This window comes from Arthrobacter sp. C9C5 (assembly GCF_013359735.1).
Taxonomy (GTDB): Bacteria; Actinomycetota; Actinomycetes; order Actinomycetales; family Micrococcaceae; genus Arthrobacter.
Window position 1 is genome coordinate 57,672 of sequence record NZ_JABFMX010000008.1, and the last position, 56,006, is coordinate 113,677.

At 68.9% G+C, this 56,006-nt stretch carries 52 protein-coding genes and 2 riboswitches (2 of these 54 cut by a window edge); of the genes, 27 read left to right on the forward strand and 25 right to left on the reverse strand.

The genetic code is table 11. The annotated features are described in order from the left end of the window. Window positions 1–1,036: the 3' portion of a glutamate--cysteine ligase 2 gene (locus HNO80_RS08025; protein WP_175322322.1), read on the forward strand. The gene continues 194 nt to the left of window position 1, outside the view; the window shows 1,036 of its 1,230 coding nt (coding positions 195–1,230); its start codon lies beyond the left edge, outside the window; its stop codon occupies window positions 1,034–1,036. Here the strand turns inward: HNO80_RS08025 and HNO80_RS08030 are convergent. The 4 genes from HNO80_RS08030 to HNO80_RS08045 all read right to left on the reverse strand — a co-directional run bounded on the left by HNO80_RS08030 (window position 1,033) and on the right by HNO80_RS08045 (window position 4,215). Further along, the gene (locus HNO80_RS08030) at window positions 1,033–2,241 is read right to left on the reverse strand and encodes an O-succinylhomoserine sulfhydrylase (protein WP_175322323.1); all 1,209 of its coding nucleotides are present in this window, start codon (window positions 2,239–2,241) and stop codon (window positions 1,033–1,035) included. The two genes, HNO80_RS08025 and HNO80_RS08030, sit on opposite strands and share 4 nt — an antisense overlap. Further along, entirely contained in the window at window positions 2,238–2,672 is a 435-nt protein-coding gene (locus tag HNO80_RS08035; RefSeq protein WP_175322324.1) for a rhodanese-like domain-containing protein, read from the reverse strand. The genes HNO80_RS08030 and HNO80_RS08035 overlap by 4 nt, the downstream gene beginning before the upstream one ends. Continuing rightward, window positions 2,669–2,986 carry a DUF1737 domain-containing protein gene (locus HNO80_RS08040; RefSeq protein ID WP_441416585.1) on the reverse strand — a complete coding sequence of 106 codons (318 nt, stop codon included), beginning with the start codon at window positions 2,984–2,986 and terminating at the stop codon, window positions 2,669–2,671. The genes HNO80_RS08035 and HNO80_RS08040 overlap by 4 nt, the downstream gene beginning before the upstream one ends. 14 nt (window positions 2,987–3,000) lie before the next feature. Then, a riboswitch (SAM riboswitch) is annotated at window positions 3,001–3,115 on the reverse strand. 122 nt (window positions 3,116–3,237) lie between these two features. Beyond that, a complete protein-coding gene (locus HNO80_RS08045; RefSeq protein ID WP_175322325.1) occupies window positions 3,238–4,215 on the reverse strand; it encodes an aminodeoxychorismate lyase in 978 nt (325 codons plus the stop codon). Window positions 4,216–4,308: 93 nt separating this feature from the next. Between HNO80_RS08045 and cls the strand changes: the two genes are divergently transcribed. Then, window positions 4,309–5,784, forward strand: coding sequence for a cardiolipin synthase (cls, locus tag HNO80_RS08050; protein WP_175322326.1), 1,476 nt, complete (start codon window positions 4,309–4,311; stop codon window positions 5,782–5,784). Window positions 5,785–5,797: 13 nt separating this feature from the next. Here cls and HNO80_RS08055 read toward each other — a convergent pair whose 3' ends face one another. Together HNO80_RS08055 and HNO80_RS08060 are read right to left on the reverse strand one after the other, a co-directional pair. Beyond that, entirely contained in the window at window positions 5,798–7,915 is a 2,118-nt protein-coding gene (locus HNO80_RS08055; RefSeq protein WP_175322327.1) for a chorismate-binding protein, read from the reverse strand. After that, window positions 7,912–8,499 (reverse strand): low molecular weight protein-tyrosine-phosphatase, encoded by a 588-nt coding sequence (locus tag HNO80_RS08060; protein ID WP_175322328.1) that lies wholly within the window; start codon window positions 8,497–8,499, stop codon window positions 7,912–7,914. Before HNO80_RS08060 ends, HNO80_RS08055 begins: the two co-directional genes overlap by 4 nt. 164 nt (window positions 8,500–8,663) lie before the next feature. Here HNO80_RS08060 and HNO80_RS08065 point away from each other — a divergent pair, with 164 nt between their 5' ends. Next, entirely contained in the window at window positions 8,664–9,674 is a 1,011-nt protein-coding gene (locus HNO80_RS08065) for a S1C family serine protease (RefSeq protein WP_175322329.1), read from the forward strand. A gap of 55 nt (window positions 9,675–9,729) precedes the next feature. On the opposite strand, the gene HNO80_RS08070 is transcribed toward HNO80_RS08065, so the two are convergent. Continuing rightward, window positions 9,730–10,209 carry a MarR family winged helix-turn-helix transcriptional regulator gene (locus HNO80_RS08070; protein WP_175322330.1) on the reverse strand — a complete coding sequence of 160 codons (480 nt, stop codon included), beginning with the start codon at window positions 10,207–10,209 and terminating at the stop codon, window positions 9,730–9,732. A 123-nt stretch (window positions 10,210–10,332) separates the two neighbouring features. Between HNO80_RS08070 and HNO80_RS08075 the strand changes: the two genes are divergently transcribed. From HNO80_RS08075 to HNO80_RS08100, 6 genes are all read left to right on the forward strand, one after another. Further along, a complete protein-coding gene (locus tag HNO80_RS08075; protein WP_175322331.1) occupies window positions 10,333–11,268 on the forward strand; it encodes an SDR family NAD(P)-dependent oxidoreductase in 936 nt (311 codons plus the stop codon). Between the two features lies 1 nt (window position 11,269). Beyond that, a complete protein-coding gene (locus HNO80_RS08080; protein WP_175322332.1) occupies window positions 11,270–12,163 on the forward strand; it encodes an amidohydrolase family protein in 894 nt (297 codons plus the stop codon). Between the two features lies 1 nt (window position 12,164). Then, entirely contained in the window at window positions 12,165–13,385 is a 1,221-nt protein-coding gene (locus tag HNO80_RS08085; protein WP_175322333.1) for an acyl-CoA dehydrogenase family protein, read from the forward strand. 77 nt (window positions 13,386–13,462) lie between these two features. Next, window positions 13,463–13,918, forward strand: coding sequence for a MaoC family dehydratase (locus HNO80_RS08090; protein WP_175322334.1), 456 nt, complete (start codon window positions 13,463–13,465; stop codon window positions 13,916–13,918). A 41-nt stretch (window positions 13,919–13,959) separates the two neighbouring features. Beyond that, a complete protein-coding gene (locus tag HNO80_RS08095; protein ID WP_175322335.1) occupies window positions 13,960–15,306 on the forward strand; it encodes an MFS transporter in 1,347 nt (448 codons plus the stop codon). Window positions 15,307–15,348: 42 nt separating this feature from the next. Continuing rightward, on the forward strand, window positions 15,349–16,938 hold the full coding sequence (locus HNO80_RS08100; protein WP_175322336.1) for an acyl-CoA synthetase: 1,590 nt from the start codon (window positions 15,349–15,351) through the stop codon (window positions 16,936–16,938). A gap of 19 nt (window positions 16,939–16,957) precedes the next feature. Here the strand turns inward: HNO80_RS08100 and HNO80_RS08105 are convergent, their stop codons facing one another. The 4 genes from HNO80_RS08105 to HNO80_RS08120 all read right to left on the reverse strand — a co-directional run bounded on the left by HNO80_RS08105 (window position 16,958) and on the right by HNO80_RS08120 (window position 19,687). After that, window positions 16,958–17,581, reverse strand: coding sequence for a LysE family transporter (locus tag HNO80_RS08105; RefSeq protein ID WP_175322337.1), 624 nt, complete (start codon window positions 17,579–17,581; stop codon window positions 16,958–16,960). A gap of 67 nt (window positions 17,582–17,648) precedes the next feature. Beyond that, the gene (locus tag HNO80_RS08110) at window positions 17,649–18,200 is read right to left on the reverse strand and encodes a dihydrofolate reductase family protein (protein WP_175322338.1); all 552 of its coding nucleotides are present in this window, start codon (window positions 18,198–18,200) and stop codon (window positions 17,649–17,651) included. Window positions 18,201–18,286: 86 nt separating this feature from the next. Continuing rightward, complete coding sequence (locus tag HNO80_RS08115; protein ID WP_175322339.1) at window positions 18,287–19,102, reverse strand: methyltransferase domain-containing protein; 816 nt, start codon at window positions 19,100–19,102, stop codon at window positions 18,287–18,289. Between the two features lie 81 nt (window positions 19,103–19,183). Beyond that, a complete protein-coding gene (locus HNO80_RS08120) occupies window positions 19,184–19,687 on the reverse strand; it encodes a MarR family winged helix-turn-helix transcriptional regulator (RefSeq protein WP_175322340.1) in 504 nt (167 codons plus the stop codon). 176 nt (window positions 19,688–19,863) lie between these two features. Here HNO80_RS08120 and HNO80_RS08125 point away from each other — a divergent pair, with 176 nt between their 5' ends. After that, window positions 19,864–22,098, forward strand: coding sequence for an MMPL family transporter (locus HNO80_RS08125; protein WP_175322341.1), 2,235 nt, complete (start codon window positions 19,864–19,866; stop codon window positions 22,096–22,098). Between the two features lie 56 nt (window positions 22,099–22,154). On the opposite strand, the gene HNO80_RS08130 is transcribed toward HNO80_RS08125, so the two are convergent. Continuing rightward, a complete protein-coding gene (locus HNO80_RS08130) occupies window positions 22,155–23,117 on the reverse strand; it encodes an NAD-dependent epimerase/dehydratase family protein (RefSeq protein WP_175322342.1) in 963 nt (320 codons plus the stop codon). Window positions 23,118–23,250: 133 nt separating this feature from the next. On the opposite strand from HNO80_RS08130, the gene HNO80_RS08135 reads away from it, so the two are divergent. The 7 genes from HNO80_RS08135 to HNO80_RS08165 all read left to right on the forward strand — a co-directional run bounded on the left by HNO80_RS08135 (window position 23,251) and on the right by HNO80_RS08165 (window position 29,635). Next, a complete protein-coding gene (locus HNO80_RS08135) occupies window positions 23,251–23,982 on the forward strand; it encodes a TetR/AcrR family transcriptional regulator (RefSeq protein ID WP_175322343.1) in 732 nt (243 codons plus the stop codon). Window positions 23,983–24,096: 114 nt separating this feature from the next. Beyond that, on the forward strand, window positions 24,097–24,549 hold the full coding sequence (locus tag HNO80_RS08140) for a hypothetical protein (protein ID WP_175322344.1): 453 nt from the start codon (window positions 24,097–24,099) through the stop codon (window positions 24,547–24,549). Between the two features lie 324 nt (window positions 24,550–24,873). Beyond that, on the forward strand, window positions 24,874–26,733 hold the full coding sequence (dnaK, locus tag HNO80_RS08145; RefSeq protein WP_175322345.1) for a molecular chaperone DnaK: 1,860 nt from the start codon (window positions 24,874–24,876) through the stop codon (window positions 26,731–26,733). Window positions 26,734–26,735: 2 nt separating this feature from the next. Next, entirely contained in the window at window positions 26,736–27,386 is a 651-nt protein-coding gene (locus HNO80_RS08150) for a nucleotide exchange factor GrpE (protein WP_175322346.1), read from the forward strand. A gap of 172 nt (window positions 27,387–27,558) precedes the next feature. Next, complete coding sequence (locus tag HNO80_RS08155) at window positions 27,559–28,542, forward strand: DnaJ C-terminal domain-containing protein (RefSeq protein WP_175322347.1); 984 nt, start codon at window positions 27,559–27,561, stop codon at window positions 28,540–28,542. Window positions 28,543–28,552: 10 nt separating this feature from the next. Then, on the forward strand, window positions 28,553–28,975 hold the full coding sequence (locus HNO80_RS08160) for a heat shock protein transcriptional repressor HspR (RefSeq protein WP_175322348.1): 423 nt from the start codon (window positions 28,553–28,555) through the stop codon (window positions 28,973–28,975). Window positions 28,976–29,233: 258 nt separating this feature from the next. Next, on the forward strand, window positions 29,234–29,635 hold the full coding sequence (locus HNO80_RS08165; RefSeq protein WP_175322349.1) for a hypothetical protein: 402 nt from the start codon (window positions 29,234–29,236) through the stop codon (window positions 29,633–29,635). Between the two features lie 52 nt (window positions 29,636–29,687). On the opposite strand, the gene HNO80_RS08170 is transcribed toward HNO80_RS08165, so the two are convergent. Together HNO80_RS08170 and HNO80_RS08175 are read right to left on the reverse strand one after the other, a co-directional pair. Continuing rightward, window positions 29,688–31,313, reverse strand: a complete 1,626-nt coding sequence (locus HNO80_RS08170) for an FG-GAP-like repeat-containing protein (RefSeq protein ID WP_249777221.1) — start codon at window positions 31,311–31,313, stop codon at window positions 29,688–29,690. 109 nt (window positions 31,314–31,422) lie between these two features. Then, window positions 31,423–34,875: a DEAD/DEAH box helicase gene (locus HNO80_RS08175; RefSeq protein WP_175322350.1), complete on the reverse strand. Its 3,453-nt coding sequence runs from the start codon at window positions 34,873–34,875 to the stop codon at window positions 31,423–31,425. Window positions 34,876–35,038: 163 nt separating this feature from the next. Here HNO80_RS08175 and HNO80_RS08180 point away from each other — a divergent pair, with 163 nt between their 5' ends. After that, window positions 35,039–35,935, forward strand: a complete 897-nt coding sequence (locus tag HNO80_RS08180; protein ID WP_249777222.1) for a DMP19 family protein — start codon at window positions 35,039–35,041, stop codon at window positions 35,933–35,935. On the opposite strand, the gene HNO80_RS08185 is transcribed toward HNO80_RS08180, so the two are convergent. Continuing rightward, entirely contained in the window at window positions 35,932–36,501 is a 570-nt protein-coding gene (locus HNO80_RS08185) for a COG4315 family predicted lipoprotein (RefSeq protein ID WP_175322351.1), read from the reverse strand. The genes HNO80_RS08180 and HNO80_RS08185 overlap by 4 nt on opposite strands. 153 nt (window positions 36,502–36,654) lie before the next feature. On the opposite strand from HNO80_RS08185, the gene HNO80_RS08190 reads away from it, so the two are divergent. Continuing rightward, complete coding sequence (locus HNO80_RS08190; protein WP_175322352.1) at window positions 36,655–37,155, forward strand: sigma-70 family RNA polymerase sigma factor; 501 nt, start codon at window positions 36,655–36,657, stop codon at window positions 37,153–37,155. Beyond that, the gene (locus tag HNO80_RS08195) at window positions 37,152–37,871 is read left to right on the forward strand and encodes an anti-sigma factor family protein (protein WP_175322353.1); all 720 of its coding nucleotides are present in this window, start codon (window positions 37,152–37,154) and stop codon (window positions 37,869–37,871) included. Before HNO80_RS08190 ends, HNO80_RS08195 begins: the two co-directional genes overlap by 4 nt. An 84-nt stretch (window positions 37,872–37,955) precedes the next feature. Here HNO80_RS08195 and HNO80_RS08200 read toward each other — a convergent pair whose 3' ends face one another. Both HNO80_RS08200 and trmB read right to left on the reverse strand, forming a co-directional pair. Continuing rightward, window positions 37,956–38,834 (reverse strand): DUF1206 domain-containing protein, encoded by an 879-nt coding sequence (locus HNO80_RS08200; RefSeq protein ID WP_175322422.1) that lies wholly within the window; start codon window positions 38,832–38,834, stop codon window positions 37,956–37,958. A gap of 91 nt (window positions 38,835–38,925) precedes the next feature. Then, entirely contained in the window at window positions 38,926–39,849 is a 924-nt protein-coding gene (gene trmB / locus HNO80_RS08205; protein ID WP_175322354.1) for a tRNA (guanosine(46)-N7)-methyltransferase TrmB, read from the reverse strand. A 164-nt stretch (window positions 39,850–40,013) separates the two neighbouring features. Between trmB and HNO80_RS08210 the strand changes: the two genes are divergently transcribed. Continuing rightward, window positions 40,014–41,294, forward strand: coding sequence for an MFS transporter (locus HNO80_RS08210; protein ID WP_175322423.1), 1,281 nt, complete (start codon window positions 40,014–40,016; stop codon window positions 41,292–41,294). Between the two features lie 23 nt (window positions 41,295–41,317). On the opposite strand, the gene HNO80_RS08215 is transcribed toward HNO80_RS08210, so the two are convergent. Together HNO80_RS08215 and HNO80_RS08220 are read right to left on the reverse strand one after the other, a co-directional pair. Continuing rightward, window positions 41,318–42,607, reverse strand: coding sequence for an MFS transporter (locus HNO80_RS08215; protein ID WP_175322355.1), 1,290 nt, complete (start codon window positions 42,605–42,607; stop codon window positions 41,318–41,320). Between the two features lie 24 nt (window positions 42,608–42,631). Next, window positions 42,632–43,891, reverse strand: a complete 1,260-nt coding sequence (locus HNO80_RS08220) for a M20 metallopeptidase family protein (protein WP_175322356.1) — start codon at window positions 43,889–43,891, stop codon at window positions 42,632–42,634. A 133-nt stretch (window positions 43,892–44,024) separates the two neighbouring features. Between HNO80_RS08220 and HNO80_RS08225 the strand changes: the two genes are divergently transcribed. The 3 genes from HNO80_RS08225 (at window position 44,025) to HNO80_RS08235 (ending at window position 48,837) form a co-directional block, all read left to right on the forward strand. After that, window positions 44,025–45,056: an Lrp/AsnC family transcriptional regulator gene (locus tag HNO80_RS08225; RefSeq protein ID WP_175322357.1), complete on the forward strand. Its 1,032-nt coding sequence runs from the start codon at window positions 44,025–44,027 to the stop codon at window positions 45,054–45,056. A 63-nt stretch (window positions 45,057–45,119) separates the two neighbouring features. Beyond that, the gene (locus tag HNO80_RS08230) at window positions 45,120–46,595 is read left to right on the forward strand and encodes an MFS transporter (protein ID WP_502707830.1); all 1,476 of its coding nucleotides are present in this window, start codon (window positions 45,120–45,122) and stop codon (window positions 46,593–46,595) included. 352 nt (window positions 46,596–46,947) lie between these two features. After that, on the forward strand, window positions 46,948–48,837 hold the full coding sequence (locus HNO80_RS08235; RefSeq protein ID WP_175322358.1) for a DEAD/DEAH box helicase: 1,890 nt from the start codon (window positions 46,948–46,950) through the stop codon (window positions 48,835–48,837). 123 nt (window positions 48,838–48,960) lie between these two features. On the opposite strand, the gene HNO80_RS08240 is transcribed toward HNO80_RS08235, so the two are convergent. The 6 genes from HNO80_RS08240 to HNO80_RS08265 all read right to left on the reverse strand — a co-directional run bounded on the left by HNO80_RS08240 (window position 48,961) and on the right by HNO80_RS08265 (window position 53,124). Next, window positions 48,961–49,611, reverse strand: coding sequence for an MBL fold metallo-hydrolase (locus HNO80_RS08240; protein ID WP_175322359.1), 651 nt, complete (start codon window positions 49,609–49,611; stop codon window positions 48,961–48,963). A 20-nt stretch (window positions 49,612–49,631) separates the two neighbouring features. Next, window positions 49,632–50,642 carry an aldo/keto reductase gene (locus HNO80_RS08245; protein WP_175322360.1) on the reverse strand — a complete coding sequence of 337 codons (1,011 nt, stop codon included), beginning with the start codon at window positions 50,640–50,642 and terminating at the stop codon, window positions 49,632–49,634. Between the two features lie 154 nt (window positions 50,643–50,796). Beyond that, window positions 50,797–51,186: a DMT family transporter gene (locus tag HNO80_RS08250; RefSeq protein ID WP_175322425.1), complete on the reverse strand. Its 390-nt coding sequence runs from the start codon at window positions 51,184–51,186 to the stop codon at window positions 50,797–50,799. Beyond that, window positions 51,186–51,509 (reverse strand): DMT family transporter, encoded by a 324-nt coding sequence (locus HNO80_RS08255; protein ID WP_175322361.1) that lies wholly within the window; start codon window positions 51,507–51,509, stop codon window positions 51,186–51,188. The genes HNO80_RS08250 and HNO80_RS08255 overlap by 1 nt, the downstream gene beginning before the upstream one ends. 9 nt (window positions 51,510–51,518) lie before the next feature. Next, window positions 51,519–51,586: riboswitch (guanidine-III (ykkC-III) riboswitch) on the reverse strand. A 16-nt stretch (window positions 51,587–51,602) separates the two neighbouring features. Beyond that, a complete protein-coding gene (locus HNO80_RS08260; RefSeq protein WP_175322362.1) occupies window positions 51,603–52,343 on the reverse strand; it encodes a cache domain-containing protein in 741 nt (246 codons plus the stop codon). Window positions 52,344–52,383: 40 nt separating this feature from the next. Then, entirely contained in the window at window positions 52,384–53,124 is a 741-nt protein-coding gene (locus HNO80_RS08265; protein ID WP_175322363.1) for a FadR/GntR family transcriptional regulator, read from the reverse strand. Window positions 53,125–53,373: 249 nt separating this feature from the next. Between HNO80_RS08265 and HNO80_RS08270 the strand changes: the two genes are divergently transcribed. The 3 genes in view from HNO80_RS08270 to HNO80_RS08280 are tightly spaced (at most 47 nt apart) and all read left to right on the forward strand, a layout consistent with a single transcriptional unit that may run on beyond the window. Beyond that, a complete protein-coding gene (locus tag HNO80_RS08270; RefSeq protein WP_175322364.1) occupies window positions 53,374–54,447 on the forward strand; it encodes an ABC transporter ATP-binding protein in 1,074 nt (357 codons plus the stop codon). 47 nt (window positions 54,448–54,494) lie between these two features. Then, on the forward strand, window positions 54,495–55,679 hold the full coding sequence (locus tag HNO80_RS08275; RefSeq protein ID WP_175322365.1) for an ABC transporter substrate-binding protein: 1,185 nt from the start codon (window positions 54,495–54,497) through the stop codon (window positions 55,677–55,679). A 1-nt stretch (window position 55,680) separates the two neighbouring features. Further along, a protein-coding gene (locus tag HNO80_RS08280; RefSeq protein WP_175322366.1) for an ABC transporter permease crosses the window boundary here: on the forward strand, window positions 55,681–56,006 show its 5' end (the start). The gene runs 601 nt beyond the window's last position; 326 of the gene's 927 nt are visible here — the first part of the coding sequence; it begins with the start codon at window positions 55,681–55,683; its stop codon lies beyond the right edge, outside the window.

Here is a 56,006-nt window from a genome sequence, read left to right on the forward strand (position 1 = left end):
GCTGGAGCAGATCGAAACCCAGACCGTGCCCTGCCTGGACCACAGCGCGTTGCTCCAGCAGATCAGGCAGTCCCGGGCGTTCGCGGGCCGCGTAGCCCGGATGCACGGAGCCCGGGTGGCCGCCCTGGCCACATCGCCGCTGGCAGCCGCCACCCACACGACGCCCAACCCGCGGTACGCCACCATGCAGAAGCGCTTCGGCCTTACTGTGCAGGAGCAGCTGACGTGCGGCTTCCACGTCCACACCTTCATCGACTCCCCGGAGGAGGGCGTCGCCGTCCTCGACCGGATCCGGGACAAGCTGGCGGTGCTGATCGCGCTCAGCGCCAACTCGCCCTTCTGGAACGGGACGGAGACCGGCTTCGAAAGCTACCGAACCCAGGCCTGGAACCGCTGGCCGGCGGCGGGGCCCTCCATGATCTTCGGGAGCCTTCCGGTCTACCGGCGGGTGGTCACGAGGCTGCTGGAAAGCGGGGTGCTGTTCGACGAAGGGATGATCTATTTCGATGCCCGGCTGGCCCGCCACCACCCCACTGTGGAGGTCCGGGTCGCGGATGTCTGCCTGCGGGCGGAGGACGCGGCGCTGATCGCCGTGCTGGTGCGCGCCCTCGTGGAGTCAGCCAGCCGGGAGTGGCGCGACGGCGTGGATCCCGCCCCGGTGCCGACGGTCCTGCTCAAGATGGCCGCGTGGCAGGCCAGCAACTGCGGGCTGCGTGGCGAGCTGCTGGACTTCGGCAGCTTCCGTCCCGCTCCCGCCGGCGAGGTGGCGCACGCCTTAGTCGACTTCGTGGCCCCCGTCCTTGCGGAGCAGGGGGAGCTGGACCTGGTGCGCCGCGGCGTGGACCGGGTCCTCGCGAACGGCACGGGGTCGCAGTTGCAGCGCCAGGCGCTCTGCGCTCCGGGGCTGGACACCCCCTCCGACGACGCCGGCCTGGCTGCCGTCGTCGCCCATGCCGTGCGGGTCACGATGCACGGGGCGGACGCCGAGGGATTGTCAGAACCGGCCCCCGTGCTCTCGCGGGTGCGCCGGAGCTAGACCTGCTTGAGCGCCTGCCCGAGGTCGCGGATCAGGTCCTCGACGTCTTCCAGCCCCACCGAGAGCCGTACGACGCCGTCGCTCAGCCCGATCGCCGCGCGCCCTTCCGGGCCCATGGCGCGGTGCGTCGTGGTGGCCGGATGGGTGATCAGGGACTTTGAATCGCCGAGGTTGTTGGAAATATCGATGATCCGCAACGCGTCCAGCAGCGCGAACGCGGCTTCCTTGGCGGAGCGGCCGGGCGAGGGCGAAAGCTCCAGCGTCAACACGGTGCCGCCGGCCTTCATCTGCTTGGCGGCGAGCTCATACTGTGGGTGGGACGGCAGCAGCGGGTACTTTACCCAGCTGACCGCGGGCTGGGCCTCCAGCCATTCGGCCAGCCGCAGTGCCGAGGCGGAGGAGTGGTTCACCCGCAGGGCCATCGTCTCCAGTCCCTTGCTCAACACCCAGGCGTTGAAGGCGGACAATGCCGGGCCGGTGTGGCGCATGAGCTGCTTGACCGGGCCCTCGATGAACTCCCGGGTGCCCAGGATCGCGCCGCCGAGCACCCGGCCCTGGCCGTCGATGTGCTTGGTGCCGGAGTACACGACAACGTCCGCGCCGAGCTCCCCGCACCGCTGCAGCAGGGGAGTGGCGAAGACGTTGTCCACCACCACGGTCGCGCCGGCGGCGTGCGCCAGCTCGCTCACGGCGGCGATGTCCACAATTTCCTGCATGGGGTTCGAGGGAGACTCGAAGAACACGGCCGTCGTCGGCACGGCCAGCGCCGACCGCCACTGTTCGAGGTCCGGGCCGTCCACGAAGACCGTCTCCACGCCCCAGCGCGGCAGGATCTCGTTGAGGATGACGAAGCAGGATCCGAAGAGCGAGCGGGCGGCGACCACACGGTCTCCGGCCCCCAGCAACGCCCCGAGCGCGGTGAACACCGCGGACATGCCCGACGCCGTCGCAAAGCACGCCTCGGTTCCCTCCAACAGCCGGAGACGTTCCTGGAAGGTGGCCACCGAGGGGTTGCCGTAGCGGGAATAGACAAACCGCTCGTCCTCGCCGGTGAAGGCGCGCTCAGCCGCGGCGGCGGATTCGTAGACGAAGCCCGAGTTCAGGAAGATCGGCTCGGTGGTCTCCTGGAACCCGGTGCGGTCCAGTCCGCCGCGGACGGCCTGGGTGTCCGGGCTCCAGCCCTGGGCGTCGGGATTGAAGCTCACTTAGTGCTTTCCTGGTTGGTGGGCAGGCCGCGGTTCTTCCAGCCGTTCACGGTCCGGGCGCCGGTCGGACCGGGTTCGCCTTCGAAGCCCTCGAGGACGTTGTAGGCGGTGAAGCCGGCCGCCGTGGCGGCGTTCGCGGCGGCGGCCGAGCGGGCGCCGGAACGGCACAGGAAGACGAGCTCGGCGGCCGTGGCGTCAGGGGCCTGCTGCCGCAGTTGCCGCTGGAGTTGCTCGAGGAAGTGCGGGTTGGGGGCTCCGCCGGCCAAGGTCCACTGAACGAACAGCGGATCCTGCCGCTCTTCGGTGGCGGCCGCGGTGACCGGGACGCCGATCTGCGACCATTCCGCCTCGGTGCGGACGTCCACCAGGATGGCGCCCGCCTCGAGCTTGGCCCAGGCTTCCTGCGGGCTCAGGTCTCCGGCGTAGCTCATGCGTGGCCCTCGCCGGTGAACTCGGCGCCGTCGAGCTCATCCACCGCGTTGGCGACGGCGGCGTCGGCGCTCGCGATCGCGGCCGGCAGCACGACGGCCTGGGCCACGATCACGGTACTGCCGTTGAACGTCGCGGAGGGGCTGCCGTGCAGGACGTATCCCTCGGCCAGCGCAGCGGAAACGCGCTCGCAGAAGCTGCGGTCATCGGGCCCGGTGAACAGGCGGTACGCCAGTCTTTCCTCGGCGGGCCCGGGTGCGGCGGGGGATTGGGCGGGGGCTGTGGCGGGCACAGCGGGTGCGGATGCGTCGGGCACGACGGATCTCCTTACTTTCACGCTTGCAGCTCGAGTGGTCGATATGCCGAGTATTCACCTGAGGCACCCCGCCGCGAAAGGGAGGGTTGCCGACCGGCCAGTCAGGGCTTGGCGGCGGGTCTCATTACTCCCCAAAAACGTAGCACTTACGACGCCGGCGGCACCGGCGGCGTCGTCATGTTAAGTCACGCGGCCGCTGGCATGGCGCCTTCCGCGGGGCGGTGCAGCATCATCCGGGGCCGGCGGCGGTCCTACTCGATCGTGGCGAACAGTTCGTTGAGCTCGGCCGTGAGCTGCCGCCGCAGTTCGGGGGTGCCGATCTCCTTGCCGTCGATGTGGTTCACCGGAGCCAGGAGCCGGATGCTTGAGATGAGCCAGACGGCGTCGGCGTCGTACAGGTCGGCAGGCACCAGCGGGCCGTAGCCGAGCTCCCACCCGGCGGCCTTGGCCGCGGTAAACAGGGCGCCCTGCGAGGTGCCGGGGAGGATTCCGCTGTCCAGCTGCGGAGTGATCAGCCGGCGTACGGTGCGGACTCCGCCCGCCCCGTCGTCGCTGGTCTCCAGGTGCGCCAGCAGCACGGTCGACGTCGGGCCCTCCAGGACCCGGCCGTCGGCGGAGGTGAAGATGACGTCGTCCGCGCCCTGGTGGTGGGCGTACCGGAGCGCCGCCATGTTGACCGCATAGGACAGGGTCTTGGCGCCCAGCAGCAGCCACGGTGCGCGTTCGCCCACCTCGCTGTCGTAGCCGCGGTCCAGCAGGATGACGTCGATGCCGGTCTCGCGCTGCCGGCGGCCGGCTTCCGGCGGCGGGGAGGCCTGCACCCAGCACGTCGGCGTGCCCGCGCCCTCCACCCCGCGGCTGGCGAGCAGCTTCACCACGACCTCGTCCGTTCCGCCGGCTCCGTTGCCGGCGGCTTCGACCCCCGTGGTGGCCTCGCCGCGGTACTCGCTGACCGCGGTCTCGATCGCGCGGCGCCAGGCGTCCTCCGCCGGGATGTCCAACTCCAGCGCGCGCGCCGAGACGGCCAACCGGGTCAGGTGGGCTTGCAGCTTGCGCGGGCGTCCCCCTACCACCAGCAACGACTCGAATACGCCGTCGCCGCGGGTGGCACCCTGGTCGGTGGCCATCAGCTGCGGCTTGGACGAGTCGGCGACGCGGCCATTCTCAAACGCGGGATCGAGGAACACCAGCACCGTCGCGCGGGCCGGAACAGAGGCGGGGGTAGTCATGCCTTCAGCTTAGTGCGGCCCGCGTCGGGATAAGCTGTGCGGGTTGCCCGTTCCGGAACTGTTCCGCGGGTCTGGAGCTTGAGGGGTTTGCCTGTGCTGTGGCCATTTTCGCTGGCGGGGTCACTTCCGTCCTGGGTGATCCTGATCCTGACAGTCATCGATCTTGGTATCCGGGTTGTTGCCCTCGGCATCATCCCGGGCAACCGCCGGCCCACCACGGCCATGGCCTGGCTCCTGATCATCTTTTTCGTTCCGGCCGTGGGCGTGGTTCTCTTCCTGCTCTTCGGCAACTTCCGGCTCTCCCGCAAGCGCCGGGCGCAGCAGGATGCGGTGAACACCCGGGTGCGGGCCGGCACCTCAGAACTGGCCATGGTGGAAAGCAACTACCAGGGCCCGGAATGGGTGTCCTCCGCGGCGGAGCTGAACAAGACGCTCGGCTCGCTGCCCATGGTGGACGGCAACAGCGTGGAGCTCCTGCCCGGCTACCCGGACTCGATCAAAGCGATGGCGGCCGCCGTGCGCGAAGCCGAGTCCTTTATCAACGCCGAGTTCTACATCCTCAGCTCGGACCACGTCACGGATGACCTGCTGACGGCGATGGAAGAGGCCGCCGAGCGCGGCGTCGAAGTCCGCGTCCTGTTCGACCACTTGGGCACTCTGCGGATCAAGGGCTACAGCAAGCTCATCGCCCGGCTCAAAGCCAGTAAGATCCGCTGGCGGCCCATGCTGCCGCTGCGGCCCGTGCACGGTCAGTGGCGCCGCCCGGACCTGCGCAACCACCGCAAGATCATGGTGATCGACGGCGAGGTCGCCTTCACCGGTTCGCAAAACCTGATCGAACCGTCCTACAACAACCCCCGGCACCGGAAGGTCGGCCGGGAATGGGTCGAGCTGATGGCCTGCCTGCGTGGGCCGATCGTCACCACCCTCAACGTGGTGTTCGCCACCGACTGGCTCAGTGAGACCGACGAATCCCTGGAGCACCAGCTCGCGCACCGGCCCGAACTGCACGCCGGCAACATCACCGCCCAGGTGGTGCCCAGCGGTCCCGGCTTCATCACCGAAAACAACCTGCGCCTGTTCAACACGCTCATTTACTCGGCGCAGCGCAAGATCTCCATCTGCAGCCCGTACTTCGTTCCGGACGACTCGCTGCTCTACGCGGTGACGACGGCGGCGCAGCGAGGCGTCGACGTCGAACTCTTCGTCTCGGAAAAGGGCGACCAGTTCCTGGTCCACCACGCCCAGCAGTCCTATTACGAGGCGCTACTGGAGGCCGGGGTGCGGATTTACCTTTACAAGGCCCCGTTCGTGCTGCACGCCAAGCACTTCACGATCGACCACGAGGTTGCCGTGTTGGGGTCGAGCAACATGGACATGCGCTCCTTCTCGCTGAACCTCGAGGTCTCGGTGATGCTCCTGGGCGAGGACATCGTGCGGAGGATCAGCGCCGTCGAAGACACCTACCGCGGCATTTCGCGGGAATTGACGCTCGAGGACTGGATGAAGCGGCCCATGGGGGTCAAATACGTGGACAACGTCGCCCGTCTCACGTCCACCCTGCAGTAGCCAGGCGCGTGTACTAGCCCGCCGGGAACCCCGCGCCGAGCGCCGAGAGCACGCCGAAGGCCTTGGTCCGGATCTCCTCGTACTCCTCCTGGGGTGAGGAGTCCGCGGTGATGGCGCCGCCGACGCCGAGGCTGAGTGTGGTTCCCTGGTCCGCGCCCGCAGCCACCACCAGGGTCCGGATCGCCACCGCGAGGTCGGTGGCCCCGCTCAGCGAGAAGTAGCCGATCGCCCCGGAGTAGACGCCCCGCGGTGCGGCTTCAAGCCGGTCCAGGATGGCCATGGTGCTGACCTTGGGGGCGCCGGTCATGGAGCCGGCCGGGAAGCAGGCCGCCACGGCCTCGGCCCGCGGCATGCCGGGCCGGAGGCGCGCATCGATGGTGCTGACCATCTGGTGGACGGTGGCGTAGCTTTCGATCGCGCACAACCTGCTGACCGACACTGATCCGGGCACCGCGAAGTGGCTCAGGTCGTTGCGGAGCAGGTCCACGATCATGATGTTCTCGGCCCGGTCCTTGGGCGAGGTTTCCAGCTCGTGGCGCAGCAGCTCGTCCCGGGCGGCGTCGGAAGCCCGGCGCCGGGTGCCCTTGATCGGCTCGGCCCGCATCGCGCCGTCGGCGGCGATCCGCAGGAAGCGCTCCGGCGAGGTGCTGGCCACGGTGAGGTCGGCCAGGCGCAGGTAGCTCGCGAACGGTGCCGGGTTGCGACGGCGCAGCGCCAGGTACACCTGCCAGGGATCGAGCTCCCCGGCGGCAGCGGTGGCCGTCAGCGCCGTCGTCAGGCAGACCTCGTAGCTGTTGCCCTCGGTGATTTCGTGCTGCGCCGCGACGATCTTGGCCTTGTACGCGGCTTCGGTGTCCCGGGCGCTGAAGTCCGGGACCGGAGTGTTCCGGGCGGCGCTCCCGACGCCGCTCCCGACGACGCCGACGCCGGCGCCGTCGTCGCTGCCGCCGGCGGCCGGGTCTACGTCCGTGGCCGCCGCCGCAACGGCCGCGCGTGCCGCGGCACGCCAGTCCGCGGCGTCCGGGGCGTCGAGGGCGAGCAGCCACACCGTGCGTTCCCGGTGGTCCAGCACCACGGCGCGGCCGGCGAAGATCAGGCTGGCATCCGGGGTGTCGGCTTCGACGTCGCTGCCGCCCGTTTCACGCTTGAGTTCATAGCCGAGGTAGCCGAGCCAGCCGAGGGTGAACTCGCACGGGTAGCCCTCCGGGGCGCGCAGGGCCCGGCGTCCCCAGACCCCGTCGAGCCAGCGGAAGAACCCTCCCTCGGTCTGCACGGTGGCATTGCCGACACGCACCCGGGTCCGGCCGGAGCGGTGCCGGACCGACTGGCCGTAGCTGCCGCCGTCGTCCGCCAGGATGCTGAAGCGGCTGCGTTCGGCAGCCTCCCCGGTTGGACCCTGGCCGCCCTGCTCGTCCGGGCCGTCCTGGGGCAGGGAGGAATCCAGCCACACGGCGTTCGGCGAGCTGCCGTAGAGCGTTGTGAAGAGCCGGGCGGCGTCCGGGGCGGCGTCGATCCGCTCGGCCGTCAGCTGCAGTCCGCGGCGGGCCGACAGCTCGGGAAGCAGCACCGGGGCCAGGGCCGGAAGGTACTGGAGGGCCTGCAGCACCTCGGCCGGGGCAGCGCCGTCGGCGAGGTTCAGCACCCGCACGTCGGCGCGGGAAGGCACATCGTCGGCGGCCAGCCACTCGTCTTCCTGCCCGGCCCATTGCTCCCAGTAGGGTTCATAGCTTGCGCCGTCGCGGGCGAGCGCCCGGGTGCGCCGGTCCTGCTCGGGGGAATCGGCCCAGACGATGGCGTCGAGGAACGGCGTGGCGGCCGCGGCGGCGGCACCCACGCCCTCGACCAGGACGATTTCGGCCGGCGCGGTGACCCGGGCGGCGCCGTCGTAGTGCTGCTCCCAGTCCCAGCTGACCCAACGGGCCGGTTCGCCGCGGCGCAGCGGGGCGAGCACGGTGGCGGCGTAGCGGTCGATGCCTGCGGCCAGGCCGTTCCAGCCGGGGTAGATGTCCTCCAGGTGGAAGAGCGAGACCTTGTGGTGCTCCCGGAGCCGGGCCGCGAGCTCGATGGCCAGGGTGGTCTTCCCTGCGCCGGAGCGTCCGTCGATGGCGATGATGACGGGTGCGCGGCTCATGAACTAGAGCGTACCCGGTGCCCTGCGTCGTCCCGGTGCGGCTGGTCCTGTTGCTGCTGCGGCTGCCCTGCCCGGGCCTGCAGCTGGGCGGCGCGAACGTGCTGAAGGATGCCGGGGACGGCGGCGTGGATCAGCTCCCAGGTGTTGTCGAAGTCGGTGTGCCCGCCAAACCAGGGGTCCTCGATGCCTTGGTCCAGCGGATCCCTGCCGGCGACCGCGGGGTCGAAGCTGCGCAGCATGCGGATCTTCGCCAGCGAGGCCTGGTCCGGCGCGGCCTGGCGCAGCCAGCCGTAATGGTCCACATCAAGGGCCAGGATCAGCTCACGCGAGTGGAACCACTCGCTGCGCCACTCGCGTGCGACATGCAGCCCGGAAGAGATGTGGTGGGCTGCCAGCTTGCGGGCGGCCCGGGGATCGATCGGGCGGCCCGCCTCGTAGGAGGTGATGCCGGCAGAATCGACGTCGACGCCGGTAAGCCCGGCGGCGGCTGCGGCCTCCGCCAGCATCAGTTCGGCCATCGGGGACCGGCAGATGTTTCCGGTGCAGACCGTGATGATCCGGTACGGGCTCGACATTGAGGTCATGACTAAGCATGGACGATCCGAAGGCCTCTTGGCTAGCCGGAACCCAAGCAATATTACAAGTTCTGTCATACGGCTTTCGCTTGCCGTCAAGCATCCTGGGCTGCCGCCGTGTGCGGGCCCTAATGCTCTGGCCCGCCGTCGGCGCCGCTCCCAGACTGTGTCCTATGACGGATCAGGACTCCCCGGTCCAGGCGCCTGCGTTCGGGGCCGCGGACGGGGACGCGCCGTACGGGGCCGCGTCGGAGGCCGCCTTCAACGGGCCTGCCAGGCCAGCCAAGCCCGCGCAATCTGCGGAGGCGGCCGCCGCCGTGCGGGCAGGGATAAAAGCACCCGGCGGCCGGACGAATCGGTTCTCGCTGGGGTTGCTGCGGCTGCTGGGCATCATCCTGGTCGCCGCGTTCGCGGGAGCCGGTTCGGCCCTGCTGGTTGCCCGGGCCAGCGGCTGGGGAGCCGAGATCGTGGTCAAGCAGTACGTCACCGGCGGCGGGGTGTCCGACCATCCCGCTGATATCAAGGCACTGCTGGCGGCCGCCCTGCCCGCGGTGATTTCCGTGAAGGCCACCACCACGCAGTCCAACCCCTTCCTGGATCCCGGCGGTGGCGGCCGGGTGACCGCCGAGGGGACGGGGATAGTGATCGATAGCTCGGGTGAAATCCTGACCAACGCCCATGTGGTCAGGGGAGTGGTCAGTGGAGCCTCGAGCGTGACCGTAACGTTCCGCGACTCCAGTACGCGCGCCGCCCACATCGTCGCCGCGGACAGCGATCACGACCTGGCGCTGTTGAAGGTCGACGGCGTGAAGAACCTGCCCGTTCTGGAGCTGGGCGACTCGGGGTCTGCGGCGCCCGGGGACGCCGTCGTCGCGATCGGCTACGCCTTGGGCTTGGACGGCGGCCCCAGCGTCACCACCGGCATCATCTCGGCCACCGGGCGTACCGCTGCGGCCGAGGCAGGCTTCGGCAGGAATTCCCGGCTCGCCAATCTGCTGCAGACCGATGCGCCGATCAGCTCGGGCGACTCCGGCGGCCCCCTGCTCGACGCCGGGGGCCACGTGATCGGCATCAACACCATGGTGGCCACGTCAACCTCGCGGACCGCCGCGAACGGGATCAGCTTCGCCATCGCCGCGGACACGGTCAAGGCACTGCTGCCGGGCCTTCGCGCGGGCGGCTAGGCCTCCCGTCGGGTGCGCGGGCCCCTCGCCCCCTGTGGGCGGGTTGGGCGGGACCTCAGGGGCGTTCGCTCCAGAGCGCCTTCCGGAGCAGGCCCTTCAGCTCCCCAACCTCGGCGTCGCTGAGCCCGGCCAAGGCCTCGGATTCGGCCGCCCGTGCGGCGGCCTCGGCCTGCCGGAAGACGGCGGATCCCTCCGCCGTGGCGGAAACAATTTTGGCCCGGCGGTCCTGTCTTCCGGGTGCCCGGAGCACCAGGCCGCGCTTCTCCAGTTCATCTATGAGGGCGACGATCTGGCTGGGATCCAGGCTCAGGAACTCCGCCATTTCGCGCTGCGTGGGCTCCAGTTCGCTGTTGGCCAGGGCCAGTACCGAGTAGGAGCGTTCCTTGAGTCCGAACTCGGCCAGTGCCCGGTTGTTGAGGATCGAGCCGGTGGCGTGCAGCTTGGCCAGCAGGAAGCCCGCGTCCCGGCTGATTGACGCCGCCACGAGCTTGTCCGCGGCCCGGGTGCCCGGCGCTTCGTCTACTTCGGTCGTCATGCCCACTCCAATAGTCCAGAAAATAAATCATTGACATTCTCAATTATCCATACTTTCATGGATGCAGAACAGCATCCCATGCCGAGGGGCAGGATGCATACGGCAGCTAGCAAAGGAGCAGCGATGAGCCTGACAGGAAAAGTAGCAATCGTCACGGGAAGCGGTCGCGGCCTGGGCCTGGCCTACGCCCGGGAGCTGGCCCGGCAGGGCGCCGCCGTCGTGATCAACGATGTGGACGAAGGCGTCGCCGCCGATGCCGTCCGGACCATTGAGTCCGACGGCGGACGGGCTGCGGCCGTCGTCGCCCCGGTGGGTAGCTCCGAGGTCGCCAAGCAGCTGGTGCAGGCCGCCGTGGCGGAGTTCGGCCGGCTGGACATCCTGGTTACGAACGCCGGAATCCTGCGGGACAAGTCGCTGCTGAAGATGACCGATGACGATTTCGACGCCGTCATCAACGTCCACCTGCGCGGCACCTTCACCTGTGCCCGGGAGGCGTTCGGCTACTTCAAGGAGAACGGGATCCCCGGCCGGATCATCACCATCGGCTCTCCCACCGGCCAGCGCGGCAACTTCGGCCAGACCAACTATGCCGCCGCCAAGGCCGGAATCGTGGGCATGGTCCGCACCTGGGCGCTGGAGATGAAGAAGGCGGGCGTCACCGCCAACGCCGTCATCCCGGTGGCCGCCACGGCAATGACCAGGACCGTGCCGTACTTCCAGAAGGCCGTCGAGGCGGACGAACGCGGCGAGGCCATGCCGGCCTTCTTCCGCCACGACCTCGGCTTCGGCACCGCCGACGACGTCGCCGGGCTGGTGGCCTTCCTGGCCTCCGACGCTGCCTCCGGAATCACCGGCCAGGCGATCGGCGCCGGCGGCGACCGGCTGCAGCTCTGGACCCATCCCGAAGCGGCGGCCACCGAATACCGCGAGGGCGGCTGGGGCTACCAGGACCTTGTCGAGAACTTCGGCGCGCTCTTCGGGGACAAGCTGCAGGGCGTTGGCGAGGAGTTCCTGCCGCTGCCCGAGGACCTGCAGCCCGAACCGGCCGAGGCCCGCTGAGATGGCCGCCGCACGCTATGAACTCGGCATCGACGCCGCAAAGCTCGCTGCGATCGACATGCACGTCCACCTTGAGGTGGACGGCCACGGCCACGGCTCGCTGCCGGCGGCCCTGACCGAGGCCTCCGCCAAGTACTTCAAGGCCGAGGACCGGAGCCCGTCGCTGGACCGGATCGCGGAGATTTACCGCGAACTGAACATGGCCGCCGTCGTCTTCACCGTCGACGCCCGGACCCAGCTCAAGCACGAGCCCAACAGCATTCCCGAGCTCATCGCCGGGGCGGCACGGAACAACGACGTGCTGATCCCGTTCGGCAGCGTTGACCCGCGCACCGGCGCCGAGGCGATCCAGGGCGCCAAGCATCAGGCCGTGGACCTCGGCGCACGCGGCTTCAAGTTCCACCCGTCCCTGCAGGGCTTCGACCCCTCGAGCGAGCAGTTCTACCCGCTCTGGGAGACCCTGCAGGAACTGGGCCTGCCGGCGATCTTCCACACCGGCCAGAACGGCATGGGGGCGGGTCTGCCCGGCGGGTTCGGCATCAAGCTGGCCTACTCCAACCCGCTCCTGCTCGACGCCGTCGCCGCCGACTTCCCGGAGCTGCAGGTCATCATGGCCCACCCGTCGGTGCCGTGGCAGGACGAGGCCAACTCGATCGCCACCCACAAGTCCAATGTGTTCATCGACCTGTCCGGCTGGTCCCCGAAGTACTTCCCCGAGTCGCTGGTCCGGATGGCCAACTCGGTGCTTCAGGACAAGGTGCTGTTCGGCACGGACTTCCCGCTGATCACCCCGCAGAAATGGCTGGGTGCCTTCGCGGACCTGCCGCTTAAGGACGAGGTCCGGCCCAAGATCCTAAGGGACAACGCCGTCCGCCTGCTCGGTCTGGAGGGCTGAGATGAGCGTGGACACGGACATCCCCGCGCAGGAGCGGCTCTACGGCGTCTGCGATTTCTACGACGCGGAATCCCTGCTCACCCCCGCCGAACGGCGGGTCCTGGGCCGGCTGCGCGCCTTCCTGGACGAAGAGGCCCGACCGCTGCTCGCCGACTACTGGGAGCGTGGCGAGTTCCCGGACCAGCTGGCACGGCCGCTGATCGACCTGAACCTGATGGAGCCGGCAGAACTGACCGGCGCCCCGGGTGCGGGGCAAACACCCGCCCGGGGAATCTACCAGGGCTTCCGGATCTTCGAACTGGCCAGGACCGATGCGTCACTGGCCACCTTCTACACGGCCCAGGCCGGGCTGTTCCGGACCGCCATCCGGGTCGGCGCCTCCGCGGAACAGCAGGCCGAGTGGATGCCCAAGGTCCTCGATTTCTCGCTCAAGGGCGTCTTTTCGCTGACCGAACCGGAGTCCGGCTCGGACATCGCCGGCGGACTCTCCACGAGCGCCCGCCGGGAGGGCGACACCTGGGTCATCAACGGCGCCAAGCGTTGGATCGGGGGTGCTGCCACCGCCGACGTCCTGGCGGTGTTCGCCCGCGACGAGGCCGACGGGCAGGTCAAGGGGTTCCTCGTGGACCGTGAGGCCCCCGGCGTGACCCTGCAGAAAATCCACGGCAAGACAGCCCTGCGGATGATGCAGAATGCGCACATCACGCTCGAGGACGTTCGCGTCCCCGAGTCCATGCGCCTGCACAACGTCAACTCCTTCCGGGACGTGGCCGCCATGCTCCGGGCCATGCGTTCGGACGTCGCCTGGATCGCGACCGGCATGGCCGCCGGCGCGTTCGAGGCAGCCACCCGCTACGTCACGCAGCGGGAGCAGTTCGGCAGGTCCCTGGGGTCCTTCCAGCTCGTCCAGGAGAAGCTCGCCCGGATGCTGGGCAACGTCACCTCGGCCCTCTCCCTCGTGGTCAGGCTGACCGAACAACAAGCCAAAGGCATCTACCGGGACCAGGACTCGGCCCTGGCCAAGATGCAGACCTCGCTGCTGATGCGCGAAACGGTGGCGCTCGCCCGTGAAGTGGTGGGCGGCAACGGCATCACCCTCGAGACCGACGTCGCCCGGTTCCATGCCGACGCCGAGGCCGTCTATTCCTATGAGGGCACCCACGAGATCAACGCCCTGATCATCGGACGCGCCCTCACCGGGCACAGCGCCTTCACCCACTAAGCCTTCACCCTCTTGCCACCAGGCGGGACCGCGCAGCCGGGTCCGCCGTCGTCACCCACCCACACCAGGAGCCAAAGATGCCCAACCTCGTCGTCGACTTCGACAAACTGCTCACCCTCGCCGGCACCGACCTCGGCGTCACCGAATACCGCGAAATCACCCAGGAACAGATCAACAAGTTCGCCGACGCCACCGGCGATGACCAGTGGATCCACGTGGACCCGGAGCGCGCCAAGGACGGCCCCTTCGGCGCCCCGATCGCGCACGGCTTCCTGACGCTCTCGCTCATCATCCCGTTCTGGGGCGAATTGTTCGACGTCGAAGGCGTCACCACCAAGGTGAACTACGGCCTGGACAAGGTCCGCTTCACCTCCCCGGTCAAGGTGGGTTCGCGGATCCGGATGCGCGCCACGATCGCCGAGGTGACCGAGGTCAAGGGCGGCGCCCAGATCAAGGTCTCCAACACCATCGAGATCGAAGGCCAGGAAAGGCCCGCCGTCGTCGCCGAATTCCTCGCCCGCTTCTACAAGTAAACCGTTCACCCCTAGTATCCCCACTGCCCCAAGGAACAACGATGTCCCAGATTTCGCAGTTGCAGTCCATGGAGGCTGGCACGCGTCGCAGGGAGGCGCGGACCGTCATCGCCTCCAGCTACCTCGGCAGCACCATCGAGTATTACGACTTCCTGCTCTATGCCACGGCCGCCGCCGTGGTCTTCCCCAAGGTCTTCTTCTCCGGCATGGACGACTGGGTCGGCGTCGTCGCCGCCTACGGCACCTTCGCCGCGGGCTACGTCGCGCGGCCCCTGGGCGGCATCATCTTCGGTCACTTCGGCGACAAGCTGGGCCGCAAGGGCATGCTGATCGTCTCGATGCTGGTGATGGGCATTGCCTCCACCCTGATCGGGCTCGTGCCTGACGCCTCGGTGGCCGGCCCCTGGGGCGCGGTCCTGCTGGTGATCCTGCGCGTCTTCCAGGGCATCGCCGTCGGCGGCGAATGGGGCGGGGCCGCCCTGATGGCACTGGAACACTCGGAGTCCGGAAAGCGCGGCTTCGCCGCGTCCTTCGTCAACGCCGGCGCCCCCACCGGCGCCGTGCTTGGCACCCTCGTGATGGGCGCCTTCTCCGCCCTGCCGAACGCACAGTTCCTCGCCTGGGGCTGGCGCGTGCCGTTCCTGTTGTCCTTCGTCCTGCTGGGTGTGGGCATGTTTGTCCGGCTGAAGGTCTCCGAAAGCCCGATCTTCAAGGCTGCCCTCGAGCAGGAAAAAGCCGAACAGTCCGAACCGGGCGCCGCGGGACGCCGTGAAATCCCGTTGCTGCAGGTCCTGCGGCGGCCCAAGACCCTCATCTTCACCATGCTGGCCGGTGCGGCCGGATTTGCGCTGCAGGTGGTGCTGGCGACCTTCTCCGTGACCTACGCGGTGTCCAAGGGCGCCGACCGGCAGGGCGTGCTCTACGCCTTCGCAGCGGCGTCGTTCGTCTCCATCATTTTCGTGGTCATGGGCGGCCGGCTCTCCGACAAGCTGGGCCGCCGGCCCGTGATGATCGGCGGCCTGCTCCTCTTCATCGCGTACCTCGTCCCGATGTTCCAGCTGCTGTCCTCAAACAACATCGGCCTGATCTTCGTGGCGTTCGCGGTGGGCCTGATGATCCACTCGACGCTGTTCGGCCCGCTCGCGGCCTTTGTCTCCGAACAGTTCGGCACCACCTTCCGCTACACCGGCGCGTCGCTGGGCTACCAGCTCGCCACCCTCCTGGGTGCCGGGTTCACGCCTGGGATTGTGGCGCAAATCTTCAAGGATTCCGGCCAGAACACCTCGTCCGTCGTCTGGTACCTCGCCATCATGTCTGTCGTATCGATCGTCTTCATCCTGCTGACGCGGGAGCCGAAGAACAACGATCTGGAAGCCGTCCGGTCCTAACCGGCCCCGCAGGCCGTACCGTCTAACTAGAAAGGATTTGCCGTGGAGAATCTTGGCATCGGCTCGTGGCTGCAACGACGCAGACCAAAGTCGGGCACTAAGACTGCCGTCATCGCCGGAACACGGGAGCTCAGCTACGAGGAGCTTGCCCGGCGGGCCGCCCGCCTCGCCAACGCCTTTCGCGACCGCGGGGTGGTCAAAGGCGACAGGGTGGCGTACCTCGGGGAGAACGATCCGTCCTTCCTCGAAACCCTGTTTGCCGCCGGGCTGCTCGGTGCGGTCTTCGTGCCGCTCAACACCCGGCTGGCTCCGCCCGAAATCCAGTTCCAGCTCCGGGACAGCGGCGCCGCGCTGCTGGTCCACGCGGCAGCGCTCGCCGGGCTCGCGGAGCGCGGCTCGGCGGCGACCGAGGTGCGTGCCCGCATCGTCGTCGACTCGCCGGTGCCCGACACGGCCGCGCCCGACGGCGGTGCCGACGGAGCAGGGTCCGATTCCCGCAGCGCCGAGGCCTTTGAAGACGTGGTGGCGTCCGGCTCCGAGCTGGCGCCAGATGAGCCCGTGGGCCTCGACGACGGGGCCATGATTCTCTACACCTCGGGAACCACCGGCAACCCCAAGGGGGCGCTGCTGACGCACGGCAACATCACCTGGAACTGCCTCAACGTGCTGGTGGATTTCGATTTCTCCTCCACCGATGTGGCACTGATGATCTCCCCGATGTTCCACGTGGCCTCACTGGATATGGGCGTGCTGCCCACGCTCCTGAAGGGCGGCACCGTGGTGCTGGAAGCCAAGTTCGATCCGCGCCGGACGCTGGAACTGATCCAGCAGCACCGCGCCACCACCATCAGCGGGGTTCCCACCACTTACCAGATGCTGTGTGAGCACCCGGACTGGGACGCCACGGACCTCAGCTCGCTGAACAAACTGACCTGCGGCGGCTCCGCGGTGCCGATGCGGGTCCTGGAGGCCTACGAGCGGCGTGGCCTGCGGTTCTCCAACGGCTACGGCATGACCGAGACGGCCCCGGGGGCCACCACCCTGCCCGCCGCGCGGTCCCGGGACAAGGCCGGGTCATCCGGGCTGCCGCATTTCTTCACGGATGTCCGGGTGGCCGACCCCATCGACCCGGACGCCGGCCCCGCCGCGCCCGGAACGGTGGGGGAAATCCAGATCAAGGGCCCCAACGTCATCCGGGAGTACTGGAACCGTCCCGAGGCCTCGGCCGATTCCTACACCCCGGATGGCTGGTTCAAGTCCGGTGACATGGGCTACAAGGACCCGGACGGCTTCGTGTTCATCTCCGACCGGCTCAAGGACATGATCATTTCCGGCGGGGAGAACATCTACCCGGCCGAGGTGGAGCAGGCGATCGCCGAGCTCGACGCCGTCGGAAGCGTCGCGGTGATCGGCGTGCCGGACGAGAGGTGGGGCGAGGTGCCGCGGGCCGTGGTGCTGCTGCGCGACGGCGCCCGGCTCACCGAAGAGCAGTTGCGCAGCCACCTGGAAGGCCGACTCGCCCGGTACAAGATCCCCAAGTCCGTGGTTTTCGTGGCCGAAATGCCCCGGACCGCCAGCGGCAAAATCCGGAAGGCCGATCTTCGGAAACTGACGCCCGCGAACGGACAGTAGCGGCCCGGGTCCGCGGCGGCTAGTGGATCAGCGCCAGCAGCACGCCGACGGCCATGAACAGCACGCCGAAGGTGCGGTTCAGGATCCGTTGCCCGCGGGCGTCGTGGGTGAAGCGCTGGAAGCTGGTGGCGGCCGCCGCGAAGAAGAACCACATGACCAGGATGTCGATCACGATCACGGTGGCGGACAGCACTAGGTATTGCGGCAGGAGTGGCTGGTCCGGGCGGATGAACTGCGGCATGAAGGCGAGGAAGAAGACGATCGCCTTGGGGTTGAGCAGGTTGACCCACAGGCCGCGGCGGAACATTGAGAGCGCCGGCTCGTTGCGTAGCGCGTCGGCCTTCTCCTGGTCCAGGTCGGGTTTGTGCCGGAACTGCTGGATGCCCAGGTAGACGAGGTAGGCGGCGCCGGCGTAGCGGATGATGTTGAAGGCCAGCGGCGAGCTTGCCACCAGCACCCCGACGCCGAGGGCAACAATAAGGATGTGCACCACCAAAGCGGCCTGCTGGCCCAGGATGCCCCAGATGGAACGCCGGAAGCCCGAGTTCAGGGAGTTGCTCATGGTGTTGATGGCGCCCGCGCCCGGAGTGAAGCTGATCAGGACGCCGGCGCCGGCCAGGGCCAGCCAAAGGGAAAGTTGCACCTACCAAGTTTACGTTTCCCGACGGGGCCGCGGGGCTTGATGACGCGGCCAGCCCCCGGCGCCCCGGTTAGTCCTGGCGGAGGCCGTAGCTGAGAATCATGTTGCCCTTGCTGGTCTGCTGGGACGACTGCAGTTCAAGCCGCGTCAGGGGATCGCCGTCGTTGAAGAGCCGCCGGCCGCTGCCCGCGATCACCGGATGGACGATCAGCATCAGGCTGTCCAGCAGGCCGGCGAACAGCAACTGGTGGACCAGCGAGATGCTGCTGAAGATTCCGATGTCGCCGCCGTCGCCCTGTTTCAGTTCCGCGACGAAGTCCTCCAGGGGGCCTTCGATCAGCCGGGAGTTCTGCCAGCCGAGATCGCCGGTCAGGGTCCGGGACGCCACAAACTTTGGCAGCGGGTTAATGAACCCTGCGAAATCCGCGTCCGCTTCGGCGTTCGGCCAGTACTCGGCCCATTGCTGGTACCCGACGCGGCCGAGGATCCCGGTGTCGATCCGACCCATCATCTCGCCCATCCCCGCCCCCAGTTCCTCATCGAAGCTGTCGAACTGCCACAGGAACGGGTCTTCAACCACCCCGTCCACGGAACTGAACAGGCCGGCCGTCACTTTGCGCATGGTTTCTCCTCGCTGCTGGGTCTTTGAGTGCACCCTAGCGGGAGTTTGGAAAGCAGGGAATGGCTGGCGGGAACCCGCTTCGTTGCTCAGGCCCGGGCGATCACTTCGCCGTTAGGGATCAGGAACCAGCCGTCGTCGGTGGAGCCCCAGCGGTGCCAGCCCGCGGAAATCCGGGCCAGGTCCGCGGCGGTGGCGAATCCGTATTCGAGCGCCTGGTCTGCGAAGGCCGAGTGCAGCACGCGCTCGCCCCATACCCGGGCCTGCCAGCGCCGCTGCTGACCGGTCGCGTAGAGCCAGTTGCTGCTCGACGGCGCGACGTCGGTGAACCCGGCGGCCTGGGCCCAGGACACGAGCCGCCGTCCGGCGTCCGGCTCGGCGCCGTTCCGGCGGGCGATCCGCTGGTAGAGCTCCATCCACTCGTCCAGCTCCGGTACGGCCGGGTACCAGCTCATGCCGTGGAAGTCGGCGTCGCGGACGGCCACGATCCCGCCGGCCTTGGCCACCCGGCGCATCTCCCGCAGGGCCCCCACCGGATCGGTGAGGTGCTGCAGCACCTGGTGCGCGTGGACGACGTCGAACGTCTCGTTGGGGAAGTCCAGCTCGTAGAGGTTGCCGGTGACGAAGCGGACGTTGGCCACCCCGCGCTCCGCGGCCAGGGCGCCCGCATGGGCGATGACTTCGGGGGAGCGGTCCACCCCGGTGACCTCGCCGGGGGCGACGAGCGCGGCGAAATCGCAGGTGATGCTGCCGGGCCCGCAACCGACGTCGAGCACCGAAACTCCCGGGGTCAAATGCGGGAGGACGAACGCTGCGGAGTTCTCCGCCGTTCGGGAGGCGTGCGCGCGGACCACCGACTCGTGGTGGCCGTGGGTGTAGACATCGTCGGGCTGCTCGGCACTCATAAGGAAACGCTACGCCTCCCGCGGCCGGGACGGGTCCAACTGACCGGCACTAGTTGCCGTTTGGACGCGGCTGAACGGCGACTACTGCGAGTCAGGTGGGGGAGCGGCGGCTTCCTCGCCCGCCCGGACCGTGGCATCGATCATCGCGTGCAGGAACCGGGTGGCGATCTCCAGTTCGGCCGGGGTGAACTCCTCCATGGCGGCCCCCATGTGCCGGGCGAGCGGCAGGAACATGGCGCCGCCGTCGCGGTACGCCTTGGGAGTCATCCGGAGCTGGACCTGCCGGCGGTCCGTGCCCTGCCGTTCCCGGACCACGTGCCCGGACTTGTCCAGCCGGTCGATCAGGGCGGTGGTGGCGGGCGAGCTGAGATGGAGCTCCTTGCGCAGCACGCCCGGCGTGACCACCTGGTTCTTCGCGGTGTGCTGCATGATCACGGACAACGCGTTGAGATCGGTGCGGTGCATGTCGTTGCGGGCTCCCGCCGAGTCCGCGTAGCGATTGGCTTCGAGGCTGAACTCCTGAAGCAGGCTGACCAGCGGCGGGGGTCCGGCCGCGTCGGGGATTGCCGGCATCTCAGTTGACATTGCACCCTTCCTGCTCGGCGCCCCGGGAGGCCTGCGCGGTTAGCGCCTTCCGGAGTTTACTCCAGCCCTTCAGCGTTCTGAGTCAAAATTCTTCTAGACTGTCACTTATATCGATCATGGAGATAATCTATGATTTACTAAAGTCTACTCCGCCCCGCCACCCCGAGAAGGACGCCATGAAACGCAACCGGCAAAACTCCACCCGTGTCCCGTTCTGGCTGCGTTGGCTGGTCCCCGTGGTGCTGGTGGTCGCGTGGCTCGCCATCGCCGGCATCGGCGGCCCCACGTTCGGGCGGCTAAGCGAGGTCTCCTCCAACGACCAGGCGTCGTTCCTTCCCGCGGGCGCCGAAGCCACCGAGGCGCAGGACTGGCAGGCCAAGTTCCGCGATTCCAAGGAGATCCCGGCCGTCATTGTGATCGAAAGCGATACCGCGTTCACCCTGGCCCAGCTCGGCGAGGCCGCTGCGCTGAAGGGCAAACTCGAAGAGCTGCAGGTTGGCAGCACCGTGATCGGACCCATCCCGTCGGAGGACGCGAAGGCGGTGCAGTTCGTGGTGCCCATCGCGTCCTCCGATGAGGTGAAGACCGTCATCAAGGAGCTCCGGGACGAAGTGAAATCCTCCGCTCCGGAGGGCATGCAGACCTTTGTGACCGGCCCGGCCGGGCTGACGGCGGACCTGGTCAGTGCCTTCGCCGGAATCGACGGCATCCTGTTGCTCGTGGCACTGGCGGCGGTCTTCCTGATCCTGCTGGTCGTCTACCGCTCGCTCTTGCTCCCCATCGCCGTGCTGTTCACCTCAGTGTTCGCGCTCTGCGCCGCCATCCTGCTGGTCTTCGGCATGGCGAAGCTGGGCTGGATCCAGCTCAACGGGCAGAGCCAGGGCATCCTGTCCATCCTGGTGATCGGTGCCGCCACAGACTACGCGCTGCTCTACGTGGCACGCTTCCGCGAGGCACTGACGCACACCACCAACCGCACGGCCGCCGCGCTCACGGCGTGGAAGGCCGCCTGGGAGCCGATCCTGGCCTCTGGCGCCACGGTCATCATCGCGCTTCTCTGCCTGCTCTTCTCCGACCTCAACTCGAACAAGGCCCTCGGCCCGGTGGCGGCCGCGGGCATCCTGTGCTCGCTCTTCGCGGCACTGACCCTGCTGCCGGCGATGATGGCGCTCCTGGGCCGGGTCGCCTTCTGGCCGTTCCGCCCCAAGCTGCTCCCGGAGACAGAGCGCGAGCCGGAGCTCGTCACCGGCCTGGAGGGCCAGAAGGGCATCTGGCGCGCCACCGGGTCCCTGGTGTCGCGCCGGCCCCGCACCGTCTGGATCGCCTCCGTACTCCTGCTCCTGGTGGCATCCGCCGGTGTCCTGCAGCTCAAGGCCAACGGCGTACCGCAGACCGACGTCATCCTGGCCGCCTCCAATGCCGTGGACGGCCAGGACGCCCTGGCCCGGCACTTTGACGCCGGCTCCGGGAGCCCCGCCGTGATCGTCGCCGACGAGGCGAAGGCGCAGGAGGTGCTCGACAAGACCAAGACGAGCGGCGGCGTCGGGGATGCCTACCTGCTGGCCGAAGGCAACGTGCCGATCGTCCCCGGAGCCCAGGGCGCCCCCGGCGCCCCCGGTGCCCCGGCTGCGCCCACCGCCCCGGCGGTCAGGGACGGCAAGGTGCTGATCAACGCGACGCTGAACTACGCCGCGGACTCCAATGAGGCCGAAAATGTGGTGGTAAGCCTGCGGCAGGAATTGAAGAAGATCGACGGCGGCGCCCTCGTCGGCGGAGTGACCGCCACGGCCCTGGACACGAACACCACGGCCCAGCGGGACCTCGTCACCATCATCCCGGTGGTCCTCGCGGTGATCCTGGTGATCCTGATGCTGCTGCTGCGTTCCGTGCTGGCGCCGGTCCTGCTGGTAGCCTCGGTGGTGCTCTCCTACGGCGCCGCGATGGGAGTCTCCGCCGTCGTCTTCAACCACATCCTCGGCTTCCCGGGAGCCGATGCCACGGTCCCGCTTTTCGGCTTCGTCTTCCTCGTGGCGCTGGGCGTGGACTACAACATCTTCCTGATGAGCCGGGTCCGCGAGGAGTCCCTCAAACACGGCACCCGGCCCGGTATCCTGCGCGGCCTCGGCGTCACCGGCGGCGTGATCACCTCGGCCGGCGTCGTCCTGGCGGCCACTTTCGCGGCGCTGAGTGTCATTCCGATCATGTTCCTGGTGCAGCTGGCGTTCATCGTCGCGTTCGGTGTGCTGCTGGACACCGTCCTGGTCCGGTCCCTGCTGGTCCCCGCCCTGGCCTACGACATTGGCCCGCGGATCTGGTGGCCAAGCAAGCTGGGCCGGCCCTCGTCCGATGCCGCGGCACGCGAGCTGCCGGCCGCCCCCGAGCCGGAGTCCGCCGAGGCGGGAATCCGCTAGCCGGAACCCGGCCTACCCGGAACCCGGCCTCGCCGGACCCCCTGCCGCAGCCGCCGTCACCGTCCCTGGTCCCCCCACCAGGCGACCGTGGCGGCGGCTGCTTCGTTGAGCGATGTCGGTTGCAGGCCCAGGGCCGCCTCGCTGGCGCGGGAATCCATCACAAAGGGGTGCTCGAACTGGTAGAGCGTTTCGGCCAGTTCCCGCGTCCCGGGGGAGAGCATTCCCATGGCCCGCAGCGCCCACCCCGGGACGGCGGCCACCCGCGGCGTCCGGACACCTGCAGCGGCGGCGAACGCTGCAGCCAGCGCGCGCTGGCTCAGGGCCGGCCCGGTCGGCGCGTGCCACACCCGGTTCCACAGCGCAGGATCCTGGGCTGCCCTGATCATGGCGGCTGCCAGGTCCGGTACATAGGTGAACGAATGCGGCTGGTCCGCGCTGCCGACTACCAGCAGGGACTTGCCCGCCAGCACCGGCTTCAGCATGCGCTCGCCGGCCTGCGCCCCGAGCACCCTGGGGCCGAAGAAGTCGCTGGCCGCGACGCTCACCGTGTCCGTGGCGGATGCGGCCCGTGACTTGAGCAGGGCGGTGCGGATGCCGCGCTTGCCGCCCCGGGCTTCCCGCGGGCCGTCTTCGAGCATCGGCCGGTCCGGTTCGCTGTAGGAGTACAGGCTTTCCGGGAAAACGACGACGGCGCCGGCGTCGCCCGCCGCTGCCAGCACAGATTGCTCGGCGCCGGGGAGTTCTGCAGCCCAGGCCTTGGCGCTGTACTGGGAGCCGTGGATGCAATGGAAGACGGCTGCGGCGCCCCGGAAATGGCCCTCGAGTCCGGCCGGGCTGGAGACGTCCACGCGGAGCCTCTCGACGAGGGGATGGGAGGGCCCGCTACCGGACCGGGTCAGTACGCGCACCCGGTGGCCTGCCGCGGCGAGTTGTTCGGCAACGGTCCAGCCGACCGGCCCGGCGCCGGTGACGACATACCGGGCGTGGGCCGGGGCCTCGGGGGATTCGGAGTGGGACATGGTGTACTCGCTTTCGCTCCTAAAGAATTGAGAGCAGTGCTCTCTGTATTCAGAATGCGCCGGGTTGTGGCGTGAGTCAAGAGCACTGCTCACATTTGTTGACACTGCTCCGCTTTGTGGAAAGCATGGAGCCATGCCGCAGCCCGCCCCCGCCCTGTCCCTGAAGCCGCCTACCCCCCGCGAGCGTGCCCGGGCGCGGACCATCCGGGACATTGTGCGGATCGGCCGGGAGCACCTTGCGCTGCACGGGGCCGCCGCGTTGTCCCTGCGCGCGGTAGCCCGGGACCTCGGCGTCGTCTCCTCGGCGGTCTACCGGTACGTGGAAAACCGCGAAGAGCTGCTGACCCTGCTGCTGGTTGATGCCTACAACGAGTTGGGGGACGCGGTGGACGCCGCCGTCGAGGCCCTCCCGCAGGGTGATTTCAGCGGGAGGTTCGCGGCGCTCGGGGTGGCGGTGCGGAACTGGGCGCTGCGGGAGCCGGCCAGCTATGCGCTGCTCTTCGGCAGTCCGGTGCCCGGATACCAGGCGCCCGCGGAGCGGACCAGCGGCCCCGGGACGCGGGTGATCGTCGCGTTGATGTCGGTGCTGGACGGCGCTTGGCGGGCCGGCAGCCTCTCCGGGGCAGGCCCGCACCCCGCCCTGGCTGTACCGCTGGCGGCGGATCTGGCAAAAATCCGCGCGGAGATGGGGCTTGCGGTGCCGGAGGCGGTACTGGCGCGCGGTGCGCTGGTCTGGACATCGCTGTTCGGCGCCGTCAGTTTCGAGGTCTTCGGCCAGTACGGTGCAGACACTTTTGCCGCGCGGGACGAGCTCTTCGCCCACCATCTGGCGGTCCTCGCCGGGGTGGCCGGGCTGCCGACGTAGCTGTCGCGAACCGGGTGCCGCGTGCTCGGGCGGACCCCTGTTGCCTCCCCGCGGCGCTCGATAGACTGCGACTGCGCCCGCGCGGGCGCCCACGCTTGCAGGAGGGATCTAAACATGTCTGAAAACAGTGAGTTTGATCGAACGGCAGCAGAGAAGCAGCACGGCGCCGCGCCGGTTCCGGCTGCCGCCGACGAAGCGGCAACCGAGGGCGACGCCGGCCAGTACGTCGAGGGTGACTACGGCCGGGCGGGCGTTGCGGGGGAGAATCCGGCAGCGGCCCCCGAGGGTGAATATGCAGAAGGGGATTACGGCCGGGCGGGAGTAGCCAGCGGCTCCACCGTCGGCTCCGAAGAGGGGGACTACCCCGAAGGCAACTACGGGGGGGCGGGCGCAACCGGTCCGGCCGCCGCCGTCGTCGAGGAGGGCGAGTATCCGGAGGGCGACTATGGCGCTGCTGGGTCCGCGGGCGCGCAGCGCACAGGCCGCCGCGCCGAGGGCGTCGCCGACGACGAGCCGGCAGGGCGGGACGGTACCGTCCGGGACGATGCGGGCCGCGAGGAGCTCTAGTCCTGCTGCCGAACCCGGCCCGGGCCCGTTCTCGCACAGCGGAATCAGGGCTGCGGAGCCTTCGCGCTGCCCTGCATCCGCTCAATTCCGCGGCTTTGCGGCGCGTTCCGGCCTGGATGCGTCGCCTGTAATCCGAAGTTGAGTCGGGTCGACTCAACTTCGGATTGACATCCATCCCGGGCTGGGTAAAGTTGAGTGCAGAGCGCTCAATAAGTGGGCGCGCCTCGTTTTCGACGGGCTCGATCGCCGGGTATGGCCCGGTCGCCGGGCACCCGCCCGATTGCCGGGGGCCAGCAAGTTTCCAAGGAAAGAAGGAAGCAACACATGTCACGTGCAGTAGGTATTGACCTCGGAACCACCAACTCCGTCGTCTCCGTTCTCGAAGGTGGCGAGCCCACCGTCATTGCCAACGCCGAGGGTGGCCGCACCACGCCGTCGGTTGTTGCATTCTCCAAGTCCGGCGAGGTCCTGGTCGGCGAAATCGCCAAGCGCCAGGCCGTCAACAACATCGACCGCACCATCGCCTCGGTCAAGCGCCACATGGGCACCGACTGGAACGTCGCGATCGATGACAAGAAGTACACCGCCCAGGAAATTTCCGCGCGCATCCTGATGAAGCTCAAGAACGACGCCGAGTCCTACCTCGGTGAAAAGGTCACGGACGCCGTGATCACCGTTCCTGCATACTTCAACGACGCCGAGCGCCAGGCCACCAAGGAAGCCGGCGAGATTGCGGGCCTCAAGGTCCTGCGCATCGTCAACGAGCCCACCGCGGCTGCCTTGGCCTACGGCCTGGACAAGGGCAAGGAAGACGAACTCATCCTCGTCTTCGACCTCGGCGGCGGAACCTTCGACGTTTCCCTCCTCGAAGTCGGCAAGGACGAAGACGACTTCTCCACCATCCAAGTGCGCGCCACCGCCGGTGACAACCGCCTCGGCGGCGACGACTGGGACCAGCGCGTCGTGGATTACCTGCTGAACCAGCTCAAGGTCAAGGGCATCGACCTCTCCAAGGACAAGATCGCCCTGCAGCGCCTGCGTGAAGCCGCCGAGCAGGCCAAGAAGGAACTCTCCTCCTCCTCGAGCACCAACGTCTCCCTCCAGTACCTCTCCGTCACCCCCGACGGCCCGGTCCACCTGGACGAGCAGCTGACCCGCGCGAAGTTCCAGGACCTCACCAAGGACCTGCTGGAGCGCACCAAGAAGCCGTTCCACGACGTCATCAAGGAAGCCGGCATCAAGCTCTCCGACATCGACCACATCGTGCTGGTGGGCGGTTCCACCCGTATGCCCGCCGTCTCCGAGCTGGTCAAGGAACTCGCCGGCGGCAAGGAGCCGAACAAGGGCGTCAACCCGGACGAGGTCGTCGCCGTCGGCGCCGCGCTGCAGGCCGGTGTGCTGAAGGGTGAGCGCAAGGACGTGCTGCTGATCGACGTCACTCCGCTGTCCCTGGGCATCGAGACCAAGGGCGGTGTCATGACGCACCTGATCGAGCGCAACACGGCCATCCCCACCAAGCGCAGCGAGACCTTCACCACGGCGGATGACAACCAGCCGTCCGTGGCGATCCAGGTCTTCCAGGGCGAGCGTGAGTTCACCCGCGACAACAAGCCGCTGGGCACCTTCGAACTGACCGGCATCGCACCCGCCCCGCGCGGCGTGCCGCAGGTCGAGGTCACCTTCGACATCGATGCGAACGGCATTGTGCACGTCTCCGCGAAGGACAAGGGCACCGGCAAGGAACAGTCGATGACCATCACGGGCGGCTCCAGCCTCTCCAAGGAAGACATCGACCGCATGGTCCGCGACGCCGAGGAGCACGCAGCAGAGGACAAGGCCCGCCGCGAGGCGACCGACACCCGCAACACGGCCGAGCAGCTCGCGTACTCCGTGGACAAGCTGATCGCCGACAACGCCGACAAGCTGCCGGAAGAGGTCAAGACCGAGGTCCAGGCCGACGTCGACGCCCTCAAGGCAGCGCTCGAAGGCACCGACGACGCCGCCGTCAAGACCGCGTTTGAGAAGCTGCAGGCTTCCCAGACCAAGCTCGGCGAGGCCATCTACGCCCAGCCCGGATCCCCCGATGGTGCCGCTGGCGCCCAGGGTGCCCCGGCCGGCGAGCAGGCGGCTTCCGACGAGGACATCGTTGACGCCGAGATCGTTGACGAAGACGAGAAGAAGTAATCATGCCGCACCACGGTAACGAATCAGAGCACGGCGACGAGAGCCGCGATGACAGCCAGAAGCCGGTGATCCACGACAACCGCAAGGTTGATCCGAAGACCGGCCAGGCACGCCATCCCGACCAGGAGCGCGCCGCCGCAGGGGAGCCCGATTCCGGGGACGCACTGTCCCAGGCCGAGGACATCCTCAACAGCGTCGACGTTCCGGCAGCGGAGTCCGTGGCACAGGGCGCAGGTGCCGGGGAGGCGGAGGAGCTGAAGAACGACCTCCGCCGCCTGCAGGCCGAGTACGTCAACTACCGCAAGCGCGTCGAGCGTGACCGCGCCGTAGCAGGGGAGATGGCCGTCATTGGCGTCCTGAACGCCCTGCTTCCGGTGCTGGACGACGTCGACGCCGCCCGGCAGCACGGCGACCTGGCGGACGGACCGTTCGCCGCGATCGCCGCGAAGCTGGAGAACGCGCTGAAGACGTACGGCCTGGTGCGCATCGATGAGACCGGCGTGGAGTTTGATCCCACGATCCACGAGGCCCTCATCCAGCAGCCCGGCCCGGATGTTGAAACCGACACCGTCAGCCAGGTCCTGCGCTCGGGCTACAAGTCCGGCGACCGGGTCCTGCGGGCGGCCCAGGTCATCGTGTCCGTCCCGGCGTAGGTTGCTTTCGCGAAGCGAGACAAGGGGCCCCGCCCCTGCGCCGGGTGGCCAAGGATCTGCGATCCTCGGCCACCCGGCTCCGGCAGGCCCGATGCCACTCCCGGGCCGCTTGTCTCGCTCCGCTCCTGCGGTTGTCTCGCCTTAACGCTTTGTACTTTGAAAGGAAACGCCATTGGCTAGCCAGGACTGGGTGGACAAGGACTTCTACAAGATCCTTGGTGTCGCCAAGGACGCTTCCGACGCCGACATCAAGAAGGCCTACCGGAAGCTCGCGCGGCAGCACCACCCGGACACCAACGCCGGGGACACTGCGTCGGAGAAGAAGTTCAAGGACATCTCCGAGGCCTACTCGGTGCTTTCCGACGCCGACGAGCGCCAGCAGTACGACGCCATCCGGGCCATGGGCGGCGGCGCCCGCTTCGCCCCCGGCGGCGCCGGCGGGGCTGCCGGCGGTGCCGGCTTCGAGGACCTTTTCGGCGGGTTGTTCACCGGCGGCGGCGGACGCCACTCCGGCGGCTACAGCACTGCCGGCGGCATCCCGCCCGAGTTCGCCGACCTGTTTGGCGGCGGCGGCTTCGGCGGCGGTGGCCAGTCCTTCCAGCGCGCACCCCAGAAGGGTGCCGACCGGACCGCGTCCACCAGCATCTCCTTCGCCGGGTCCATCCGCGGCACCACCATCGGGCTGCGCGAACCGGACGGCGAAGTCATCGACGTCCGCATCCCGGCCGGCATCAAGGACGGCCAGAAGGTCCGCGTCCGCGGCAAGGGCCAGTATGGTCCGGCCGGCAACGGCGACCTCATGGTCACCGTCACGGTGAAACCGCACGACTTCTACACCCGCGACGGCGACAACCTGCGCATCCACGTCCCGGTCACCTTCGCCGAGGCCACCCTGGGCGCCGACATCGAGGTTCCGACCATCGACGGCGACAAGGTCAGGGTCCGCGTCCCCGCCGGCACCCCGTCCGGGCGCACGCTGCGCGTCAAGGGACGCGGCGTCAAGCACACCAAGGCCACCGGTGACCTGCTGGTGACCATCGACGTCGCCGTGCCGAAGAAGCTGAGCAAGGACGCCGAAGAAGCCGTGAAGGCTTTCGCCGCGGCCACCTCCGGCGAGGACGTCCGCGCCGGCCTGGCAGCCAAGGCCCGGCTGTAGGAGTCCTGCCTTGGACATCGAGTTCGACCAGCCGATCTTCGTCATCTCCGTCGCCGCGGAGCTGGCGGACATGCACCCGCAGACGCTGCGCCAGTACGACCGGCTCGGCATCGTCTCGCCCAGCCGCGCCCCCGGCAAGTCCCGGCGGTACTCGCAACGCGACGTGAACATGCTCCGCGAGGTGCAGCGGCTCTCCCAGGAGGGCGTCTCACTCGAGGGCATCAAGCGGATCCTGCAGTTGGAGAACCAGGTTGCCGCGCTGCAGCGGCGGGTCACCGAGCTGACCGAGGAACTCGGCCGGCGCCGGCAGCCGCTGGACTCCCGCATTTTCGCCGCGGGGGCAGCCGGCGACGTCGTCACGCTGGCCCGGGGCCAGCGGCCCCGCGCCCGTTCGCAGGCCCTGGTGGTGTGGCGGCCGCGCGAGACCCCTTAACTGTCTCCAAGTAGTCGGCCCGGGCGGACTGAGTACTCCGGCGCAAATTCGGGTGGTCAAATCCGCATAGTCGGGTACCGCCAGTCAGTGACTTCCCTCCTGCGCGGCCTGTTGAATGGTCTTGGCAGCCGGGTGGCCGCCGAGTGGACAGCCGATATGACACGGCTCCAGTGCAAAATGTCGGGGGGCACAGCACATGCTTCAGTCAACCATTCCGGACGCAGCAGCGCCGGCGTCCGCAACGATCGCGGGCCGGCCATGAACAGCGGGTTGTACGCCGTCGCACTCTTCGGACATTCCCTGCCGGGCCTTCTGCTTCTCACCCTTGGCCAATCCATCGTGGTGGTCTGCGTCTGCTTCGATATGGTCCGGGCAGTCTCGGTGCCGCGCTCCAGGCGACGCTACGTGGCCAACACCGTGTTCCGGACGCTGGCGCTCCCGTCCATCGTCTGCATGTCCCTCGTCGTGCTGGTCCATGCCGCGTCCGGCGCCTGGGAACAGGTGGCCGCCGGGGTCTTCGTCCTGGTGGCGGTGATCTTCCGCTGGCACCACGACACGGACGAGGACAGCTGGTGGACGGGCAAGGGCAAGGCGCTCCGGCGCTGGGCGCGGCGCAAACTGGCCGCGGCGGGGCCGTTCGTCGCTCCGGCGGCCGCCTGAGCCACTCCCGAGATCACGGGCTCCGGACTGCACCCGCTCCTGGTGTCGCCGGCTAAAATATGGCGTTCATGATGTTCCAGCCGATCCCCGCGCGAACCCGCGGCAACCACTTGCCCGCTCCGTTTCCCGGATACAGCCACAGCAGCCCGGCGCTGTCGCGGGCCAGGACATCCGGAGCCCGGTCGCCGTTCAGGTCGCCGGGGCTCATCACCGCGGTCATGGCATTCCATCCGGAGCCGAGCAACACGCGCGGCAGCCAGCCGCCGGAGCCGGTTCCGCGGTACAGCCACAGCCGGCCGCTGGCCGTTTCCCGGGCGAGCACGTCGGGCGCGCCGTCGCCGTCGAAATCCCCCGGCGCAACCAGGGCGTTGAAGGCGTTCCAGCCGCTGCCCACCCGCACGCGGGGGAGCCAGCCGCCGCTGCCGTTGCCCGGGTAGAGCCACAGATAACCGGTCGCAGATTCGCGGGCGAGCACGTCAACGCGCTGGTCGCCGTTGAAGTCGCCCGGTCCGACGATGGCGCTCATGGCCTGCCAGCCGGTGCCGATCAGGACGCGGGGCAGCCAGCCGCCGTTGCCGGTACCCCGGTACAGCCACAACCGGCCGGTGGCGCTCTCCCGGGCAAGCACGTCCAGTGCCCCGTCGCCGCTGAAATCCCCGGGGGTTTCGAGGGCGTTAAAGACGGCCCAGCCGGTGCCGATCTTGAGCCCGGTGAACAGCCCGCCCCGCCCGTTTCCGGCGTACAGCCGCATCTCCCCAGTCGCCGCGACCCGCGCCAGGACATCGTTGTTCCAGTTGCCGTTGAAGTCCGCTGTCGCGCCCGAGAGCGCGGAGGCCGGCACTGGCAGCGCAGTAAACGCGTAGGGGTCGCAGGTGAGGTCATAGTCGCGGACGTCGTCGTACCACTGTGACAGGAAGACCCGGCCGCCGGAGAAGCTGGCCTGCCGGCACCGGTCCAGGGCTTCGGACGGATAGTCGAGACGCCCGGCGGTGGCCCAGACCGGAACCCCCGGCAACCTCCACGAGCCGGTGATGTCCTGCCAGCCGGAGGCATAGGAGTAGAGGCCGTAGGAGTATCCCGCGTCCCGGAGGCCCCGCATCAGGCCTTCCACCACGTACCGGTTCTCGCGCCGCTGCACCGCGGTGGCGGCGGGCCAGGGCTGGGCCGGCCGCGGCTCCACATCGATCCAGACGACGGGTGGCCGGAAGCCGGCCCGCTGGAGGCTGGCGAGAGCGTAGCGGGCTTCGGCGTAACCGACGTTGGAGAGCTGTCCGGCCCGGGTAGTGGCGGACCACGGCCCCTGCGCGCGGTAGGTGGCCAGCTGGGCGGCGGTGGGGAAAGCCGCCATGGTGTAGGCGTGGGCTCGCTTGTTATTGGTGCTGACCCAGCCCACCTGGCTGGCCAGGCACGGGTTCTCGGTGAAGGGCAGTCCCCGGGTCAGGCCCAGCACGACGAACTGTGAAGTCGCCGGAGGCAACGGCAGGCCCAGGCCGCCGACCGCCGTCGGGCATTGCGGCCAGGAGATGTCGTGTCCGTACAGGGTGGCCGCCTCGGCCGGCGGAGCGGTGACCGGCAGCAGGCCCAGCACCAGCGCCAGCGATGCCAACAGCGACGCCAGCACCGATGCGAGCCGCCGCGGGTGCGCCGCGGTGCCAATGAACCTCATACGCGCGGCCATGGCCACCCGCTCCTTCGCCCAGGCTCTTCCCGATACGCACCATTGGACACCCGGCTCGCCGCCCTCCGCTAGAGCCGGACGCCCCTGCTCGGACGGGCCGGACCGGCCGTCAGTCGGTGAACAGCCCGGCCAGATCCTCCGCCGTCAGCGCGCCGCCGGAGAGGGCGTCGCCTTCCATCACGTCCGCGAACAGCTGGGACTTCTTGGCCTTGAGCGCCATGACCTTTTCCTCGATGGTGTCTTTGGCCACCAGCCGGTAGACCATCACGTTGCGGGCCTGGCCGATCCGGTGCGTCCGGTCCACGGCCTGCGCTTCGGAGGCCGGGTTCCACCACGGATCCAGCAGGAACACATAATCCGCCTCGGTCAGGTTCAGGCCGAAGCCGCCCGCCTTGAGGCTGATCAGAAACACCGGGGCGGCGCCGTTCTTGAACTCGTTGACGACGTCGGTGCGGTTGCGGGTGCTGCCGTCGAGGTAGCAGAACTCGATATTTTCCTCGATGAGCCGTTCGCGGACCTTGCCGAGGAAACCGGTGAACTGGCTGAAGATCAGCGCGCGGTGGCCCTCGGCAACGAGGTCCTCCAGCTGCTCGAACAAGACGTCCAGCTTGCTGGAGCGGACCCCCGAGAGCGAGGGGTCGATCAGGGACGGGTCGAGGCTGAGCTGCCGCAGCAGGGTCAGCGACTGGAAGATCGTGAAGCGGTTCTTGTTGACGTCCTCGATCAGGCCCAGGATCTTCTGCCGCTCGCGCTGCAGATGTGTCTGGTAGACCTTCTGGTGCCGCGGGTTCAGCACGACCTCGAGGACCTGCTCCTGCTTGGGCGGCAGGTCGTGGATGACCTGTTCCTTGGTGCGGCGCATCATCAGAGGCCGGACCCGGCGCCTGAGCTTGTCCAGCTGTGCCCGGTCCCCGTTCTTCTCCACGGGCTTCTGGTAGTACTCGGCGAAGCGCTTGGGGCTGGAGAAGAGCCCCGGGGCCACGATCGAGGTCAGCGCCCAGAACTCCATCAGGTTGTTCTCCAGCGGCGTGCCGGTGATCGCCAGCTTGAAGGCGGCGGGGAGCTTGCGGGCGCACTGGTAGGCCTTGGATTGATGGTTCTTTACGAACTGCGCCTCGTCGAGCACCAGGCCGGCCCACTGCCGGGAGGCGTAGGCCTCGTAGTCGATCCGGAACAGCGCGTAGGACGTGATCACGACGTCGGCCCCGGCCATCGCCTCGGCCGGCACCGAGCCGCTCTTCGCGAAGGTCTCGCCGATGGCCCGCACCGTCAGGCCCGGCGCGAAGCGCGCGGTTTCGGCCTGCCAGTTGCCCACCACACTCGTGGGGGCGACCACCAGGAAAGGCGCCGCGCCGGGTGCGCCGCCGGGAGGGCTGACGACGACGTCGGCCGCGGCATCGGGGGCAACGGCGGCGGCCGGAACGGCAGTCTCGGCGGCGGCGACCTTGGCGGCGCAGATCAGCGCCAGCGCCTGGACGGTCTTGCCCAGGCCCATGTCATCGGCCAGTACGCCGCCGAGTCCGTGGCGGTAGAGGAAGCTGAGCCAGTTGAAGCCCTCGAGCTGGTACGGGCGCAGCTCGGCGTCGAGGGTGTCGGGCAGCGGGAGGCCCTTGACGCCGCCCTCGAGCAGCCCGCCGACGGCCTCGCGCCACGCGGCGGCCTGTTCGTCGACGATGCCCAGCTGTGCCAGCTCGTCCCAGAGCCCGGCCTGGAACCGGCTGATCTGCAGCGGGGCGTCCTTGTTGTCCTGCAGTTCCCGCGCCTCTTCGATCAGGGCGCGCAGCTGGTGCAGCTCGGGCAGGTCCAGGGAGAAGTACGCACCGCTGGGCAGCAGCATCTTGGTCTGGCCCGAAGCCAGGGCGGAGAAAACGGCGGCGAAGGACACCGGCTGGCCTTCGAGCGAAATCTGGATGCCCAGGTCGAACCAGTCCCGCTGGTCGGTCGCCTTGGTGGAGATCGACACCACCGGCGCTTCCTCGGCCTCGCGGTAGTCGGCAATTTCGCCGGCCGTGTCCACGGAAACCTCCGGAAGCTCGCGCAGCGCAGGGAGGACCTCCTCGGTAAAGGCCAGGGTGTCCAGGCCGCTGAGTTCCGCGGACGCCGCCAGCCGCGGAGTGCCCCAGCCTCCGGTGGCCGATTCGCCGAGCTTCGGCACAACGTCCCATGGCTGGCCCACCGTTTCCAGGATGCGGGCCTCGGCGGTGTCGTCACGGTAGCCGTGGTCGCCGGGGTGCCGCCACAGCGGCTGGGCCGTGACCAGGGTCCCGGCCTTGTAGTGCCACTCCCAGTGCAGCCGGACCCGGTGGTCCGCGCCGTAGTTGGCCAGCAGGGACAAGGTGGGGACCGCCAGGGTGGGCAGCTCGACGGATTCGTCGGAGGCGGTCACCCGGGCGGTCTGCTTGAGCTTGGGATAGAACCCGGTGAGGAAGCGCCCCTCGTCCCGGGACGGAATGTGCAGCGTGGTGCCCGCGGTGACGAAGGTCAGCAGTTCTTCGCTGAGCCCGGCCTCCAGGGGCGCGAGGGTGATCGCGGAGTCCCCCGGGGCGACGCCGGGCAGTGCATCGGCGCCGGAGGTCAGGAAGATCCCGTGGGCCGGGCGGCCGATGGTCCCGACCGACGCCGGATCGACTACCGCGCCCTCGACCGTGATCGTAGGTGCGAGCGCCAGCCCGCCGCCGTCGTGCTCCTCGGCGCCGAGCCGGGTCAGGTTGAGTCCGACGGCGGCCGGCTCGTCGGCCAGCCGCACGGGTTCGTCGCCCCGGCCGTGGACCAGGGCGAGGCCGATCTTCCGGGCCTCGGCCAGCAGGCTCCAGAGGTTCTTGCCGGCGTAAGTGTTCAGTCCCAGCCAGGGCGCGGTGCCGGCGTGCTGGCGGTTCGCCAGGGCCGTGTGCGAGGCGAGGAATTCCTGCATCCACTCCACGTGGGCTTCGTTGCATTCGCGCCGGTAGTTGAGGTAGCTCAGGGTGTTCCAGGAGACATCGCCGCGGATCCACTTCCCCTTGGCCCCCATGATGACGGGCCGGGCCTTGAGCTGGCGGACGCTGCGCAGCGGGTCCCGGCGGCCCGTGTAGGAGAAGTGCGGGGCCGGTTCCTCGATCTCGAACTGCAGGGCCAGCGGCACGCCGTTGGTCGATTGGGTGATCCCCGGCCGGGCGATCAGCGGGCTCAGGGCCTGCTCCCAGTCCGGCAGGTCCAGCGCCGAGGGCTGGCGGGACAGCCGGGAGGATTCCGCGGGCGCCAGCAGCTGGACGCGGATCGCCGGGTTGTCCTCGGCGGCAAACAGCAGCGCCGCCACGTGCTTGCAGTCCTTGCGGACCGGGCAGCTGCAGACGCCGACGGTGCAGCTCCAGCCGCCGCCCTTCCGGACCAGCTTCGCCGTCGTCGAATACGGCACGTCCGCGCCGCCGCGGACCTTGCCCAGCATCAGCCCGGTGGCGGCGTCGAAGGAAATCCCGGAAACCCGGCTCCCCATGGCGTAGGCAAGTCCGGCCGCGAGGGAGCGGTCGTTGATTGCGGGGGTCTGTATTGCCAGTGCCGCACTCTCGTCCGGATGGGATGGCATGTGCGCACTACTTCCAGCAGTTGGTCATCTGATTCATCTTAGCCAGCCTGGCGGGGCCCGGAAACTTCGCCTGACGTTCACCTCCCGCTCGGGCGCCCCGGAACCGGGCGGGCCTACCGTGGAAGGGACCGGAGCAGCACCCGCCACCACCGTGAGGATCCCCATGAGCACCAGCCTGACCCAGAGCCCGACCGCGACCGACCATGCCCCGGTGCTGACCAGGGAGAGCCTCAACGGCGGCAACGTGGACGTCGTGGACAACAACGTCGACGTCGTCAACGCCATGTACGCGGAACTGCTGGACGCCGAGGAAATCGCGGCCAACGCCCTGCGCAGCTACTACGTGGACTTCTATCTGACGCAGTCGCTCGGCGGTGGCTTCGCCCAGTACGTCTTCACCGTGCCGGAGCGCGAGGAGATCGACACGTACGTCCGCGAAGGGCTGGCCGGCATGGGCGCCGCCGCGCACCTGGACCTGTTCAACCGCAGCGTGGCCGCCTACGACTCGCTCTCGGAGGAGGAAGCGGAGGCCTATCTCGACGGCGACGCCGAGCTGGGTGTGGAAGACGGCGCGGTGGCGGTACCCGAGGCGGTCCAGCTCCTGGAGCAGCTCGACGACGAATTCGAGCCGCTGCTGGAGACCGAGGACATTGTCGCGCTCAATGCCGCCTGGCTCCGCAGCCAGCCGGACCTGCTGGTCTTGGACGAGGACGAACTCGACCGGCACATCCACGAACGGGTGTCCCGGATCCCCAACCTGGCGGAGCGCCAGGCAGCGGCGGCCGAGGAGGAACTCAGCAGCGCGCCGGAGTTTGAGCTGATCATCCGGGAGCTCTGCGAGGTGGCCGGACACACCCTGCTGAAGATCACCATGGGCGATCCGAACCACGACCATAACGGCGAACGGGTCCTGGCCTGGCACTTCACCACGGACCAGGGCGAGTTCCTCATGCTGGAGGACGACGAGGAGGCGTACATGATCCACCCGGAGACCCGGGAGATCGTGGCCGCCGTCGAGTTCGAGGATGACTCCGACGACGGGCTCGAGTCCGGGGCTTAGTAGCCGCCGCCGGCGGCGGAAGTGATCATCCCGCCGGCGGGGTTGACGAGGAACCAGACGTTCCCGACGCCCTGGCCGGTGATGTCACCGGGCGTCCGGTCCTTGGCGAAGTAGTACACGGGCATCCCGTTGATGGTCAGTTGCTTCTTGCCGTCCGGCGTGGGGATGGTGCCCACCTTGCCGGTGACGCCTTCCGCCGCTGGTGCGGCGGAGCCGGTAAGCACCGGCGGCCAGGCAGCGATGCAGGAACCGGTGCAGGCGCTCATGCCGGAGTCCTTCGTGTCCTTGGTGAAGAGGTAGACGCTCATGCCCTTGGCGTCCACGACCACCTGCCCGGCGCTGGTCGCGGCGGTCTTGAGTTCAGCGGCTGACGCCGGTGCGCTGGACCCGGTGGTGCTGCTCGCGGAAGTTGCCGGCGCCGGGGAGGCGGCCGCCGAGGTGGCGGCGGAGCCCGCCGTCGTGCCGGCCGGGGGTGCCGACGTCGTGGTCCCGCTGCCCCCAGCGCAGCCGGAAACGACGACGGCAAGAGCGAGGGCCGACAGGGTGGCGCCGAAGTGCTTTGTCATTGTTTGCTCCTTGGCTAGGTGCCGGCCATCCCGCTGTCCGGCTAGCTGATACGACGCCCGCGGGTGAAAAATGGTTCAAGGGCGTTCCGTTGAACTTTCGCGCCGGCGTGTACGTCCTAGTGGGGCAGAGGGGCAAAGCCCGGGAGGTGCCGCATGCCGCTGGACGAAGAGGTGGTGGCCGCGATTTATCGCGAGCACGGAACGGCCCTGCGGCGGTTCGTCCTGGGCGCCTGCCACGACCCGCAGCTGGCGGACGACGTCGTGCAGGAAACGGTGCTCCGCGTCTGGCAGCAGGCGCCGCAGATCACCGGCAGCCTGCGCAGCTATCTGTTCCGGACCGCGCGCAACATCATGATCGACAACTACCGCAAGGCCCAGCGCCGGCCGCGGGAGGCCGCCGAGCGTGAGGTGGCCGACCCTGCCGGCGCCGCGGAACGCATCGATGAGCTGCTCAACCGGGTCCTGATGGAGGAAGCGCTGCTGCGCCTCAGCGCCGAGCATCGCGACGTCCTGGTCGCCCTCCACTACCGACGCTTCACCGTCCAGGAAGCCTCCGCGCAGTTGAACATTCCAGCCGGCACGGTGAAGTCCAGGGCTTTTTACGCGGTGCGGGCCCTGCGGACGATCCTCGACGAAATGGGGGTGCAGCAGTGAAAGGAACCGAACTCCACCAGCTGCTCGGCGCGTATCTGCTCGGCGGTCTGGAACCCGGTGAGGCCGCGGCTTTCGAACGGCATCTGCCTGGTTGCCTGGACTGCCGCGCGGCCCTCGACGAACTCGCCAGCCTCCCGGCGCTGCTCGACGCTGTTCCCGTGCCCGACGCCGTCGCGCTCACCACACTCGCGGGGCCCGCCCCGGTTACGCCCGCGCCTGCGCCGGTTGCCGGCGTCGCTGCCGGGGCTTTCCCAGCATCCGTCGCTGGTTCCGTCCCTCGGGGGCTGCTGGCCGCGCTCGCGGCCCGTCGGCGGAAGACGCGACGGCTGTGGTCGGCGGCGCTGGCTGCGGTTGCCGCGGCCTGCCTGGCGCTGGGTTTCCTGGCCGGGCCGCTGCTGGCACAGCAGCCCAAGCCGGATGCCAGTTATTCCGTGGCGGCCGGTAACGGGCCGCAGTTCACCGTCGGCCTCGTGAAGAAGACATGGGGCACCGAGTTGGCAGTCGATGGCAGGAGCATGCCCGTAAACGGTACTCTCTCGCTCTGGGTGAAGGGCCGCGACGGCGGCGAGGACCGGGCGTGCGCCTGGACGGCCACCCCCAGCGGCAAGGTGCGCATCACCGGGGCCACCCCGCTGCAGCTGGCCAGCATCGCCAGCATCGAGATGCGCAACGGCCAGCAGCAGACCGTCGCGGTCATCACCGTTCCGCACCCCTAGCGCGGCCCGCGGCACTGCCAGTCGGCAGGGCCAGGCGTCGCAGCCAGGGGGTGCGGCGTCGCTGTTGTCGGACCCGGCTCGCCGCTACATCCGGGCGAGCCGGGCCCGTACGGCCAGGAAGATGCCGTAGCAGATCAGGCCAGCGCCCACAGCGGCGAGCATGTACATCCCAAGCGGCTGCTCCCGCAGGGCCTTCAGGCCGCCGTCGAGCCCGGTTGATTCCGCCGGGTTGGCCTTTACGGTGGCGATGACGATCAGCAGCCCGGTCAACAGCAGCGCCACACCCTTGGCGGCATAACCGGCGACGCCGGCGACGGTCACCGCGCTGCGGGTGTGCTCGTTGGCGGGCAGGCGCAGGTACTTGAGGAACGATTTCCGGAACCCCCGGATGGCGTAGACGACGCCGGTAATGGCGATGGCGGCGCCGATGACGATCAGCAGCAGCACGCCGCCCGGGGCCTTCATGAGCTGGACCGTGAGGTCGCTGGTGGAGCGGCGGTGGTCGGCATGGGCGCCGAGGGCCACGGACGCCAGCGTGAGGCCGAACCCGGCATAGACCACGGCCTGGAGGGCGGCCTTGAGCTTCTTGCCGACTTTGTCTTTGGTGGGCAGGTGGTTGAAGTCGAACACCGCGTCGCTGGTCTGCCAGATGGCCAGGGCGACGCAGGCCGCGAAGGCGCTCCAGAGCAGCGCCGGTCCGGCCGGCTGCTTGGCGAGCTGCTCAACGGCGCCGCTGACATCGGCCTGCCCCTGCCCGCCCATCGCGAGCCGGATCGCGACGAGCCCGATCAGGAAGTGCAGGACGCCCGAAACGGCGAACCCTGCCCGGGCCGCGTATTCGAGCGGCTTGGAATTGGTGACGTCCTCGGCGACTTCCGCGGCGTCCTTAAGTTCTTTTTTGATGATCGGTCCTTCGCGTCTTCCGGCTCTGCTGGCGCCGTCGTGCCGCCGCCAGCCATGCATCTTCGGTAATCGTGCCACGGGAACCTGCTGCACAACAGCACTTGTGCCACGCCGGTCCCGGGCCCGGGCCCGGGGCGGGCGGGTGCGTGCGTCAGCGGCGCCGGTAGCAGAGGTCGAAGATCAACCGGCCCGCTTCGTGGGCCTTGTTCTCGAAGCTCGTCAGGATCCGGCCCTCGAACCGCGGCGCCCAGCCGCCCGTCTCGTCGACGCCTTCGTTGGGCCCGGTGTGTTCGGTGCTGACCGGCGCCCGCCCCTCCTTGACCGGGGCCCCGCCCACGACGGACTCCACCCCGGACTCCCAGACCTGGGTGAGGGGGCTGTCATCGCCGCTGCGCTCGCCCTCGTGCAGGTTCTCGAAGTCGGCGGAACCGGCCAGGACCTCGCGTACGTGCACGGCGTAGTTGGACCAGTCGGTCGCGATCCGCCAGATACCGCCGGGCTTGAGCGCCCGGGCCGCGAGCTCGGCGAAGGCCGGTTGGATGAGTCGCCGCTTGTGGTGCCGCGACTTGTGCCACGGGTCGGGAAAGAACACCCAGAGCTCGGTGACCGAGCCCTCCGGGAGCATGGTGGCAAGCACCTCGGGGGCGTTGGCCTCCACCACCCGGACGTTGCTCAGCCCGCGGCTGTTGATCTTGATGAGGGTGTTGGCCAGGCCCGGGGTGTAGACCTCCACGGCCAGGAAGTCCTTGTCCGGGTTCTCCTCCGCCGCATGGCAGACGGCGTCGCCGAGCCCGGAGCCGATCTCGACGATCAGCGGAGCCTTCCGGCCGAACTCGGCCTCGGCGTCGAACACGTAATCGGGGTGCACGGACGTGTTGGCGATGTGCCGGGGGACCTCCACCGCCCACCGGTCCGAGTGCTCCTCCCACGCGGCCTGGCGGCGTCCCTGCAGGCGGGTGCCGCGGCGTACGAAGCTGACCGGCCGGCCGCCGTAGGTGCCGAACGATGCCTGGCTGCCGGGGGTGACCGGGCGGGGAGGCTGCGGCGTCTGGGGGGATTCTGGGGATTCGCTCATCACTCCCAGAATAGTGGAGTTCGCGCACGCCCCGCGGACCGGAGAACCACCACGCGGCCACCCGGAGGGCGGCCCGGGCGTCCATGCCGGGGCTCCGCCATTCTTTCGAAGCGGCGCCGCGCGCCTGCCAGAATGGGTCCGTGACAACACCAAGAAACGCGCCCGTGCCCGCCCGCACCGCCGCCGGCGGCCACCGGCACCAGCGGCTGGATCCCCTGGTGGACGCGGAGATCGACGACGTTCCCGCCGCGGAGCCCACCGTCCTCGGCAGCCGCCGTGCACTGGCCTATTTGGGCGTCTGCCTGGTGCTGATCGGACTGAACCTGCGCACCGTCTTCTCCAGTTTCGCCGCGGTCCTTCCGGAGGTGACGGCTGACGTCGGCCTGCCCGGCTGGGCCGTCGTCGCGCTGACCACGGCGCCGGTGACCCTGCTTGGTGTGTTCGCCCCGCTCGCGCCGCGGCTGGCCCGCCGGTTCGGGGCCGAACGGGTGCTGCTCGGAGCCATGGCCGTGCTGACCGCAGGCCTGCTGCTGCGCCCCCTGGACGTACCCGGCGTGGGCCACCTGCCCGCGCTCCTGGCCGGCACGGCGGCCTGCGGCGCCGCCATCTCGCTCTGCAACGTCCTGCTTCCCGGCCTCGTCAAGCGGGACTTCCCGCACCGACTCGGCCTGATGGGAGGGCTCTACACCACCGCGATCTGCGCTTCCGCGGCCCTCGGCGCCGGCTTCACCTACCCGCTGTTCAGCGCGAGCGGCCAGTGGACGGCGGCGCTGTGGTTCTGGGCGCTGCCCGCCGGCGTCGTGCTGCTGCTGTTCCTGCCGCTGGCGGCGGCCCAGCGCCACGGACGGCACCAGACCGCGGCCAGCGGGATCAACGTCTGGCGCTCGGCGGTCGCCTGGCAGGTGACCGGGTTCATGGTGCTCCAGGCGATGATGTCTTTCAGCGTCTTCGCCTGGCTGGCGCCGATCCTGCGCGAACGAGGGGTCGACGGCGGCACGGCCGGCCTGATCGTGTCCGCCTCGATCGTGTTGCAGATGCTCGGATCCCTGTTTGCCCCCGCCCTCGCCGCCCGGCTGCGGGACCAGCGCGCCATCAACACGGTGGTGGCGCTGATGACCGGCGGCGGGTTCGCCCTGAGCATCTTCGGCCCCCTGGACCTGGTCTGGGTGTGGACCGGGCTGCTGGGGTTGGGACAGGGCAGCCTCACCGCGGTGGCCCTCACCATGATCATGCTGCGCACCCGCGACGGCCACACCGCCGCCCACCTGTCCGGCATGATGCAGGGGGTGGGCTACGGCGTCGGGTCGGTCGGAACCCTGCTGGTCGGACAGTTGCACCAGGCCACGGGATCCTTCGCCGCGGCCGGGGTCCTCTTCCTGGTGGTCGGCTCCCTGGCTGCCGTGTTCGGTTTCCGGGCGGGCAAGGACCGTTTCGTCGGCGGCTGACCGGGCCCGGCCCCGGGAGCCAATCAGAGGGTGAGGTCCTTGCCCTTCGTTTCCGGGATGGTGAAGACGAAGACGGCGGAGACGGCAAGCAGCAGCACGGCGTAAACGTTGAACAGCTGCGGCAGCTGCAGGCTCGTTCCGAGCCACTGCTGCAGGTAGGGCGCGGTGCCGCCGAACAGCGCCACACAAATCGAGTAGGGAACTCCGACGCCGACGGTGCGGATGCTCGTGGGGAACAGTTCGGCGTAGACGGCCGGAACGATCGCAGCGCTGGCGGCGATGAAGACCAGCATCACGGACATGCTGACGGCCAGCTCCCAGGCGGAGTCCTTGAGCAGCGCGGTCATCGGGAAGTGCATGATGCCTGCGCCGATCGCCCCGGCCCACAGGACCTTCTTGCGGCCGATCCGGTCGGACAGCTTGCCCCAGAAGGGCAGTGCCGCGATGAAGACGATGTTGCCGATCACACCGGCCCACAGGGCTTCGCCGCGGTCGATCTTCAGGGCCGTGGTGGCGTAGCTGGGGGCGACGACGCCCCAGATGTAGTAGATCACCGTCAGGCCGACGGTCAGGCCGATTACCTGCAGGGCCTGCTTGCGGTGGCGGACGATCTGCGGCCAGATCGGAGCGTGCTTCTCGGCCGAGGCTTCGCCGGCAAAGACGTCCGTTTCGTGCAGCCGGGACCGCATGATCAGCGCGTACAGGCCCATGGCCGCGCCGACCAGGAACGGGATGCGCCAGCCCCACGCGTTCATCACTTCGGTGCTGAGGACCATGTTCAGCACGGCGCCCAGCAGGGTTCCGAACAGGATTCCCACCGTGCCGGAGGTGTAGATCAGGGTGGCCCAGAAGCCGCGGTGTTCCCTCGGCGCCATCTCGGACAGGTACGTCTGCGATGACGGCAGCTCGCCGCCATGCGCGAGCCCCTGGACCAGGCGCGCCACCAGGAGCATGAGCGAGGCCCATGCACCGACCGCCGCGAAGGTCGGCGCGATGCCGATCATCAGGCTGCCCACCGAGGCGAGCCCCACGGCCAGGGTCATCGAAGCCTTGCGGCCGATCCGGTCGCCGATCCAGCCGAACAGGAAGCCGCCGAAGGGGCGGGCCACGAAGCCGACGGCGAAGATCGCCAGCGTGGACAGCACGGCCGAGGCGGGATCGGCCTTGCTGAAGAGCTGGCTGGCGATGAATGGCGTGAACGTGGCGTAGATGGCCCAGTCGTACCATTCGACGGCGTTGCCGATGCCGGTGCCGATGATTGTCTTGCGGGTGGAGGTCCGGGTTGCCGTCGGCATGGACGCGGTTGCTGTCATGGTCTTCTCCCTCAGGGGGTGGGGCTAGGAAAGGGTGGAGGCGGCCGTGGCCGCGGCGGGGGCGTTGGCTGCCGCGAGGGCGGCCAGCCGGGAAATGGCGAGCTCCGCGTAGAGCGCGGCACCGTCGGCCAGCACGCCGTCGTCGAATGTCGCGTACGGGGAGTGGTTGAACGCGGAGGTGGCGTGGTCGGCGTCGCGGGGGACGGCGCTCAGCCCGATGAACGTGCCGGGGACCTCGGCGAGGACCCTCGAGAAGTCCTCGGAGCCGCTCAGCGGGGTGGCCCAGCGGGCGAGGCGGGAATCGCCGAACAGGCCCTCGATGACGTTTTCCGCGGTGTGCGTTTCGTCCTCGTCGGTGATGGTGAGCGGGTACTCCTGCTGGTAGTCGACGTCGACGTCGAGGCCGTGTGCCGCGGCGATGCCCTTCAGCAGGCGCGGCACGGTGTCCATCATTTTCTGCCGGGATTGCTCGGAGAAGGTCCTGATGGTGGCCTCGATGCGTGCGGTTTCCGGGATGATGTTGCGCTTGGTGCCGGCCTGGAGCACCCCCACGGACAGGACGACGGGGTCGAACATGTTGAACTGGCGGGTGACCATGACCTGGAGGGCGGTGACCATTTCGGCGGCCGCCGTGACCGGGTCCTTGGCTGAATGCGGGGCCGAGCCGTGGCCGCCGGCTCCGAGCACGGTGACCATCAGGCCGTCGGAGGAGCTGAGCATGACGCCGGGCTTGGTGCAGAAGGTGCCGTGCGGTTCCAGGGCGGAAAACACGTGCATGCCGTAGGCGGCGTCCACGCGCCGGCCGGCGGCATCGAGCACGCCCTCGCGGATCATGTGGCCGGCGCCATCGAAGCCCTCCTCGCCGGGCTGGAACATCAGCACGACGTCGCCGGCCAGCCGGTGCCGCCGCTCGGCCAGGAGGGTCGCGGCGCCGGTGAGCATGGCGGTGTGGAGGTCGTGGCCGCAGGCGTGCATGGCGCCGTCGACCCTGGACGTGAAGTCCACGCCGGTTTTCTCCTGCACCGGCAGGCCGTCCATGTCCGCGCGCAGGAGTACGGCCGGGCGAGTATCCGCGCCGTTCCCGGGCGCCTGCCCGCGCAGTACCGCGGTGACCGACGTCGTGTCCGTGCCGAGGGAGACCTCGTAGCCGAGCCCGTCGAGTGCCTTGAGTACTTTCTCCTGGGTGCGGGGCAGGGTCAGCCCGATCTCGGGCTCCCGGTGCAGCTCGTGGCGGAACCGGGCAAGGTCCGGCTGCATTTCCCGGGCGTCTGCGGTGATCGGCACGTATTCTCCTAGGTGGTGGGTTCGGCTTTCTCGTCTATTCTGAAGTGACGTGGTTCACAGGTCGCCAAAGGGCTGGAAAAATGCAGGAACTGACCAAAAACACAGTTTGTATGCATGACCGAAGGGGGAAGGGGTGGAACTCAGCGAGGACGACCTGGCCCTGATCAACGTCCTGCAGATCGCGCCGCGCTTGAGCTGGGCGGATGCCGCGGAGGTGCTGGGCGTCCACGCCACCACCCTGGCCGCCCGCTGGGAACGGCTGCGGGCTTCCGGCGTCTCCTGGATTACCGCCCATCTGATCGGCGACCCCCATCAGATGTGCCTGGCGTTCGTTGCCGTGGATTGCGAAATGCACCGGCGCGCTGAAGTCACGGCCAGGCTCGCCAAGATGCCGGAAATCATCACGGTCGAGGAGGCGGCGAGCAACCGGGACCTGATGCTGACCGTCATTACGCCCTCCCTGGACGACTTCAGCACGAAGGTGATCTCGCGGCTGAAGGAGATCGACGGCCTGCTCAAGTATCAGACTGCTCTTTGCACCAGGTTGCACGCGGGCGGCGGCTCGTGGCGGCTCCACGTGCTGAGCCGCGCCCAGGAGGCCGCCGTGCGGGCAATGGCCGGCCCGGAGGCCACCGGCGTTGTCCAGGCTGCGTCCCGGGAAGCGCTGCCGGCCAGCCACCTGGCGCTCCTGCCGTTCCTGGCCAGAGACGGCCGGGCCACGGCGGCGGACATCGCGCGCGGGCTGGGCAGGCACCCTGCCACCGTCCAGCGCCAGCTGAACCGGGTGCTCGCGAGCGGGATCCTGTCCTTCCGCTGCGAGGTCGCCCAGAGGCTTTCGGCCTTCCCCGTCACCTGCCAGTGGTTCGTCAACGTCCCGGCCGGCCGGCACGAGGCGGCGGCCGCCGAGCTGAAGACGATGCGGAATGTGCGGCTCAGCGCGTCCACCACAGGTCCCACCAACTTCGTGATCGTCATGTGGCTGCAGTCCCTGGCGGATGTCATGGGCATCGAGCTGGCGCTGCAGCAGAAGGTGCCGGGGATTGTGCTGGTCGAAAGCGTCGTCATGCTCAGCACGGTCAAACGGGTGGGCTGGATGTTGAATCCGGATTCCAGGGCGAGCGGCGCCGTGGTGGTTCCGGCCCAGGGACTCGACGCGGCCGGGTGAGCCGTTCGGTGACGGCGAGTGACCGCCCGCCAGGTTGGGCGCCCCTCTTGTAGGCTGTGGCACGTGCCTCACATAGACCCTCCCGTGCCGGGCACTGATCCCGTCCCGGATTCTGGCGGCGTCTTCCACCGTCGCTACCTGCTGGTGACCCTGGGCGCCCTGGCCCTCGTATTCCTGGCGGCCTTCGAATCGCTGGCGGTAACCACCATCATGCCGCTGGTCAGCCGCGAACTCGACGGCGCCAGCCTCTATGCCCTCGCATTCGCCGGGCCGCTGGCGACCGGCGTCATCGGGATGGTGGCGGCCGGCAACTGGTCGGACCGGCGCGGCCCGTCGGGTCCGCTCTACGCGTCCGTGGCACTGTTCGTCCTGGGGCTGCTGATCGCCGGATCGGCGGGGACCATGGCCGCGCTCCTCGCCGGCAGGCTGGTCCAGGGGCTCGGCGGCGGCGCGGTAACCGTGGCCCTCTACGTGGTGGTGGCCCGCGTCTATCCGCCCGTGCTCCACCCCAAGATCTTCGCCGCCTTCGCCGCGGCCTGGGTCATTCCTTCGTTGGTGGGTCCCTTCGCCGCCGGACTGGTGGCACAACTGCTCAGCTGGCACTGGGTCTTCCTCGGCGTGGTGGGGCTGGTGGTACCGGCCCTGCTGATGATCGTCCCGGCCCTGCGCGGACTCTCCGGCGGCGCCGACGCAGCAACCGCCGAGGGCGGCGCGGCGGGCGCCCCCGACGCGGGGCGCGGCGCCCACGCCGCAGCCTCGGAGGGTGCTGCGTCGCCCAAGCCGTGGGACTACGGCCGGCTGGCCTGGGCCGCGCTCGCGGCGCTCGCCGTGCTCGGGCTGAACCTGTCCGTGGAGCTGCCGGCGGCCGGCTGGGTGCTGGCGGCGGCCGCCGTCGTCGTGGCGCTGGTGGCGGTCCGCCCCCTGGTGCCCCGCGGGACGCTGACGGCCCGCCGCGGCCTGCCCGCCGTCATCCTCGCCCGCGGACTCGCGTCCGCGGCGTTCTTCGGCGCCGAGGTATACCTGCCCTACCTGCTGGTGGAGCGCTACGTCTTCTCGCCCACCTTCGCCGGCCTGACCCTCACCGGCGGAGCGCTCGCCTGGGCCGCGGCCTCCGCGATCCAGGGCCGGCTCGGGGCACGCCTGGACCACCGCCGCGCCATCCGGATCGGCTCGGCGCTGGTCCTCGGCGCCGTCCTGCTGGCACTGGCGACCACGCTCCTGGCGTGGCCGGCCGCCGTCGCGATCACCGGCTGGATCTTCGCCGGCGGCGGAATGGGGCTGATGTATCCGCGGCTGAGCGTGATGACCCTGGCGCTGTCCACGAAGGAGACCGAGGGCTTCAACAGCTCGGCGATGTCCATCTCCGACTCGCTCGGCGGCGCCCTGGCGCTCGCCGCAACGGGGATCGTCTTCGCGGCGTTCACGACGGCGGCGGGCACCGGCGTCGCCCCCTTCGCCGGGGTCTTCGCGCTCACCGCGGCAATCGGCGTGGTGGGCGTGGCGGTCGCTCCCCGGGTATCAGGATCCGGGCCGGCCTAGGGGCCCGTTCGGGCAGCCCGCCGCATGCTCGAAAACGGGAGGGCACGCGCAGATGCTAGACTGGAGGAACTTGATGTGCAGTGATGCCCACTTTGGATCCGGTCCAGCAGCTTCGGCTCACCGGCCGGATCCCCTGCAGGATTCCTCCGGGATTCCGGTCGCAGGCAGTGGGCTTTATTCATGTGAGAGGCACATCCTGCGTCGATGAACGCGTTCTATTTGGTCCCGGCGGCCTGCAAAAGTTTGCAAGCAGCCCGGTTGATCACCTGACTTTTCTTCGGCGAACCCCTGGGCCAACCGGCACCGGGGGCCGATATCCGCATGGATACCGCCTGAAAGACCTTTGAAACACATGACTACTTTTGCTGCCCTCGGCACGCCCAAGGCCCTCGCCGACACCCTCACCGCCCAGGGGATCGTTGAACCGTTCCCCATCCAGGTCAAGACCCTCCCGGACACCCTGGCCGGACGCGACGTCCTGGGCCGCGGCCGCACCGGCTCCGGCAAGACCATCGCCTTCGCCATCCCGCTGGTCGCACGGCTCGCCGAGCGGGAAGCCGCGCACTTCCGCAAGCCCGGCCGCCCGATGGGCCTGGTCCTTGCACCCACCCGCGAGCTGGCCACCCAGATCAACGCGACCATCGAACCGATGGCCAAGGCCATGGGCCTGACCACCACCGTGATCTACGGCGGCATCTCCCAGGCCCGCCAGGAAAAGGCCCTCCGCGCCGGCGTCGACATCGTCATCGCCTGCCCCGGCCGCCTGGAGGACCTGATCCGCCAGCGCATCCTGACCCTCGAGGCCGTCGAAATCACCGTCCTGGACGAGGCCGACCACATGGCCGACCTCGGCTTCCTGCCGGTGGTCAAGAAGCTCATGGACATGACCCCCAGCCAGGGGCAGCGACTGCTGTTCTCGGCCACCCTGGACAACGGCGTGGACAAGATCGTCCAGCGCTACCTCTCCAACCCGCTGACCCACTCGGTGGACGATCCGCAGGCAGCGGTCACCACCATGGAGCACCACGTCCTGGTCGTCAACGACCAGACCGTCAAGAAGCAGCTGATCGTCGAGCTCGCCTCGGGCGCCGGCCGCCGGGTGCTCTTCATGCGCACCAAGCACCACGCCCGCAAGCTGGCCAAGACCCTGACCGACGCCGGCATCCCCGCCGTCGATCTGCACGGCAACCTCTCGCAGAACGCCCGTGACCGCAACCTCGCCGAGTTCTCCTCCGGCGACGTCCGCGTCCTGGTGGCCACCGACGTCGCCGCCCGCGGCGTCCACGTCGACGACGTCGAGCTGGTCATCCACGTGGATCCGCCCACGGAGCACAAGGCGTACCTGCACCGCTCGGGCCGTACTGCCCGCGCCGGTTCCGACGGCACCGTGGTCACGCTGACCCTGCCGGAGCAGCAGTCCGACGTCAAGAAGCTGATGAAGGCTGCCGGCGTCGAGGTCAACTTCGAGCGCGTCACCGCCAACTCCCCGCTGGTTGCCGAGCTGGTGGGCGAAATGGCCGAGAAGATCGATCCGCGCACCCGCGCGGCACTGCTGGCCACCAAGGCCAAGCAGCAGGGCGGCGGCACCTCCACCGGTGCCAACGCCGAGCGCAAGCGCGCCCGCCGCACCACCCAGGCTGCACCCACTGCGGGTGGCCGGGGCGGCCGTGGCGGACGTGGACGCGTTTCCGCTGAAGCTCCCCGCACCGATCTTCCCCGTGCCGAGCGTAGGGCCGTGGCCTACGAAGGCCAGGCCGCTGCCCGTAACGCCGCCGAGCGAGTCGCGGAAAAGAATCAGGACCGGGCCGACGCCGAGCGCGCCGAGCGCCGCAACGCCCGGGGCCGTGGCCGCACCACTGCCTACGCGCACCACAACGATGTTCCCGCAGCCGGCGGCCGCGCCTCGGCTGGCCGTGGCTCGGACGGTCGCGCTGCTGAGGGTCGTAGCGACTCCCGCGGCGGTTCCGCACCGCGCACCGGTGGCGCACCCCGCGCCGGTGCAGGCCGTACCGGCGCCTCGGCCGGCGGCCAGCGCGGCGGACGCCCCGCCACCGGCCAGCGCGCAGCGGCAGGCGCCAAGTCCGGCGGCTCCGCAGCGGTCTGGTCCTCCAACACCGGCGGAACCTCCGGCGGATCCTACGCAGGCGGCGGCAACGGCCGCTCCGGCGAAGGCCGTCCGGCCCGCAGCGGCGGCCCCCGCCGCGCGTCGGCCCCGGCGTCGAACGAACGCCGCAGCCGCTAGGGTTCCGGATTTCCGTCGGCCAAAGTAGCCGGCGCTACGCAAACGGACGGCCGCTAGGGGGATCCCCGTAGCGGCCGTCCGCAAGCGAAGCGGCTGTCCGAAAGTGCAGCGAAAAGCTAAGGCCTACCAGCCGCGGGCGTGCCACTCTGCCAGGTGCGGGCGTTCCGCGCCCAGGGTGGTGGGCTTCCCGTGGCCGGGGTGCACCACGGTGTCATCCGGGTAGACGTTGAACAGCCGCTCGGTCACATCGCTGAGCAGCTGGGCGAACCGCTCCGGATCCTTCTGTGTGTTGCCCACTCCACCGGGGAACAACGAGTCACCGGAGAAGATGTGCGCCGGGCCCTCGGGGTCCTGGTACACGAAGGCCACCGAGCCCGGGGTGTGGCCGCGCAGGTGCACCGCCGTCACGTCGAACCCGTCGAAGTTGCCGACGTCGCCGTGATCCAGCAGCACATCGACCTTCACCGGCAGCTCCGGGGCGTCATCCGTCCCGGCAGCCGTCTTCACCCCGGTCGCTTCCACCAGGCCCGGCAGCGCCCGGACGTGGTCCCAGTGCTGGTGGGTGGTGGCAATCAGCGCCAGCTTCGGCGTCGCGGCGGTATCCGCGGCGGCGTCGGCCAGCAGCCCCTGGATGGCGGCCAGATCATCGGCCGCATCGATCAGGAGCTGCGCGCCAGACGCCTTGGCCGTGAGCAGGTACACGTTGTTGTCCATCTCGCTGACCGAAATCCGGCGGATGGTGATGTCACGAAGTGAATGAATGAGCGAGTCCATGGGCTTTAGTCTAGGACGGGCTATTCGCGGCCCTGGGACACCCAGTTGGGGTCCGCCGACCGGGAGCCGACGACGGCATCCGCGGCGGCGTCGAGCCTCTCCAGTTGCGCCGGGGTGAGGTCGAGCGCCAGGGCGCCGAGGTTTTCATCGATCCGGGCCGCCTTGCGCGTGCCGGGGATGGGGACCACCGGCAGCCCCAGTTTCCGGCCCTGCGCGAGCAGCCAGGCCAGCGCGACCTGGGCCGGCGTCGCGGCGTGTTCGGGACTGCTGAGCTCCGCGGCGACCGCCTGGACCGCGGCGACCACGGCCTGGTTGGCGTCCAGCGCGGTCTCGGCGAAGCGCGGGATGTTGCGGCGGAAGTCGTTGGTGCCCAGCTTCGAGGCGTCGACCGTGCCGGTGAGGAATCCCCGGCCGAGCGGCGAGTAGGGCACAAAACCCACGCCAAGTTCGGCGGCGGCAGGAACCACGTTGCGTTCCACGTCGCGGCTCCAAATGGACCACTCGCTCTGGACCGCGGCGATCGGGTGGACGCTGACGGCGTCCCGCAGTTCCTCGGCCGTCACCTCGGACAGCCCAAGGTGCCGCACCTTCCCGGCCTGCACAAGCTCCGCCATGGCCTCCACGGTTTCCACAATCGGAACGCGGAGGTCGCGGCGGTGCATGTAGTACAGGTCGATGGTGTCGGTGCCCAGGCGCTGCAGGCTGCGGTCCACGGCCTGCTTGACGTAGGCGGCGTCGCCGCGGATGTCCGAATAGCCGGTCGACGGGGTGCCCACCAGGCCGAACTTGGTGGCCAGCTGCACCTCGCCGCGGCGATCCTTGAGCAGCTGGGCGATCAGTTCCTCGTTGCTGCCGCCGCCGTAGATGTCTGCCGTGTCGATGAAGCTCACGCCCGCGTCCACCGCGTGGTGCAGGGTGGCCAGGGCCTCCGCCGGATCCACTTCCCCGTACACCGGAGTCAGGGCCATGCCGCCGAATCCCAGCGGGCTGACGCTGAGGCCGTCGCCGAGCTGGACTGTTGCTGAAGTCATCTTTGATCTCCTATCGCTGCCGGAATTGCCGTCCCAGCCAAGAACTCCGGCAGGCGCGCGGCTATTCCGGGCCTTGGCGTCGGATTCTCCCCAACTTTGAATTTACGCCTGGCCGGTACGACGGCGCGTCGCCGGGACACGCCGTCGTACTGGCTTAAACGTGGGGAGATTCCGCGGGGGAGGCTGGCAACAGCTTCAGCCCGGCCGCGCAGCCCACAATTCCGGCAATAAACACCAGCTTCAGCGGACTGGCGGGCTCGACGCCGGTCGCCATCGCCCAGCCGACCGTCAGGGCCGCGCCGATCCCCACCCAGACGGCGTAGGCGGTGCCGAGCGGGATGCTCTTCACGGCGAGGCCCAGCCCCACCATGCTCAGGGTGGCGGTCACGGCGAACACGAGCGTGGGCAGCGGCTGAGTGAAGCCGTCGGACAGTCCCAGAGCCGTGGCCCAGACAGCCTCCAGCACGGCGGAGGCGAGGAGGATCAGCCAGGCCAGCGTTGCAGCCGGCGCCTTTGCCGCTTCGGGTGTGCGGTCCGCTGCCATCACGCCACGACCTTCAGGCCGGCCACGCAGGCAACAATTCCGCCGAGCAGCAGGATCCGTCCACCGGTCGCGGGCTCAACTTTGGTGGCCATAGCGTAGGCGGAGGTCAGCACGACGCCGACGCCCACCCAGACGGCGTAGGCGGTGCCGGTCGGGATGGACTGCATCGCGATTGCCAGGCCGCCGGTGCTAGCCAGCACGGAGACGAGGAAGACGCCGGCGGGCAGTAGACGGCGGCGGCCGGTGGCCTGCGAGGTCCGGTGCAGGGCTGCGGCCCAGACAGCCTCCAAGGCACCGGAAAGGATGAGAATCAACCACGACATGACTGCTCCTATGGCCAGTCTTGTCGCGTGCCGGGTACTGAACCGTCGTCCGGAGGCCGCCAAGGGGGCGGCCTTGAATCCAGCGTAGCAAGCTTAGATACCCGCGGCGCCGCTCCAGATACTGAAGCGTCGGCCTACCCCGAAGACTCGGCATCCCTCAGCGGCGACGGCGAGATCCCCGGCGTCGATATCGGACGCCGCGGACACGATTGCACGGCCGTCCTGGTTGACGAGAGTGGCGCGGTCCCCGATGCGCCTCAGCGCCGGCACTGCACCGCGTTCCAGGCGCTGAACGGTGACGTCCATGCCCACAATGCCTGCCACCGGGCCGTCCGGGCGGCAAAACACCGGGTGGGTGAAAGTCAGGACATTTTCGTCCGTGCAGAGGAAATCAACGTAGGGTCCGGTGACGTGTGGCTGGCCGGTTTCCACCGGTATCCGGAACCACTCGGCCCGCACGTAGCGGCTGATGGCGTTCGGGCTGAAATTGGCCAGGGCGTCCACATGCTCCATCTCGGTTCCCTGCCACCAAGCAATGTAGCTCCGCTCGGGACCAAGCAGCCCGGCATTTGCAAGGAAGCCGGCGCCCGCGGCGTAGCCCTCCGGGGTGCGAACCAGTTCCTCCACCACTGGCCGGATAAGCTTGTCCACCGCAGTTCCGGACACTTTGCCATCCAGTGCCGCCAAGGCCGCACCTGCCTCCTGGGCCCAGACCGAGAGCCTCGATTCGATTTCGACGACGACGGCGTCCAGCTCGCACGCCGCGGCCCGGGCGGCGTCGTCGGCAGCGGCAGAATCGGCGCCGCCGGAGCTGAAAGTGGAGCTATCCGTCATTGGGATCCTTCCCTCGGTCTGAAGATGGTGGCGCAGGCATTCAAATGCGCCTGGCGTGCTCGGCCAGGAGCCAGCTAGTCGTTGTCGAAATTAGCGACTTGACTCCGGTTTCCGCCTCGGCCGGCTGGTGTGCCTCGATGGAGCCGGCGGTCTGTTCCAGAATCCGGGCGGACGCGTTCCGGTAGCCGGCGTCGGCGCACGGCAGCAGCGTGAGGGTGCCCAGATCGGCCTGCAGGCGGATGAGTTCGCGGGCCAGTCGGGCGGAGCGCGCTATGGCGGCCACCTCCAGCAGGAACTCCGAGAGCGCCAGCCGCCAACTCAGCGGGTCGGCGTCGGTGGCCGGGATGAAGGAGCGCAGGGTATCCACGTCGGCCGCGTCGGAGCGGCGTGCCGCGAGGCTGGCGCAGACGGAAGCGATGGCCTGATAGTGCAGCCCCAGGTCGCTGATCTGGAGCCGGGTCAGCTCATCGAGTTGTTCCAGGGCGCGTTCCCGGGAGGGCAGGACATTGTCAGCGATAAAGCTTCCGCCGCTGCGCCCGCGGACGGTCCGGATGATCCCCGAGGAACGGAGCTGGGACAGGGCCTCGCGGGCCGTAACGGCTGAAACGCCGAGCGCGGAGGCGAGTTCGGTTTCGTTGGGAAGCCGCTGACCGCTGGTGAGCAGTCCGGTCTCGACCGCCTGCTCGATTCTCCCGCACACCTCGTCGACCAGGCCGCGGGACTTGATGGGGGTAAACACCGCGGCCAGGCTGCGGGATGCGCCCTGTGGTGAAAGCAGCACCCGTTCCTCCCTCGCACTCCGGTCTGGCGTCTCCCGTCCGGTCCGCCCGCGGTTTCCGGTAGCGGTGCGGTTGCCGGCCGCGCGGTGGGTGATGCCATCCTACGACCGCCCGTGGCCGGGGTCTATACACAAAACCTATGAAGTAATAGTATTTGGCCCAATACCGCATTGTGGCGTGAATCACATCATGCGGCGTCACCTTCCCGGAGGTCCGGCAACGGTCCTCCGGCAACTGAGTTAGGCATCCACATGACCGAAACGCGCACGGCCGGAACGTCGACCGCCTCCGGTAGCGTCCCGGCTATCCGCCTGCGCAAACTCACCAAAGTCTTCGGAGACACGGTCGCCGTCGACGGCATCGACCTGGACATTCGGCAGGGCGAATTTTTCTCCATGCTGGGCCCGTCCGGCTCCGGGAAAACCACCGTGCTGCGGCTGATCGCAGGATTCGAACTGCCGACCTCGGGGAGCATCGAACTGGAGGGCCGGGACGTCACGAGGCTGGCTCCCTTCCAGCGCGACGTCAACACCGTCTTCCAGGACTACGCCTTGTTCCCGCACATGTCCCTCGTGGACAACGTCGCGTACGGCCTGAGGGTGCGCGGAGTGCCGAGGGCCGAGCGCCGCGAGCGCGCCCGCGAGGCCCTGGAACGAGTGCAGCTGGGCAAATTCGTGGGCCGCAAGCCGGCCCAGCTTTCCGGCGGCCAGCGCCAGCGGGTGGCCCTGGCCAGGGCGCTCGTGGTGGAACCCAAAGTGCTGCTTTTGGACGAGCCGCTCGGCGCGCTCGACCTCAAACTCCGCCAGCAGATGCAGGTGGAGCTCAAGGAACTGCAGCGATCGCTGGGCATCACCTTCATCTTCGTCACCCATGACCAGGAGGAGGCGCTGACCATGAGCGACCGGATCGGTGTTTTCAACAATGGAAGCCTGGAACAGATCGGCACCGCCCACGAGATTTATGAACGCCCGGCGGGGACCTTCGTGGCCAACTTCGTGGGGACCTCCAACATCTTCGACGCCGCACACGCCCGGCAGCTCTACGGCCGCGCCGACCCCGTCTGCGTCCGCCCCGAACGACTGCGCCTGTCCTGGTCGGGCGCGCCGGAGACGGGCGTCGGTGTCACGGCCCGTCCCGGCACTGTGACCTCGCTTGTGTACGTGGGGCACGCCACGCAGGTACGGGTACAGCTCGACGACGGCCCCGTCGTCGTTGTCCTAGAGCCGGATTCGCTGCCGGGCAGCGACGTCGAGCTGCTGGGGCGCCGCGTCTCGGTGAGCTGGGACGACGACGCCGTCGTCTGGCTGCCGTCCGACGTCGCCTGAGGCCGGACGGCAGGTAACTTTCCACCCCACAACGAAAGGTAAGAATCATGGCTACAAGAATGAAGGCCTCCCTCGTGGCCGGGGTGGCCGCAGCCGCCCTCGCCTTGGCGGGTTGCGGAACCAGCGGCGGCGGCGGGGCCGCCCCGTCGGCGCAGCCGCTCAAAACCGAAATCGGCCAGGGCGAAGGGCAGCTTTCGATCCTCGCGTGGCCCGGCTACGTCGAGAACGGGAGCAATGACCCCGCCGTCGACTGGGTGACGCCCTTCGAAAAAGAGACCCAGTGCAAGGTCAGCTTCAAGCCCTTCGGCACGTCCGACGAAGCGGTGACGCTGATGCGGACCGGCCAGTACGACGTCGTCTCGGCCTCCGGTGACGCCTCGCTGCGCTTGATCGCCGGCAACAACGTGGAGCCGGTCAACATGAGCCTGCTCAAGAACTACGCCGACGTTTACCCGTTCCTCAAGGACAAGGCCTGGAACACGGTCGACGGCAAGAACTACGGGATGCCCCACGGCTGGGGCGCCAACCTGCTGATGTACTCCACCACCAAGGTCACGCCCGCCCCGACCTCCTGGAGCGCCGTTTTTGACGACGCCAACAAGTACAGCGGCAAGGTTACGGCCTACGACTCACCCATCTACATCGCCGACGCCGCCGTGTACTTGATGGCGCACAAACCGGAGCTCGGCATCAAGAACCCCTACGCCTTGGACAAGGACCAGCTTTCCGCCGCCGTGGACCTGCTCAAGCAGCAGCGCAAGCACATCGGCGAATACTGGAGCGACGTCGTCAAGGAGGTCCAGGCCTTCGCCGGCGGCAGCACCGTGGTCGGAACCACGTGGCAAGTGGGTGCCAATATCGCGGCCGCCAACGGGACCAAGGTGGCAACCGTCCTCCCGCAGGAGGGTGCCACCGGCTGGTCCGACACGTGGATGATCGGGGCGCAGTCCAAGAACAAGAACTGCGCGTACAAGTGGCTGGACTACATCGCCAGCCCGAAGGCCAACGCCGCGGTGGCCGAGTACTTCGGTGAGTCACCGGCAAACCCGAAGGCCTGCGAGCTGACCAAGGATAAGAAGCACTGCGAAACCTACCACTCGGGTGACGCGGCGTACGCAGAGAAGATCTGGTACTGGACCACGCCGGTGGCCGAATGCCTTGACGGCCGCAAGGACGCCAAGTGCACGGACTATTCCGAATGGACCAAGGCCTGGACCGAGATCAAGGGCTGACATGGCATTACAGACGCAGCACCCGGCGCCCGGCTCGCCGCCGGCCGCCGGCGTGCCGCGGGCACGTCCCAACAGGTTCTCAGCGCTGTTGCACCGCTCGCCCGGATTGCGGCTGGCGGGGCTGATCACGGCTCCCGCCGGCTGGCTGGTGCTCGTGTACATCGCCGCGCTCGCGGCCCTGCTGATCACCTCGCTGTGGACCGTGGACACGTTCACCGGGAAGGTGTCCACGGTCTGGACAACTGACAACCTGGTGACGGTGGTGACCGATCCGGTCTACCAGCGGATCGCGTTGCGCACGCTGTGGATCGCGGCGGCCGTGACCGT

Excerpts from the sequence above, each read along its gene's own strand:
- HNO80_RS08150 (WP_175322346.1), top strand. The coding sequence starts at position 26,736 with ATGCCGCACCACGGTAACGAATCAGAGCACGGCGACGAGAGCCGCGAT.
- HNO80_RS08200 (WP_175322422.1), bottom strand. The coding sequence starts at position 38,834 with ATGCATGGCTGGCGGCGGCACGACGGCGCCAGCAGAGCCGGAAGACGC.
- HNO80_RS08275 (WP_175322365.1), top strand. The coding sequence starts at position 54,495 with ATGGCTACAAGAATGAAGGCCTCCCTCGTGGCCGGGGTGGCCGCAGCC.
- HNO80_RS08255 (WP_175322361.1), bottom strand. The coding sequence starts at position 51,509 with ATGTCGTGGTTGATTCTCATCCTTTCCGGTGCCTTGGAGGCTGTCTGG.
- HNO80_RS08260 (WP_175322362.1), bottom strand. The coding sequence starts at position 52,343 with ATGACGGATAGCTCCACTTTCAGCTCCGGCGGCGCCGATTCTGCCGCT.
- HNO80_RS08120 (WP_175322340.1), bottom strand. The coding sequence starts at position 19,687 with ATGTCAACTGAGATGCCGGCAATCCCCGACGCGGCCGGACCCCCGCCG.
- HNO80_RS08075 (WP_175322331.1), top strand. The coding sequence starts at position 10,333 with ATGAGCCTGACAGGAAAAGTAGCAATCGTCACGGGAAGCGGTCGCGGC.
- HNO80_RS08235 (WP_175322358.1), top strand. The coding sequence starts at position 46,948 with ATGACTACTTTTGCTGCCCTCGGCACGCCCAAGGCCCTCGCCGACACC.
- HNO80_RS08240 (WP_175322359.1), bottom strand. The coding sequence starts at position 49,611 with ATGGACTCGCTCATTCATTCACTTCGTGACATCACCATCCGCCGGATT.
- HNO80_RS08135 (WP_175322343.1), top strand. The coding sequence starts at position 23,251 with ATGCCGCAGCCCGCCCCCGCCCTGTCCCTGAAGCCGCCTACCCCCCGC.
- HNO80_RS08140 (WP_175322344.1), top strand. The coding sequence starts at position 24,097 with ATGTCTGAAAACAGTGAGTTTGATCGAACGGCAGCAGAGAAGCAGCAC.
- HNO80_RS08245 (WP_175322360.1), bottom strand. The coding sequence starts at position 50,642 with ATGACTTCAGCAACAGTCCAGCTCGGCGACGGCCTCAGCGTCAGCCCG.
- HNO80_RS08130 (WP_175322342.1), bottom strand. The coding sequence starts at position 23,117 with ATGTCCCACTCCGAATCCCCCGAGGCCCCGGCCCACGCCCGGTATGTC.
- HNO80_RS08055 (WP_175322327.1), bottom strand. The coding sequence starts at position 7,915 with ATGAGCCGCGCACCCGTCATCATCGCCATCGACGGACGCTCCGGCGCA.
- HNO80_RS08170 (WP_249777221.1), bottom strand. The coding sequence starts at position 31,313 with ATGGCCGCGCGTATGAGGTTCATTGGCACCGCGGCGCACCCGCGGCGG.
- HNO80_RS08090 (WP_175322334.1), top strand. The coding sequence starts at position 13,463 with ATGCCCAACCTCGTCGTCGACTTCGACAAACTGCTCACCCTCGCCGGC.
- HNO80_RS08185 (WP_175322351.1), bottom strand. The coding sequence starts at position 36,501 with ATGACAAAGCACTTCGGCGCCACCCTGTCGGCCCTCGCTCTTGCCGTC.
- HNO80_RS08080 (WP_175322332.1), top strand. The coding sequence starts at position 11,270 with ATGGCCGCCGCACGCTATGAACTCGGCATCGACGCCGCAAAGCTCGCT.
- trmB (WP_175322354.1), bottom strand. The coding sequence starts at position 39,849 with ATGAGCGAATCCCCAGAATCCCCCCAGACGCCGCAGCCTCCCCGCCCG.
- HNO80_RS08270 (WP_175322364.1), top strand. The coding sequence starts at position 53,374 with ATGACCGAAACGCGCACGGCCGGAACGTCGACCGCCTCCGGTAGCGTC.
- HNO80_RS08045 (WP_175322325.1), bottom strand. The coding sequence starts at position 4,215 with ATGACTACCCCCGCCTCTGTTCCGGCCCGCGCGACGGTGCTGGTGTTC.
- HNO80_RS08250 (WP_175322425.1), bottom strand. The coding sequence starts at position 51,186 with ATGGCAGCGGACCGCACACCCGAAGCGGCAAAGGCGCCGGCTGCAACG.
- HNO80_RS08125 (WP_175322341.1), top strand. The coding sequence starts at position 19,864 with ATGAAACGCAACCGGCAAAACTCCACCCGTGTCCCGTTCTGGCTGCGT.
- HNO80_RS08095 (WP_175322335.1), top strand. The coding sequence starts at position 13,960 with ATGTCCCAGATTTCGCAGTTGCAGTCCATGGAGGCTGGCACGCGTCGC.
- HNO80_RS08085 (WP_175322333.1), top strand. The coding sequence starts at position 12,165 with ATGAGCGTGGACACGGACATCCCCGCGCAGGAGCGGCTCTACGGCGTC.
- HNO80_RS08190 (WP_175322352.1), top strand. The coding sequence starts at position 36,655 with ATGCCGCTGGACGAAGAGGTGGTGGCCGCGATTTATCGCGAGCACGGA.
- HNO80_RS08175 (WP_175322350.1), bottom strand. The coding sequence starts at position 34,875 with ATGCCATCCCATCCGGACGAGAGTGCGGCACTGGCAATACAGACCCCC.
- HNO80_RS08180 (WP_249777222.1), top strand. The coding sequence starts at position 35,039 with ATGAGCACCAGCCTGACCCAGAGCCCGACCGCGACCGACCATGCCCCG.
- HNO80_RS08035 (WP_175322324.1), bottom strand. The coding sequence starts at position 2,672 with ATGAGCTACGCCGGAGACCTGAGCCCGCAGGAAGCCTGGGCCAAGCTC.
- dnaK (WP_175322345.1), top strand. The coding sequence starts at position 24,874 with ATGTCACGTGCAGTAGGTATTGACCTCGGAACCACCAACTCCGTCGTC.
- HNO80_RS08110 (WP_175322338.1), bottom strand. The coding sequence starts at position 18,200 with ATGCGCAAAGTGACGGCCGGCCTGTTCAGTTCCGTGGACGGGGTGGTT.
- HNO80_RS08115 (WP_175322339.1), bottom strand. The coding sequence starts at position 19,102 with ATGAGTGCCGAGCAGCCCGACGATGTCTACACCCACGGCCACCACGAG.
- HNO80_RS08070 (WP_175322330.1), bottom strand. The coding sequence starts at position 10,209 with ATGACGACCGAAGTAGACGAAGCGCCGGGCACCCGGGCCGCGGACAAG.
- HNO80_RS08215 (WP_175322355.1), bottom strand. The coding sequence starts at position 42,607 with ATGACAGCAACCGCGTCCATGCCGACGGCAACCCGGACCTCCACCCGC.
- HNO80_RS08060 (WP_175322328.1), bottom strand. The coding sequence starts at position 8,499 with ATGACCTCAATGTCGAGCCCGTACCGGATCATCACGGTCTGCACCGGA.
- HNO80_RS08165 (WP_175322349.1), top strand. The coding sequence starts at position 29,234 with ATGAACAGCGGGTTGTACGCCGTCGCACTCTTCGGACATTCCCTGCCG.
- HNO80_RS08065 (WP_175322329.1), top strand. The coding sequence starts at position 8,664 with ATGACGGATCAGGACTCCCCGGTCCAGGCGCCTGCGTTCGGGGCCGCG.